This is a genomic window from Desulfosoma sp., assembly GCA_037481875.1.
Lineage (GTDB): Bacteria > Desulfobacterota > Syntrophobacteria > Syntrophobacterales > DSM-9756 > Desulfosoma.
In genome coordinates this window covers 57,537-115,207 of sequence record JBBFKY010000011.1, presented here as the reverse complement: position 1 = coordinate 115,207, position 57,671 = coordinate 57,537, and the positions used below count along the sequence as shown (strand labels likewise).

Below are 57,671 nucleotides of genomic sequence, written 5' to 3'. Positions count from 1 at the left end.
TCAATTTCGAATCAATGAACGCTTTAGCAACACGACCGGCCAGTCCTAGATGCAGGCTTGTCATGAAGACACTCTCATTCGGCGATGATGCGTGTACCGTCTTTTACTTCCGGCACGATCTGAGCCACGATCCTTTCCCCATCCTGCAACCCCGAAAGGATTTCCACTCGGTTTTCCAAGGTCTGCCCCGTTCGAACCAAACGCCATCGGCACACCTGATTGTCATCCACCACGTAAACTCCCGTAAGTTGGCCTCGTGACGTCACGGCCGAAATCGGCACCAGAATGGTTTCTCGAATCCCCGTCACAAAGCGGGCTCGAGCAAAGGTACCCGTACGCCACGGCGGGTATTTATTTTCCGTAGATGACGATGGCAACTGGATCTTAACTATTCCGGATCGACTCTGAGGATCCACGGACGGAAAAACTTCCACCACGGTCCCTTGCACAGGACCCTGGAACAGTTCCGTTAAGACTGGAACAATGTCCCCGATGTGCACGATGGCAAGGATTTCTTCAGGAACTGGAACTTCTAAACGATAAGACGAAAAATCTTCCACCGTTAACAGGGGTAGGCCGGGCGTCGCCATATGGCCGACATCGGCGTGTTTCAACGTTACCAAGGCATCCATAGGGGCTGTGACTTGGGCATATCCCCAAAGGGCCTGCGCGGCTTCCAAACCGGCTTTGGCGGCGCGAAGCGCCGAAAATGCCTGTTCTCTTTTGGCCTGCATGGCGTGAACCGCTTGGCGGGCACGTTCCGCATCCGCCGCGGCAGACTCATGCCTAGCTTTAATTTCATCGAATTCCTGACGGCTCACCGATTCCCGAACCAACAGGGCCTGAAACCTTTGAAAGGTGGCTTGAGCCACCTGGCGCCGAGCTTCTGCAGCTTTGGCTTCGGCCTGCGCCATTCTTAAAGCTTTTTCCGCTTCCTCCAAAGCGTACTGAGCTTGGCGGAGGGAAGCTTGCGCCTGCTCGACGCCTGCCCTGGTTTCTCGATCATCAATGCGAACCAGCACCTGTCCCTTACGAACACGATCCCCTTCACGCGCCTCGATGGATAAAATGCGCCCGAACACCTTGGAAGACAGCACACTCACATGCGCCGCTCGAACAGTGCCGGATAATTCCACCGTGCTCGGAATTTTTTCCTGCTTTACTGTCATTACGGAAAGCCGAACGGGTTCGGAAGAGGAAACCTTGGGTGAAGGTTTATCCTGACAGGCTGGAAGCATCACCGCACAGGTCACCCAGAAAGCCAGCACGGTTTTGAACTTTCCTGAAAACGCCGTAAATAATCGTTGCCGATCAACCACGCTCATGGGCCATCATCCTTCAAAGGGAGCAGTCTCTCGAAGCCTTCCGGTGCGGAACAAAAGCTCGGCATACCGAATGACGTGATCATAACGAGCCTCCAGTTCCATCCACTGAGCCCTGCGATAGGCCGTATCGGCCCTTAAAACTTCCGTGATGGTCGTCAGTCCTTCCGTGTACCGGTCCTTGACAATCCGAAGGGCTTCCCTGGCTTGCTCAACGGCTTTTTGAGACATTTTCAGGCGTTCTCGGGCCCCTAGAAAACCTTCATAGGCTTCCACAACCTGAAGACGGACTTGATCTTCGGCTTCCTGCAGCTGGGCTTCTGCGCCGGCCAGGAGGGCTCGAGCCTGAGCGATTCCTGGAATGCGTCGTCCGTCGTAAAGATCCCAACTGAGGCTGAGACCTAACGTGTAATCTGAACTACCGCTTTCCCAATCACGCCCGCTCACACCATAGGAAGAGAAAGCGTCCAACCTGGGCAGGAAACGCGCCCGGGCTTCTCGAAGCCGCCGTTGAGCCACCTGAAGATCTTCGCGGACCATAGCCACATCAGGCCGATGAGCCAGAGCCTCCGCCGTATATTTTTCAAGTGAATCCAATGGCATCAGAAGGCTGGGAATATCGCATATCGGTTCAGGGTAAGGTGGCGTAGGACGCCCTAAGGCCGTTTGAAAAGCCTCCTGAGCTGTGTGGTACCGGCCTTGAGCGTCAACCAGTTGTTGAGAAAATTCCAACTGCTGCACTTGAGCAGCCAAAAGATCCGAACGCACCACCTGCCCATTTTCGTAAAAACTTTGAATACGTCGCACCTGGGCTTCGGCTTCTCGGACCGCATCTTCGGCCACACGAACCCGATCCCGAGCCACAATGACACCGTAATAGCCTCGAACAACCCCTAGGAAAATTTCCTGTTTTACCCAATCCTCCAAAAGGCGGGCTTTGTTTTGTGCTCCTTGACCTTCAGCCACTCGAGTGGCCGTGTAAAGCTGATCGAACACGGGCATCGTGGCAAAAACTTCGGAGCGTCTGTTGGTCATGGGATCAGGATCGTTCAAAAAGGCAGGGTCGAAATGCTGAACACCAAAGCGCGCCTGTTCCAAAAGGGAACCGAAAACAAAGACAGGATTATTGCTTTTTAGAATTTTGTGGGAAAGGCTGATCTTAGGAAAATATCCGGCTCGAGCCGCTTCGTAGCCGGCTGTAGCGGCCTGAGTTCCCGAGGTGGCGAGAGACGCTTTTGGATGTCGAGCCAAAGCCGTTTGCAGGGCATGAGCTAAGCTGCCAACAGGAGCTTCCACTGGAGTTTCAGCAGCATGTGTTAGGGAAACCGAAGGGTCCGAGGATGTTCCCATTCCTGAAAAGATGAAGAGCAAGCAGAAAAGCGTGGCAAGAAGAGCTGTGGCGTTTCCGTGTGACTTCATGCCGATTCACCCTTTACGGCCCCGGTCAAAGACACGTAAATTACCTTGAACAAGCCATGCACAGCCCTATCGTGGATCATGTTTTTGCATTTACAGGAAAGATAGGCCATATGTAAAGAGTTCAAGTTGCCGATTCGGTCTAAGTCGATGACCGTCACCAATTGGGCATGGTTCTTTGGATGTTTCTTAAAAGGATTGCCTGAGCAAACTCTTTGCCTATTATCCTTACGGGAGCAAGCCGTGTGTGATCTCAGGCTCGAAGAACCTCACGTCCCCATTGTGTGTGAGCATGAAGATTTTTTGGTGGTCCACAAACCGCCGGATTATGCCGTCACCAGGGACGCTGAAAACGATGGAGTACTCACCCTCCTACGGCGACGGACCGGTTGGACCGGCTTGATTCCGGTGCATCGCCTGGACAAGGTGACATCGGGTTTATGGCTCCTGGCCAAGAACCCTGAAGCCGCCCGCGTACTGACGGCCCTGTTTCGTGAGCACACCATTCGAAAATGCTATCTGGCCCTTTCCGATCGTAAACCTCATAAGAAACAAGGGGTTATCATCGGAGACATGGCTCGCACTCGAAACGGCCAATGGAAAATCTCTCTTTCACGAAAGGCACCCGCCATCACTCGATTTGTCAGCCGCTCCATAGCTCCGGGACTACGCCTTTTCGCCTTGTTTCCCGAAACCGGGAAAACACATCAGGTGCGCGTTGCTATGAAATGCTTGGGGTCTCCCATTTTAGGGGACCCTCTCTACGCAAACGCAAAATCCCGCTTCCAGAATGTCGATCGAACCTACCTGCACGCCTACGCTTTGGCTTTCTCCTACAAGGGAATCCACTATCACTTCAAAGAACTTCCTCAGCACGGCCGTCTTTTTCTGGAACCAATCTTTTTGCAAGGGTTAAACTCGTTCAAAAGCTTGGGAGAAGATTTCTCGCGGCCATGGAGACCTTGAAGAGAAAGGAATCTGTTTGTCTGGAACGTTTTGTCCAACGGCCACATCTAAATCAAAGGAACCTTAATCCGTGAGCTTGTGTCTATACGCGCAAGTATCATGCCGGATGTATCGTATTGAATTTCATTTGCTTTTGTACTATAGGGTCTCCTGTCACAATTTCACCCGGCAGGTGCCCTCATGAAAAGAATCGAGATTGAACAATCTTTGAAGGCCTTCTCTAGCGGGCACTGGGGCCTGCTTCTTGTGGGCCATTTGATCAACCACAGTACGGACCTCTGCCAACGGTTGGAAAAGGAAGTTCCGGGACGGCCGGTGATCTCTCATGCGGATGTGGTCAAGACGTATGTGGGGCTTTTGTGTATGGGGAAGAGCGACTTTGAAGCCGCCGAGGGGGTTGTCGGCGATGACTGGTTCAAAGAGGCTCTGGACATCCAAAAGGTCCCTTCTCAGGAAACCCTGCGACAGCGCTTCGACAAACACGCGAGAGTTGTGGGCGGCCTGGCCGCACATTCAAAACGCGGAACCAAAACTGGGAGAATGACGGAATGCGTCGCACTGTTTTCTGTATTTTCGTCTCGGTCCGCTGGCGTCCGGCGACGGAACACGAGAACAGGACGCTTCGGGCTGTCGTGCCGAAATCAGGAGATGGAAAAACGTCCTATGCGCGGAATTTCCGCAACACCGGAGGAAGTCCCACCCCTTAGAGGGAGATGTCACGGAAATTCTCCGGCACAGCGTGGATTTGGCAAGCAACTTTTTCCAGGGAGGACACAACCATGAGAAAACTGTTCTGGACGCTGGTGGTGTTGTTGTCGGTCGCGGTGTCACAGCCGGCCATGGGGAAGTGGGAGGGCCTGCCGCAGTCGATCTACGACTATCCCATCCTTGACTCGCCGTCGGGGAAGAAGTGGATTCCAGCGCGATACATTTACAAGGTGGCTAAAGATGCTGGCCTGTCCACGGATGAGGCTGGTGAGTATTACGAGTTTATCGCAAACCAGGATCGCAGCATCATAACAGAAATTGTCACTCCCTACCCCAACAGGCCGTATCATCCGGTCAACAATCCGGATCCCTACTGCCGGAGCGGGATAGACCCGAACTACAAGATGTCGGTGCCCGGGATATGTGTCCCCTACATCACGCATCTCGACTTTGGATTCGTGTATGGCCACAGGAACGAGCTGCTGGTCTACGGCGACGGGCGCAGGCCCTGGCCGGAGCTTTACGGGGACTACCGGCTTTTCCGGGACGAGTACCGCATCCATGTCGGGGCGGTCGTGGACGAGGCGACGAGGCGCCGGGTGTTCGGCCAGGCGATGGACCACGTGAAGGAGCTGGTGGCGTACTACAACGTCCAGTCCTATCTGGGGACGGCGGTGCTTGTTGACGATCCCGGCCAGGCGAACGTGGAGGTCTGGATCGTTCCGCCCCGGTGGGAAGAGATCAACCGGTTCGCCATGGAGAGGTTCGGGATCTCGATACCCGACGAGAACCACCTGCCTCAGGGAAGCTTCGCCTACAGGACGTCGTGGATTTCCTCCGAGCCGGGCCATAGCAACACCAAGGAACATGTGCTCGCCTTCGGCTTCTACCACGAGCCGACGGGGAAGTCCGTGGGGATGGTGTTCAGCCAGCCGTGGGTGGACGGAGCCTTCCTGTATCATCTGACCGCCGCGCTGCTGGGCGGTTTCACGGGGGATCTGAAATATCTGTATCAGGTGACGGATGCAAAAGCGATCACCTTTTCCGCCGCGGCGAGGCTTGCGGGGTGCAACGCCTGGGATGCGCAGTGCGTCGGGGAGAAGGCCAGGCCCCTGTTCGAGCTGCGGGCGGCCTACGTGGGCGACGCGTGCCGGACCTACATCGACTACGGCCAGATGCCGGGATTCGACCAGCCGGTTCTCCACATGACGGTGGCGATGCCGGATTTTTCCTCACCGATGGCGACGCCGGAGGAGACGGCCCTGTGGTATGACGTGCAGGCCGTGATCGAGCTGGATCCCTTTGAGACGGTCATGGGAGGGAGTTTCTTCTACCGCGTGACGTCGGCCGTTCCCGTGGAGCCGAAGGAATGCGTTCCCGTGTTTTTCATGGGTTCAAGGCGCGAATGGTCCGGGGGGTATGATGGCTTCCTGGAGTTCCCCGCGCTCCACTACGGGAACCTGGACAACTGGTCCGACTGGCTCGGCCCCCACGGAAACCATGCCGACCGGTGGTGGGTTGGGGGGGTCCGCTTCGTGGACGGACAGATCCTTTTCTGATTCCCGCAGACATGCGGAAAATCCAGGCCGTCCGTGGAATTCCCGCGTCCATGGGCGGCCTGGGCGCGTTTTGGGAAACCCAAAATCAAGGGCGTTCTTTTCCCCTGTTCTATTGGGAAAATGGAAAATGGAAAACAACAGGCTACGTGCCAAAAATCAAACCTGAATCCGTGAGGTGTGGTGGAGCGAACTGAGCTGTGGGCATGATGACCGCGTTTTGAGCCGTCGACAATGCCCTGTTTCAGCCAATTGCTCGAATTATCGATTCTCCAGTGGCAGAAAAGGGGTCATGACTGGGATCATTGAGCTGTTTTCGGGCATACCTCGCCCCCGTTCAACGTGAACATAAAGTAGATCCAGGCTCTTGCAATGACTCCCTTTTGCCTTACCCAGGTGAAAAATGAGACATTGAGTCATTAAGGCATTGAGTCATGAAGTCATGAACTTGCAGCGACTGCCTTTTGCCTTACCCTGGGCAAAATCTGAGAAAGGCGCTCCGAAACGCTTGAAAGGCGGGACAGTAGCGACCAAATTGGAGCTTCAGCCGACGACCGCTTCGGATGACGCGCCCTGCCAGAGAGATCAGTTCCTGGATCACGGTCTTTAGGCGACGCCGCTTGGCTCGATTCGAGCGGGCGAAAATGGCCCAGGAGGGCGTTTTGCCCCAGGATGCGCAAGATGTTGTCAGCCAGTCCGCCCAAGGTCAACACCAAAGCCTTGGGAGCAAACTTTCCAGAGGGCAATCGCTCCAAGTCCAGATCGGACTTGATCACACCGTGAAACAGCTCACTCAGACCCCGCTTTTCATACAACCGAATTCCTTGATCCTCATCGATGGAAAGGGACGTCCACCAACCCTCCAGCGTGATATCGGGCTGGATCAGCCTATGCCCCTTGGCATCCGAGATGCTCTCGGTGACCCGGATCATCAGGCGAAACCGAGAACTATTCCCTCCATAGTGTCGTGTCACCCATGTGCTGAGGATCGCTACTTTCTTGCCGGGCCGGGGCTCCGTCACACGGCCCTCCCTGAAGGCCCGATCACGCCAAGAAAGGCGGTCCGCCCCGCGTGGATTCCATTGGATGATGAAGTTCACCTTAGGGTGTCGGCGAAGCTCCACAAGCGTTTCCAGAGCATCGTGAGCCGAGTCCGTTCGCACCAGCAGGGGCCTTTGGGTAACCTTACGAGCACGCCCCAGCATCTTGCGCACAAACCCCACAAATCCGTTCTGGGAATGCTGAGACCCCGGGCGAAGCTCTATGCCCAGACACCATCCCTCCTGGCCGAGATAGGCCGCAATCGGCGCGTATCCCTCATAGTTCTGGTACGTCCGCGACACCCCTTCTTTCTTTGTGTCGGAATTGTCCAGGCAAAAAACATCCAGGTCCAAAGCCACATCCCCTGTGGAAAGAGCCGTTACGGGAACCTGGGTCTTCTCAAGCAGTTGAACGCTAGCGGCGCAGGCAAGACGTTCGAAAACTCTCACGTGCTTGTCGAAGCGCTGTCGCAAGGTTTCCTGCGATGGGACCTTTTGGATGTCCAGAGCCTCTTTGAACCAGTCATCGCCGACAACCCCCTCGGCGGCTTCAAAGTCGCTCTTCCCCATACACAAAAGCCCCACATACGTCTTGACCACATCCGCATGAGAGATCACCGGCCGTCCCGGAACTTCCTTTTCCAACCGTTGGCAGAGGTCCGTACTGTGGTTGATCAAATGGCCCACAAGAAGCAGGCCCCAGTGCCCGCTAGAGAAGGCCTTCAAAGATTGTTCAATCTCGATTCTTTTCATGAGGGCACCTGCCGGGTGAAATTGTGACAGGAGACCCTATAGTACAAAAGCAAATGACATTCAATACGATACATGCGACATGATACTTCTATGTATAGACGCAATCTCACGGATTAAGAATCTATTATTGTCGCCTTGATGGTTTTATCATCCGCCCAGCAGACCAAGCCGGAAAGCACGGCAGCCGAAAAACAAAGATGGCAGAACATAATTAACCAAAGATTTACAAGTCAGATACAATCCAGTATTCGAAGCAGAGAAACCTGTACCGCTTTAGGTTGGGAATGGCACGAATCCAACAAAACTTGCATTCCCGCCGTATCCACATTATCCTTGGATCTTACATGCGCCATGCTTGGTGGAAAAATGGTTTCAGACATCTGTGATTTCGATGCATACACTACTAGTTCAACACAATCCGGCGCTGGGTGGACTCAGGATCTGGACTACACCGATAATTGAAACATTATTGGATCGTCCTTACCAAGTTTCATACAGCCTCTGGCTGGCACCTGCAACGTACATAGTAGCATCATGGCATCTCTTGCTAAAACAGAAAGCGAGAAGGACGTCGCCTCTAAACTGAACTCTCTATCCAGCAATCAAGTCGATTGCAAACGTCAGATCGCAACATTCCGCCCACGAGCACTTTGTGTCGAGTCTGGTCAAAAGTGGATCTGGTACAAAACCCCCAAAGGTGGAATCTACGAAGGCTTTTGTGTCGCTAAAATGCCCGCTCCACCCAAATGTTGCGTTGAACAGGTAGAAGCTGCAACCCCATACTGTCCACTTATTCAGGAATGTTTTGTCCAACGGCCACATCTCAATGAAAGGAGGACAAAAGAAGGTCATGAACTCTCAAATTTTCAACAAATTCCCAAAAAGATTCATCACCGCCACGGCCATGTTGGTGCATCTGCTCGTGACACCCTTTGGGGCGTATGCGGCCAAAAATCTTATTGTAATGGTCCCGGACGGAACAGGCGCCTCGCATATCACGCTGACTCGCTGGGTGAAAGATATACGTAACCTGGCCGTCGACAGTATGTATGCAGGTGTGGTTCGAACCTACGGAGCGGATTCCCTGGTCACCGATTCAGCTCCGGCGGCCACCGCCTTTGCCACTGGACACAAGAGCTGTGATAAGTTCATTTCGGTTCTTCCCGGCTCGGTGACCATTCCGGGTGTAGATCCGGTTTCCGACGAACTTCAATACAAACCCGTGGCTACGGTCCTGGAAGGGGCCAAACTCATGGGAAAAGCCACAGGCCTCGTGGTTACATCCAACATACAGCACGCCACTCCGGCTGCCTTTTCAGCGCATTGGCCTGACCGTGATCATTACAACGAAATCGCTGAACAGCAGGTTTACCAAGACATCGATGTTGTTTTCGGCGGAGGCAGGCAATTCTTGGTCCCGTTGTCTCAGGGAGGTACACGTACCGACGGCGAAAACCTGCTACAAGTGCTCAAAGACCGGGGAGTCACCGTTGTGGAAACGCGTGAAGAAATGCTTGCCGTCCGAGCAGACCGTGTCTGGGGTCTCTTTGCCCAGAAAGATATGCAGCGGGATCTGGATCGAGCCGAGTTCGCTCCGCAAGAGCCCTCATTGGCCGAAATGACAGAAAAAGCCATTCAGATCCTTTCCAAGAATCCCCAAGGTTTTTTCCTGTTCGTGGAAGGCAGCCAAGTGGATTGGTCCTCTCATGGAAACGACCCCGTTGGTGTTGTGACCGAACTCTTGGCCTTTGATCGAGCCGTTCAGGTGGCTTTGGATTTTGCTAAGCAGCACGGTGACACAGTGGTCCTCGTGTTTTCCGATCACGGAAATGGCGGCATGAGCATCGGGAATGCCTCGACCACCGGTACCTATTCCAAAATGTCTTTTGAATCGGTGGTCGACCCTCTTAAGAAGGCCAAATTGACCGCGGAAGGTATCGCCAAAAAGATCGAAAAGGATCGCAGCGAATCCCATATTCGAAGTGTTCTCAGCCGATTTTGGGGCATTGACGACCTGACTATGGAAGAGATCGCTTCCATTCAAAACTATCAAGGAAAATACCTCAGCAATGCCATCGCTCCGATCATGAGTCGTCGTGCCAATATCGGCTGGACCACGGGAGGGCATACGGGCGAGGATCTCTTTTTCTATCACTATGGATTGAATGTTCCGACAGGAACGGTGGAAAACACAGACCTGGCCTATCTATCGGCTTCCGTTTTGGGATTCACCTTGGCTGATGTGGATGCACGGCTTTTTCGGTCGGCCGAAACCGTCGCCGCCGAACATGGAGCGACCCTGTCCATCGATCGCTCGGATCCTGAAAATCCTGTGCTAGTTCTTGAAAACGGCTGGACGGCCCGTTTTCCTTTTTCCAAAGATGTCCTCACTTTGAACGGGGACAATTTTCGGCTTAAAGCCCCCACTATCTTCTCTCCGAAAACCGGCAGGGTCTATATCAACCTGGAATTGGAATCAGGGGGCGGGTTGTAGAAATTTGACCGAGAACTCGAAATACTAGGGGCTCTTCCAATTTCAAGGTAGGGGCGAGGCGGCGCCTCGCCCCTACGTCTTGGGTTGGAGTGGCTCATTCTAGGTTCTTGGACGAGCTCCTTGGAGTTTGTCCAAATCTTCCCCTGAAAAACGGCTGTGCCGCCTGAACAAAGCGTGCTTACGGACAAAGCGTGCAAGCGTTCCCGGTTGTGCGGAGGGGCGAAACCATGGGTCCGCACCTACGGATTTGTGGTCGTAGGCGGACACATGGGTCCGCCCCTACAAGGTTTCCTCATGGCCCATAACTTATGAGGCTGTCCTAAGCAGGGGTGGGTTAGATGGGCGGGCACATGGGGCCGCCCGTATGGGTGTTTTCAGTTGAAGAAGGCATGATGGACCTCGTCGAAATTTCCCTTTCTAGGGCGCATCCCTGGAAAGGCAGCGGGACAGCAAAAAGAAAGCGTTTTCAGGTGCTTTCTCGGAGCTCGTCCATCATGCCGCCCGGTTCAGGGAAAGGCCCAGGCAACGGTCGCGGGCCAGCAAAGCGGCGCCCAGAGCTCCAATGATTTGAGGTTCGGGCGGCACCACCAAACTGGTTTGCAGGGCCCGTTCTAAGGCTCGAACCATGCCGATGTTCTTGGCAACCCCTCCGCTCATGGCAACCCTTTCTCTTTTACCGACTCGAGCGACCATGGCGGCCGTGCGAGCGGCAATGCTATCGCAGATACCTCGAGCGATTTCTTCGGGAGGCGTATCGTCGGCAATCAGCGAGACCACCTCACTTTCGGCAAAGACCGCACAGGTGGAAGAGATGGTCAGGCTTCGTCGTGCCCTGCATGCTAAAGGTCCCAGATCCTCAAGATCTATTTCCAAGGCTCTGGCCATGACTTCCAAAAACCGACCGGTTCCGGCGGCGCACTTGTCGTTCATCAAGAATTGACGCACGGTTCCGTCTTCATCCACCGAAATGGCCTTGGTGTCTTGGCCTCCGATGTCGATAATGGTTCGCACTTCCTTGATCTGGTGCACCATGCCTCGGGCATGGCAGCTTATTTCACTAACCGTGGCGTCTGCAAAATCGATGACCGATCGACCATATCCGGTGGCAACACAGGCACGAATCTTTCCTTTCAAATCGGCGTGTTCCAGAAGCATTTCATAAAGCTGCCGGGCCGCTCTCTTGCAGCTGGCGCCGGTATAGATCACCTTATGAAACTGGATTTCCCCGGACCCGTTGATGACGACGGCCTTTGCGGTCAAAGATCCCACATCGATTCCCAAATAAAAACCGTCCACAGGTCTAACGGATACCTGAGCGCGGCGTTTTCCCATGACCTCTGCAAACCCTTCCAGCCGCGTTCGAACAGCGCCCGGCGCGTCGTTGCGATCATCTACACAGTCCCCATGCAGCTCCAAAAAAGGAACCCCGAGCCGAGCCAGCGCGTCGGCGATCATACTCACACCGCCGCAACCCTGACGGCATCCCCAATGCGAAAAGTGCACAACCCCGTCGGGTTCATATTCCCTAACGAGGCTTTCCACCAGGCGAATTCGGTTTTCTATGGGGCCAAGGTTAGGGTTGGAGAGCATCTTTTGGGCCAGGCTTTTATGGGGATCGGCTCCATCCAAAAAAGGTTCGAAGACGAACCCCAATTCTTCCGCCACAGCCCGCATTCCCAGTTCCTTTTCCATGAAAGGAACAAAACTGTCTTTGAAAAACGGGTAAGCTAAGAGCCAAACGATGCGAAAGCGCTCCCCGTCCGGCGGTGTCCATTTTCCGGATTCCAACGTGTGCAGCAACCGACGATAAGCATCCCGCAAAAACCTGGTTCCCATTAATTGCATGGTGAGAAAATTGAGGATGAAAGCTTCGCGGCCATAAAGGGGACAAGGTCGCCTTCGTCGGATCTGTTGCAGCCGAAGCTGCATCTCTCTGGTCTCATGGCTCCAGGCGAAAATCTTACGCCATCGCTCAGCATCCAGCTGCATGCCCGTGAGATCTTGAAGAACAGCTTCCAATCGGCGCAGCTGCTCCGCTAAGTAATGCACGGCTTCGGGCGTGTTTTCCTGAGGCACGTCAAGGAGGAAAAACTCGGCTTCCAATAACCTGGCGATTTCTTCCAGGGTCTTGCTTTGGCCGTCACAGACGTGGGAAGTAGCCACCACCAATTGGAATCGGGGAAGATACCCGGCCAGAACGCCTCCCAGAGTCGCCCGATGAAAAGAGCACACATCCGGGCTGTAGCCATGCATTTCCGCCGTTTGCAGGCAGCGGCCTCCATAGCCCGCCCCGGCCAGGATCGCCCCCAGATTTTCAGTGAACATGGGGGCTGTCTCGTAGGCGTGCAACAATTCAGCCGGAACCAGAAACCCCGAAAGGATGGATACGCGGCGGTTTCCATAGGCATCCAAAAGGACACGTGCCGTTTTTTCTTTAAAAGGCAGGGTTAAGGGATGTTCTTGAAACCTGTTCAGGCGGGTTTCAAGTATCCAGGCTTTGGTCAGCATACGGGCACGAAGACGACGCCACGTAGGATTCATGACCTCTGCTCCTCAGGCCGAGCGGCCAGAAGCTCTGCGAAAGCTTGCAATCTCGTTTTCAGTTGCCCGCTGTCCGTCACCGAGCCGTCACGCTCCAACTGCAGCAGTGGCAGGTTGTGCTCTCGACAAGCTCGGCGGAGCCAAGGCAGATCACTTTGCACCGGGTCACAAAACTTCAGGCTTTGAAACACAACTCCCACAGCCCCACATCCCTTAGCCAAGTCCATGAGACGCCGGACTCGAGACGCCGCTCCCTGCATGCGGGCACACCCGGGACGCTTCAAATATCGGCGGGCCAAAGCTCTCAGGGGTTCGGAATCCGATTCGACCAAGCCTTCATAGGCGCGGGAACCTGTACACACATGGGCAGCTGCCAAGAACAGGCCGCATTCCTCCGCTATGGCCGCCAGCTCGCAGGCTCCGGCAAGCGTGCCACCGCCGAGAACAACAGGAAACCGGTTTGCCTTACATGAAAACGAAGAACCATTGCGGTGCAGCTCCAAAAAGCGGCGGGCTTCCTCGTTGAATCTCTCCTTGTCCATTTCCTGGGCCTTTTGGGTGATTTCAAGGACCTGCGCGCCGGTCACCGGGGCCGTGGCCTTGAAACGCATGAAGGAAATAGCTTGAAGAAGCCGTCGGGTCTCGTTGACCAAGGCGATGGCCGCTTCCAGATCGGCATCGGAAATGGCATGTCCTCCAAAAACTCCAAGAGCTTCACGCAGCCGGCTCAGCTGCTGATAAAAGAACTCCTCGGCGTCTGGATCCCAGCGGCGGGGAACATCCAAACGGTAAACGAAATGATTGGGAAAACAAAAGGACCAGGCATCCGCCAGCCGCCTCATGGCGTCACAAGACATGGCAAAAACCACTCCCACCAGATCAGGTCCCAGGCCTCCCAGAGCAGTCCCCAGCAGTCCGCGAACATATCCACACAGATTGGCAGGAAGCGGGGTTTCCAGAGAAGGGTGTGATGATGAACAGGGAAGACGCACCGGAGTGAATCCGGCAGCCAGCAGAAGTTCTTCGGGGGTATACGTGCAGACCCATCCCAGCGGCGGCCGCGTAGAACTGGACTCCAATCCATTGCGGAAAAGCTCCCCTCGACTCAAAGCGGCTCGCTCCTTTTCCACACGGACCCATTCAGTGAAAAATGGCTAACAGGATGCTTTTGCTGAAGATAGAAGCATAGTCCAGATATTTCTTTTGGCAAGCAAGAAGGAATCGCACCCTGGAATCAACCGCCATCCCCAAGTGTTTTGAAGGCTCCTTGAAACGACGGCTTGAAGAGACGGCCTCATGACGCCGGCACGACTCTTTTTCGCAAGGAGGAAGAGCAAGCCAGTGGCTCCAAAAATCTTTGGAAAGCCCTTTGGATCCGCTTCAACGGGATTTGCGTGCGGACCATAGGATGCAAATCACGGAAGCGGCCCATTTTCGAGCGTGCTCATCAAAGGACAGACAAAAAAGCCGCAACCCGTGACTGGATTGCGGCTTGAACGGCTTCATGGTGCCGAAGGCCGGACTCGAACCGGCACGGGTCTCCCCACCACCCCCTCAAGATGGCGTGTCTACCAAATTCCACCACTTCGGCACTACAAGATGGCAACTATCCATTATAGCCGAATTTCATACCGGTGCAAGAGTTTATTGAGCGGATTTTCCTTGCGTCCCCGATTCGGTCGCCGGTTGTTGTGACCCTGGAGCCTCGGGAACCGGCCCTGGCGACGGCTGCCCGGCTTCCTGTTCCGGGGTCACCGGTTTCGTTTCCACCGTGATGGGGGCCGGTGCAGGCTGCACGGGCTTCGCTTCCGGCAACAACGGCTGTTCCTTGACAGGCGCCTTGTCCATGACGGATTTGGTGTGCACCTGACCGGACATGTAAGTCAAGCCCAGACAGGTGATCATAAAAACGACCGCTGCCAAGGTCGTGAGTTTACCTAGAAAGGTTGTGCCACCTGTGCTGCCGAACAGGGTCTGGGAACTTCCCCCAAAGACGGCACCGATTTCGGCCCCGCGGCCCGTCTGCAACAGCACGATGAAGATCAGGGCCAGACAGGCCAAAATATGAAACGTGATCAGGATTGCTTGCATCAGCCGCTTCTCACACTCCTTGTGAATTGAACAATTCGGGCAAAGGAACCCACCTCCAGGCTCGCTCCTCCAACCAAGGCCCCGTCAATATCGGGCTGAGCCATGAGATGGTCCACATTGTCCGGCTTGACCGAGCCTCCATACAATATTCGCATACCGTTTGCAACCGCTTTGTCAAAGCGTTCTTCCAGCCATTGTCGAACAAAAGCATGGGCTTCCTGAGCCTGTTCGGGTGTTGCCGTCTTGCCTGTGCCGATGGCCCAAACCGGTTCATAGGCTATGACCAACCGGCTCGAAGCCTGCAAATGGACCTTTTCCAGAGCCGTGCTCAACTGACGGCGCAGCACCTCCACCGTTAATCCCGCTTCCCGCTCTTCGATCTTTTCACCGATACACAATATGGGCACCACCCCTTGCGCTAGAGCCGCTGCGGTTTTTAAACCGATCCAGGCATCGGATTCTCCGAAAATGTGCCTCCTTTCCGAATGTCCCACAATGACGTAGCGGCATCCCGTTTCCAGTATCATTCCCAGAGACACTTCGCCGGTGAAAGCTCCCTTGGGTTCCCAGTGGCAGTTTTGGGCGGCTAAAGAAAATCCGGCCGCTTTCATGGCTTCCCGTAACGGCCAAAGATGAGTGAACGGCGGAGCGATGAGCACCTCGCGATCCTCGGGACTTCCCACGGCTTCATGAAGCTTGGCGACAAAGGAGACCGCTTCCGCCACGCTCAAATGCATTTTCCAGTTGGCCGCCATAAGAGGTAGGCGCGCATTCGTACCCATGACTACTCCTTACCCATGCAAGCTTCCAAGGCTTCGATACCAGGCAGGATCTTTCCTTCCATCATTTCTAAAAAGGCGCCGCCTCCTGTGGAAACATAACTGACTTTCTGAGCCACACCAGCCTGTTTGACCGCGCTGGCGGAATCCCCTCCACCGATCACCGTCAGGGCCTTGGTCGACCCCAAGAATTCCGCGAGAGCAAAGGTTCCCCTTTCAAAAGGCGGAGTTTCAAAAGCACCGAGAGGACCGTTCCAAACGATGGTCGCACATGTTTTCAGAGCTTCCTTGACAGTCTCGAGAGTGCGTTCCCCCACATCATAGATGGCGGCGTCTTCAGGGACGGCATTTAAATTCACGGTTTGAGCCTGGGCTCCCGATTCCAAAGCTGGAGCGACCACCACATCCATAGGCAGAAGCACACGAACACCGCGATCTTTGGCCAGTTGCAAGAGTTCCGTCGCTTTGTCGACATATTCCTCTTCCACCATGGATTTTCCCACGCCGTAGCCCTGCGCCTTGAGAAAGGTGTTGGCCATGGCCCCACCGATCACGAGAAGATCCACTTTGGGAATAAGGTTTTCCAGCACTCCGATCTTGGTGGAAACCTTGGCGCCCCCTATCACCACAGCCAGAGGACGCTCAGGCGTTTCTACGGACTTCTTGAAATATTCCACTTCCTTGGCCAGCTGATAGCCCGCCGCGCACACCGCCACGTATTCGGTAATGCCATGCACGGAAGCATGGGCGCGATGAGAGACGGCAAAAGCGTCATTGACGTACACATCGGCAAGAGACGCAAGTTCCTTGGAAAAGTTCGGATCGTTTTTTTCTTCTTCGGGGTGGAACCTTAGGTTTTCAAGAAGGAGAACTCCTCCAAAAGGCACATCTCGCACCATGGCCTGGACCTCGGGCCCCACACAATCGGGAGCCAAAGAAACTTCTCGGCCCAATATGCCCGAAAGATGCCTTGCCACAGGTGCTAAGCTCATCTCCGGCACCACTTTACCCTTGGGTCTGCCCAAATGGGACGCCAAAACGGCCTTACCCCCGGCATCCATCACTTTTTTCAGGGTGGGCAAAATAGCGTGGATTCGAGCATCATCGGCAACTCGGCCGTCCTTTTTGTCCAAAGGCACATTAAAATCCACGCGGATAAACACACGCTTTCCCGAAACGTCCACGTGATCCAATGTTTTCATGGTTCGCCCCTCCCGCGTTTTTCGACCCACTCGAAAAACTTCATCGAGCGAAACCGCCCTTTGATTCCCCTCGTTTTACAGGTCCTTGCCCATGTGCAGAGCCAGGTCCACCAGACGGTTGGAATACCCATATTCGTTGTCATACCAGCTGAGCACCTTGACCATCCGCTTATCGATAACCTTGGTAAGAGGCGCGTCCACGCACGACGAGTAGGTGGTATGGTTGAAATCCACCGAGACCAATTCTTCTTCCACGTAACGCAGTATGCCCTTCATGTGCCCTTCGGCGGCTTCCTTTAGAGCTTGGTTGACGGCTTCCACCGTGGTGTCCGTTTCCACGCGACACACCACATCCACAATGGACACATTGGGCGTGGGAACGCGAATGGCCATGCCGTCCAATTTTCCTTTGAGTTCCGGGATGACTTCCGCCACCGCTGTGGCCGCTCCCGTCGTGGTGGGCACCATCGAAAGAGCTGCGGCTCGAGCCCTTCGCAGATCCTTGTGGAGCGCGTCCAAAAGCCTTTGATCCATGGTGTAAGAATGGATGGTGGTCATGAGACCGTGTTCGACGCCGAACCGGTCGTGCAGCACGCGAATGATAGGCGCCAGACAATTGGTGGTACAGGAAGCATTGGAGACGATGTGATGCTTCATGGGATCATACTGGTCATGGTTGACTCCCATGACAAAGGTGGCATCCATGCCCTTGCCGGGAGCCCCCAGGATGACTTTACGGGCCCCTGAATCCATGTGCTTCAGACAAGCGGCCTTGTCCCGAAAACGACCGCTGGTTTCCAACACAATGTCCACGCCCAAGTCTCGCCATGGGGCTTGGCTGGGGTCCCCCACCTTGAGGCATTTGTAGGCCTTGCCGTCCACATAAATGTTTTCATCGTCTGAGGAAATGTCTCGATGCCATGTGCCGTGAACGGAATCGTAACGCAGCAGATGAGCTAATTCGGCAGGGCTTCCCAAATCGTTCAAAGCCGCTACTTCCAGTGGATTGCCGCGTTCCACAATAGCGCGAAAAACCATGCGACCGATGCGACCAAATCCGTTGATAGCAACCCTGACAGCCATCTCATTTCTCCTTTTTCCTAAGGTATCAGCGCAGCATCTTGGCAATACCGACCGTACGATCCCCCAACATATTGGTGTAGCTTCCCAATTCGTTATCATACCATCCGTAAATGACCGCTTGCGTCACAGGAATCTGAATGATTCTGGCTTGCTGTTCAGCATTGAGGGTTTTATCGGCTTTTTTAAGTACTTGCTCCACATCAAAAGCCGATCCCTGTTCTGAAGACAAAGCGGCACACACGTTGAGCACGTGGTTGAGGTCGAAGCGCACGGCGGCCGTGCGGGTGTGTGTTTCGTGGCCCTCAATGACGGCGGCCGCTCTAGGCAAACCGATAATGTCCGAAGAAACGTTTTGTTCGTCCGTATACAAGAGGTAACCGTCGGGAAAGTGGCTCTGAGCCTTTCGGTAAATGTCATTGATAAGGTTTCGGTTAATGGGATTTTTCATGCTTTCGTCTTGAATAAGGACCACCAAAATGATCAAGGATCCTGTCGTCACCGGCACACGCACGGATTCGGCGATGAACCCGATTTCCTTCATTTCCGGAATAACCAGTCCCAAAGCTTTGGCTGCACCGGTCGTGGTGAGAATAATGTTGTTGAACACGGACCGAGTCTTTCTCAGGTCGTCTGCCTTGGCCTTGGGAGCTCGATCCAGCACCTGTTGGGAAGGGGTTGCCGCATGCACCGTGGCCATGGATGCCGAAAGGATGCGCATGGGACCGAAATAGTCCAGAAGGGGCTTGACCATGTAGGCCAGGCATGTGGTGGTGCACGAAGCATGGGAGACGATCACATGGCGCTTGGGATCAAAGTCCGCATCGTTGATGCCCATGACCGTCGTGACCGCATCGGGCGGCATCTCTTTGGATTTGTCCTTGATTTTAAACGGTGCCGAAACAATCACCTTGCGGGCTCCCGCCACCAGATGACCTCTTACCGACCCCTTAGGATCCTCCGCCGGCACTGTGGGATCCAGAAAAGCTCCCGTGGCGTCCACGACAATTTCCACGCCATGTTCCTTCCAGCCGATATCGGCCGGATTCCTGTGCTTTCTCAAAAAAGTGGTCTTTACGCCATTGATGCGCATGGATCCTTCTTGGTCATTGATTTCCTCGATGACGCGCGAAGCTCGGCAGCCATACAAGAAATGATGCAGCCTTCCATAAGTGGAGTCCTTTTCAATAAACATGGCGATATCTTCAAGGCTTCGCCCCACTTCTCGACCGATATTGACCACCAGTTCGGAAAAATACTGTCTTTCTACGTGATGCCAGATGGTCAGCTTGGCAATGCGACCCAATCCATTGATACCCAACTTCTGAGGGACCATTTTTTCTTGCTCGCCCATATAGCCTCCTCCCTCTTCAATCCCGAACCTTCACACCATCACTCGGCGCAGGCGGTGCCGTTTTCTTCGGCCTGTGTGGTTTCGTGAAATCCCGCATAGATGGCTCCGCTACGCCCGTCAATCCCGATCACATCCCCGGTTCTCACAAAACGTCCTCCAATCAGGCATCGGCCGTCCCGTTCCCAGACCCTCATTTTGGAACACCCTACCACACAGGTCTTGCCCAAACGATGGGCCACGATAGCCGCATGGGACGTGGCTCCGCCTTTACCGGTCAAAAGGCCGTCGGCAATGGAAATCTCATGAATGTCATCGGGAACCGTGTCCGAACGGATCAAGATGATAGGTTCTCCAGGATAATCTTTTTTCAGCCGCACGATCTCATTGACTTCAAAAGCCACACGACCGCACAGTGCCCCTCCACTCACCCCGATGCCGTGGCCAAGGTAACTTTTTTCCAACTCGTTTGTCACCTTGAAACATGCATAGCGGCGGCTGGTACGCGGTGCCATGTTCCGAGACTGAAGAATGTAGAGCCCGTCGCCGTCGGAACCTTGAAACGTGAATTCGATTTCCTGAGGTCCCCATTTCTGGCGGTAGATGAGTTCCTTGGCGATTTCCGTTAGACGCTCAAAAACTCGAGGGAACAAGGATTCCAGGGAGTGTTGCTTGCGCTCGCCTGCCGCCAAACGTTGCTTTTCAGACAGAGGCAAAGTTTCCACCAACCCCCCCACCACGTCTTCTCCTTGGTTCCCAAGGGTGAAATCCCCTCTTGGGTCGATTTCCTCATCCGAGGTCCAAGGGTTGTGGGTGAACATCACGCCGGATCCCGATTGGAGGTCCAAATTGCCATAGACCATGGTTTGAATGGTCACGGCCGTGCCCCAGTTCTCTGACAACCCCATAATCTTTCGATAGGTGATGGCCTTGGGAAAAAACCAGGATTCCATGACTTGTCGAATCGCCGTAAAGAGCTGCTCGACCGGGTCATCCGTTATCTCAATTCTGGAATCCTGCGTGTATTTCCGATAAGCCAAAGCCACCTCCCGCATCTCCTGCGGGCTGAACTCCCTCTTGAACTCACGCCCGTACTTCTTTTTGTAAAACTTCATGATGGCATCGAAATGATCGCGATCCAGCCCAAAAGACATGCCCCAGGACTGGACAAATCGGCGGTAGTTGTCCCAGGCGAACCATGGCTGCCCCGTTTGCCGAATGAGACCTTCCACAATCTGCTCATTGATACCCACATTGAGGAACGTGTTCATCATTCCCGGCATGGAAACCGCTGAACCGCTACGCACCGACAACAACAAGGGATTTTGAGGATCGCCGAATCGTCTTCCGGATCGCTGCTCCAAATCCGCAATGTGCGCCATGACTCGAGCTTTGAAGTCTTCCTTGGACTGCTGAAGACTTTCAATGACATCCTGGCAACGGAAATATTCTGTGGTGATGATGAATCCAGGCGGCACACGAATCCCCAGGGAATGCAGTTGAGTGAGATTGTATCCCTTGTTTCCCAAATGAATTAAATCGTAGGTGGCATCATCGGGTGCATAAATGCGTGATATTGTCTTTTCGGGATCGTAGCTGAGCAGTAGATCAAGTTTTTCCGTGGATAGTTCCTCCCTTTGCGTCGCCAGCGTGGTGAGGATACTGCTGATAAAATGGTCAAAGTATTGCAAACCAAAGGTGCGCGCCACAAGATCGCGTAAAAAGGTCTCCGAGATGCGATGCACACGTTCTTCCGCCTTTTCCCCCATGTCCTGACGTTGGTACCTAGGCAAAAGGTCTCCCGATTGGCTCAGTTGCCGAATCACTACCCGTAGATTGTCTTCATGAACCGCGTTGTAAAAGCTCTGGATAAGCTGCTTGATGGCTTCGGAAAATCCACGGAAAATGTCCATGTACTGGGAATGGGAAAATCTTCGAATCTGCAACGCCCTCTGGAACAACTCTTCCTGACGATCCAGTCGCCGGGATGTGATGCCATCCAAGGCCAGGGCTCGAATAAAGAGGGGGAGAACACGACCGATGCGAAAGAATGTGGCACGCGTGATGAAACTTAGATTGAACGACAAAATGATTTCTTCAAAAAGCACATTGGCCAGATTTTCCAGGCGAAACATAAGTCCAAGAGCATCGAACTTGCGTTCACTGTAGGAACCGTACATCGAAGGAATATCCACAGCGATATGTCTCTTGAGGTAGATATTCTCCACGAAGGTCATTTCCTGTTCGGTGAGCAGAATGTCCTTGAGCTTTTCCAAGTAATCCAAAATGGCTTCCAGCTTGGTGATGGTCTCCTCACCTTGAAGGGCCTGCTCCAAAGGCCGAGGATCCGGTAATCCCAACTGAGCGGCTCGGCGTAAATGCACCTGAATGTCTTTGAAGCTCAGGGCATACTTTTCGTGAAGCAACTGGTAGAAGCGAATCATGAGAAAAGCGCGCTGCTTTTCCCGACCGGACGCTCCGGGAATCTTCTCTATTTTCGACCGAACCACTTCTTCGGAAAGATCCAGCAGATCCTTCACACGATGCACGCCGTCATCGCCGGAAAGAAGCCCTGTAAAGATTCGATGCATGTCATCCACAAAGGGCCCTGTTCCGCTCACGTCTCGATAGACTTCAGGAGGTGTGAATCTTTTCAGTGGTTCCTTATCGAGCGTCTGCCAAAAGTGAAAGATGGCTTCAATAAAAAGGACGATGAGGTTATTGCTTTCCACATGGCTTTGTTTGCGCAGAAAATGAATGAGTGGGTCTGCGCGCTGTGTGATTTCGTCCACATCCGTGGACACAGCCCGAAGCAGCCCTTCCGCGCCCACTTCATTGAAATAAACGGGAAAGAGCTTGGTCAACTGCTTGATCAGATTGAACACCGGGGCAATAGGAGCATGCAACAGAAGGCTGACGTCCTTTTGAAACAGATCCGTGTCGCGCACATAAATGCCTGCTAGAAAAAGGTTCACGATGAGAGCGGAAAGCAAGCTTCGAGTGCGCCGAGGGTTTTTGCGAATGAGATCCAGCCAAACACGAATATTGGTCAGGTGTGCCGGATTCACCTGAACCTGCCAGTACTGGGAAACCCCCTTGAGTTTGGGGGTCTGAAACCCGAGCCAGATCACATGACGAAGGAAAAATTCGATAAGTTCCTTATCATCCGTGCCCAGAATTTCCAGACCAACGGTGCGGACACAGTGTAACGCCGCTTCCGGGTAATTGTTCAAGCATCCTCGAAGCACCTGAAGGAACCGAGTAAGACGAGGCCGGAGGATTTCCTGGGACTCCTCACGAATCCATCGGCCCACGTCCATATTCATGGCCCGCAACGTCTCTTCGTGAATAGGCTCCAACCCCTTGGTTTCCATGATCCGCAACCGCAAGAGCATACTCACATGCCCCGATATTTCCACGGGCACATATCGACCCACCTTGTCCGCCAATTGCTGATAAGCTCGAACAATGTCTCGAAAATCCGCAAGCTCGCACAACTGCTCCACGGCACGTCGTGGATCCTTTTCGGCCCGAAGGCTCTGAATATGCTGCAGAGCCCTTTCATGGTCCGCGTGAAGCAGGGGCGAGAACAAAGGACGCCACGCCGTCACGTCCACCTCATCTTGCAACTGGCGCGAAAGCCAGGCGAAAGGGTCCTCCCGTTGCGCCCAAAAAGTGTGTGTTTCCGTAAGCAATCGATCCAAAAGTCTCCGACCTTCCACGAAGGAAGCCGAAAAAGACCAGAGGCTCAGACATCGGCGAAGGACTTTCTTGGGCTGATGAAAACTCCGTACCACCCATTGAAAGCCGGATGGCTCCATGGCCTGGAGTCTTGCCAAACACCATCGAAGAATGCCGCCGTGAGCCCTTCCCGACGGCAGAGGATCACGGTCTCCGTCAAACGGAGGCATGGAAGCATCTTCCCGGCACAGTTCAGGGGATTCCTCGAGCACCTTCAACCACAGGGCCAGAAGATAATCGGCGGCGGCAGATTGCGTTTTGGGGTTTTCGGAATCGGAGAGGGCATGCAGAAAGATGCGACACAGGAGAGTCACCACGGCGGCGCTTTCTGAAAATTCTCGGTACAGACGAAGGTTTCCTGTGGCGTACCGCCAGGTTTCCTGGAGCACGTAAGCCCAGTTGCGGTACCGATGATGATACTCCACTAGGAGCTCCCGGGCTTGTTTTTCCTTACCGGCGTAGCCTTGAACCGCCTCCACCAGCACTTCGTGCCCGGGATCCACCCTCACCGGCACATTGGTCACCATGAGGTTCTTCAAGAGCGCCTCGGATTGCACACGTGCCCTTTGCATTAACAGGACCTCTCCTCTCCCTGTGCTAAACTTTTGGAATTCAGCCAGCGGGCCCTCCACCCTCGGTCCATTTCCAGTTCCATGAGCACCGCCGGTTCCCGTAGCCCCTCGTAATAATTGGGGCGCGTTCCAAAGGGTCGAAATCCCACGCTTTGGTAAAGTTTCTGGGCTGCATGATTGCTGCGGCGCACCTCCAGAAGGGCCACACGGGCGTTTCTCTGGCAGGCATGCTGCAAGGCCGCCAGAAGTAACCGCCGTCCGATGCCGCGTCTTCTGAGAGCGGGATCCACGGCGAGGTTGAAGATCTGCACTTCATCGGCAATCAGCCAGACGCAGATGTAACCCACCAGCCGGCGCGGATCCTCGCCATGACGGGCCACCAGCATCAGGGCCTGAGGTCTTTCAAGCTCTTCCACGAAAAAGGATTCCCGCCAAGGATCCACATGACTGGCTCTTTCTATTTCCATCACAGCCGGAACATCTTCCGGCCGAATGGGCTCAATCACTATGGGCAGGGGATCGCTCATGATCCGATTCTCGTGCCTTGGTTTCGGGTCTGGAAGACAAGATTTCGCTGGCCAAAGCAATATGGCGGCGCCCGTAATCTCGAAGGGTGGCCGCCGCTTCTCTCAGCGATTGCGTGTGGCGAATTTCCGCAAATTTGATGAGCATGGGCAGGTTGAAACCACTGAGCACTTCCACGCGAGGTCCCATGAAAGACAGAGCCACATTGGACGGCGTGCCGCCGAAGAGGTCCGTAAGGACAATGACCCCGTAGCCCACATCCACATCCTTGATGACAGCCGACAAGGTCTGTACCATCTGTTCCACAGGCGTGTCCGGATCCATGGAAACGGCGCATACCCCTTCCATGGGTCCCAAGATCAATTCCGCCGCTTGGACCATTTCCTGAGCCACACGGCAATGGGCCGCCACCACCAGTCCGATTCTCGACATTTCGGTGCTGTCTCCTCGCCTCGGGCCCACCCCCCACTTCAAAGAACGTTCAGCTTTCCAAATGGACGTCGCGATGAAATAACACGGTATAATAACCTGCTTCACGAACCCTGTCAGCAAGGCGCTCAGCAATCACCACCGATCGGTGTTTTCCGCCCGTACAGCCCACGGCCAATGTGAGATAGCGCTTTCCCTCCGCCACATAGTGAGGGAGCAGTTTGAGGACAAGGGCCGTGTATTCGTCCAAGAACTGCACGGCTTCCCCGTGACTTAAAACCCAGTCCCGTACGGGTGCTTCGCACCCGCTTAAAGGCCGCAAATGATCCACAAAATAAGGGTTGGGCAAAAACCGCACATCCATGACCAGCTCCGCCTCCATGGGCAAACCGTATTTGAAACCAAACGACAAGACTTGAACGCTCAGTCTCTCTCGATCACTGACCAAAGAAAAGGTTCGATTGATCAAGGCCTTTAATTGATGCACGGAAAAATCGCTGGTATCGATGATGCGCGTGGCGCGGGCTCTGAGGAAGCCCAGTTCCTCGCGTTCCTTTTGAATGGCGGCCACCAAACGAGACTCTTGATCGCCGATGGGGTGCTGGCGTCGTGTTTGGCTGAAACGCCTTTGAAGCACTTCGGTGGAGGCTTCAAAAAAGAGAATTTCCAAAGCGTAGCCCAAGGCTTCCACGGCCTCCAAGAGCCGGTCACAGTCCCGAAGAAAACTTCGGCCTCGAATATCGATGCCCAGGGCCACCTTTTTGAGGTCCGGCTTGTCCTTTTCACAGAGTTCCAAAAAGTTTGGCAACAAGGGAACCGGCAGATTGTCAATGCAAAAATAGCCGATGTCCTCAAAAGCCTTGATGGCGGTACTTTTCCCCGAGCCGGAAAGACCGGTGACGATAACCAGGTGGGTTTCCCTTTTCGGCATCCTTCCTTCCCCTTACCCATTGTGATCGGTGAACGAGATACTCGGCGAGCTTATGTGCCGTCGCGGGCTCGTGAGCTATTTCAACACGGGTTGAACCAAAAAGCCACGGCCAAGCCGGCTCCGTCTCAGAACACTCCGTGGTGTTGCCAGATGAGGTGACGACCAAGTCTTGCTTCGAGAGAAAGAAAAGGGGGAGTCGAGCCTTCCCCAACTCCCCTCACAACCACCATCCCTTGCTGCCTAAAAATCGTCGTCTTCCTGCTGAATGATGCTGAAGATCTCTTCTTGTGTAGCCGCCAAACCCAAACGGCGTCGTACGGTGGCACTTTTTAAGAACCGTGCGATCCTTGCCAAGGCTCTAAGATGGGTTCCTGCACAGTTTTCCGGCGCCACCAAAAGAAAGAAAAGATGTGCAGGCTTGCCGTCCATGGATTCGAAATCGATCCCTCGCGTGGACTTACCGAAAGAGACCACCAATTGATCCAGGTTTTCGATTTTTCCATGAGGGATGGCGATTCCTTCGCCGATGCCCGTGCTCCCCAGTTTTTCCCGCTCAAGAAGCACCTCGAGCAGGCGATGTCGATCCAACTGAGGCTTGTGACGCAACAGTGCGTCCGTAAGTTCCTCCAAAACCTCTCTTTTGGTCCTGGCTTCCAGTTCGGCGATAATCGCCTCTTTGGGCAAGATATCCGCGATCTTCATCAACCCTTCGGGATCCTCCCTTGGTGCCGTGTCCCTTTCCCGGGACCGTTCTTCCAACCTTCTCCACTGTGGATCATTGCACAGGCTCGATCAGTCCATAATTGCCGTCCTTGCGGCGATACAACACATTGACACTCATGGTGGCACGATTGGTGAACACCAAAAAATCGCCGTTGGACAAATTGAGCTGCATGACCGCTTCATCCACGTCCATGGGTTTCGCATAAATTTGCTGCGTTGTCACCACCCGCGGCTCGGAAGCTTCTTCAGAAGGCCATTCCAAAATGTTCATCATGAGCCGCTGCGATCTTTCAGCCGCGTTGGATTTTCGATTTCGAAGTTTTTCTTTATGTTTTTTGATCTGCCCTTCCAATTTATCCACCACCATATCAATGGCGGCGTACATATCTTCCGTCTCTTCTCTGGCATTGATACGAAGGCCGTTGGATTCCACAGTCACATCGGCAATATGTCGAAATTTTTCCACTTGTAGCACGACATTGGCTTCAATGGGTTCTTCCAAATACTTCTTGATTCTGGAAACCTTTTCTTCGGCGTATTTTCTTAACGTGTCCGAAGTTTCCGTGTGCCGAAACGCCACATTGATCTGCATAGATCTACTCCTTATCGCCGTTCATGTGCACATTGAGCCCTCAACGGAAGGGCTGGGTCACGCGCCCCAGAGCACGCGTTTTCTCTTGTGTGAAGGAAGAATGCCGAGCATTTCCCGGTATTTGGCCACCGTTCGTCTTGCAATGCGAATATTTTCCTTCTTCAAGAGATCCACCAAGTCCTTGTCGCTGTAGGGATTGGCAGGATCTTCGTCTCGAATCAATCGACGGATGCGTTCCTTGACACTTTCCGAAGCCACCGCCTCACCCACCACACTGTTTATGGAACTGTTAAAGAAATATTTCAACTCAAAAATCCCCTGAGGCGTGTGCATGTACTTATTGGTGGTAACCCTACTGATAGTCGATTCATGCATGCCCACATCCTCTGCCACGTCCCTTAAAACCATGGGCTTAAGATAGGCAATACCCTTTTCAAAAAATTCCCTCTGAAAGTTGACAATACTTTGAGCCACTTTGTACAAAGTGCGTTGACGTTGGTGTATACTCTTGATCAACCAAGCCGCGGAACGAAGTTTGCCTTGAATGTATTCCTTGGCCTCGTCAGGAATCGCCGAATCCCCGCGCAAGGCTTCCTTGTAATAGGGATTCACCCGCAACTTAGGCATGCCGTCTTCATTGAGCACCACCACGAAATCGTCGTCCACCTTGATGACATAGATGTCCGGGCTCACATAATGCACATCTTCATCGCTATACGCTCGACCCGGCTTGGGATCCAAGCTCATAATAATTTCCACGGCCGCCTGAACTTCCTCTTTGGAACGCCGCAAGACTTTCATCAATCCCTGATAGTTCTTGTTCTCCAAATAAGGCAAATACTGTTCGATGATCGTTTCCACCAAGCTGTTGCGCACATCCAGGCTGCGCGCTTGAATGAGCAGGCATTCCTGAAGCGTGCGGGCGGCCACACCTGGAGGGTCAAAGGACTGAACCTTTGTGAGCACCGCTTCCACGCGGTCTATCGAGGTCCCTGTGAGATGGGCGATTTCATCGAGGCCGGCCAAAAGGTAGCCGTCGGAACTGAGGTTTCCGATGATCTGTATGGCGATTTCGCGTTCTTCTTCAGTGAAATCCGAAAGGCACAACTGCCACATGAGGTGGTCTTCCAGGGAAGGCTTTGAGGTCAATCGCTGCTCAAAGGAAGGTTGTTCCTGATTAGGGTCTCTTTCATTGGTCACCGGCGTGTAGGTGCTGTAGTCGGCCAGGAAGCTTTCCCAATCGAAATCATCCCGAACCTTTTCCGTGATCTCCACCTCGTCATAGCGCTCCTCAACCCGAACCGCCTCCGGCTCCACTTCGTCCTTGACCCCAACCTCTTCCAGGCCTTCCGCCACCTCCTCCAGAACCGGGTTGACCTCCAACTCCTGCTGAATGGTCTCCAACAGTTCTAATCGAGACAATTGCAGGAGTTTGATGGCTTGTTGCAACTGAGGCGTGATAATCAGTTGCTGCGTAAGTTTCATGTGTTGCTTGAGTTCCAAGGCCATACCGTCTTCCCGTTCCTAAAGGCTGAATTCTTGCCCGAGGTAGGTTCTGCGAGCCAGTTCGCTTTGCGCGATCACGTGGGGAGGACCCTGTTCGAGTATTCTTCCCTCATGCATGATGTAAGCTCGATCGCATACTCTCAGAGTCTCTCGCACATTGTGATCGGAAATCAAAACGCCGATCCCTCGGTCTCTTAAGGACCGTATCAACCCTTGAATCTCCACGACGGCAATGGGATCGATGCCCGCAAAGGGTTCGTCCAACAAAATGAAGCTGGGCTGTGTCACCAAAGCTCGGCAGATCTCCAACCGACGCCTTTCTCCTCCCGAAAGCCTGTCCGCTCGGCTTCGCCCCAGATGGTCGATGCGAAGTTCCCGCAGCAACTCTCTCAGACGTTGCCTGCGTTCCTCTCGACCCATCTTAAGGGTTTCCATCACGGCCAGCAGGTTCTCCTCCACCGTCAGTTTGCGGAACACGGAAGGCTCTTGGGGCAGATAGGTGATCCCTTTCCGGGCCCTCAGGTACATGGGATCACGTCCGATATCCTCCCCATCCAGATAAACGGCTCCGGAGTCCGGTCGAATAATGCCGATAACACTGTAAAAGGTCGTGGATTTTCCTGCCCCGTTAGGGCCCAACAACCCCACCACCTCACCTTGGCATACCTCCAAGGTCACGTGATCCACAACCACACGCCCACCATATTGCTTCACCAACCTGTCCGTTCGAAGAACTCGTCCTGCCGTCGTCATGGTTTCTGTGGTGATTCCTTGGGGTGAAAGACCGCCTGAACGGGCTTTCCCGATCGGCCTTCCACCACACTTCTTTGCTCTTGCAGGTAGAGCGTGATGAGGTCGCCTTGAACCCTGTCCTTACCTTGCACGAGCTCCGGTTCCCCCATGAGCACAATCTTTTGCTCTTGATTATACAAGACAGCCTTTTGGGCCGTGGCGACTCGATCCCCTTCGGAAATGACCACATTGCCCTCGACTTCAATGCGATCGATCTGATCCCCTGTCACTGTACCCGATTTTGTCGTGGAACCCTTTTCTTTTTCCACGCCGTAAACAGTGAGCTTTTGCGCCGTGATGGTCATGGCACCCTGCTGCACCGTCACATGGCCTTCAAAAACCACCGAGCGACTCTTCTGATCGGCCGTCATACGATCACTGGCAATATGAATGGGAGCGGCGGCCTCACGTCCTGAACGTGAAGGTAGGGGGGATTGGCTTTGGGCAAGAAGACCGGTAGCAAGCGCCAGGAGCCATACAGCAAGGCCCACCGAGACGCCGAATCGAAACCCATCTTTAATCCGCTTCAAGTCCAAGGGTTTTCTTGACGTTGGTCTTTGTTCCTTCATGATCCTCCAGTGCTCGCTCCAAAAAATCCTCGCACCAAAGCCTTTACATTTCCTTCCACAAGGACGGTTGACGATGCCAGGTCATAGTGCCACTGTCGGCCCTCTAGGTCCAGTTGCGGGCCTGTCAGCCGCACAGGGGAGCGGGATTCTATGTTTTGGGCTCCATGTTGATAAAGGACCTTGTCGCAGTGGACTTCATAACCTTGAGGCACACGGGCCGTGACGTTTCCCCACAATTCGATGTCTTTACGGCCCGCGTAAAGAAGCCCATGGTCGCTTACCAGCAGCACTTCTCGCTGGTCTTCCAAAAACAATGTAAAAGTCACCCCCGTCAGAAGCGTCTTTTGTTCCCCTTCGTAGTATTTGGCCTCCTGGGCTTTGAGACGCCATTTGGGCTTGCCTTCCTGCACCTCCGTGTAATCCATGTCCGTCAACCGAATATCCGCATCCACGGTGGAAGCAACGGGGGCTTGCTCCGTCTTTTTTTCCTTCGGCGCTGTGAAAAAAGCCTGGAAGACAAAAACCGTGAGGACCACGGCCATCGCCATAAAAAGCCAAGGAATCACCTTGGCACTTTTCTTCATGATGCGCCCGGCTCCTTTCCCGCTTCCATCAAATGCCTCAAGTTATTTAACACGCGCTCTTTCGCACTGTAAAGAATCATGCCTAACAGCCAAGCATTGACAGGCCCGTTTTTTGCCTTTAGGAGCTTGTCCGAAAATGCAAAATCATCGGTGCGGCGAATGCCTTTTCCACCCAGGGGCGACGCGCCGGGCATTGTGCGTTCTCGGACAGTCTCTAGGAACCTGAAACCATTTCTTTTCCTGGAAGCGTGCGCCTTCGGCCTGTTCTTGATGTCGGTGAAACGCCCGCACTTCGAGGGAAAATGCATTTTTGGACATGCTCCATGAAAAGCTTGTCCCAGAAAAGTCAGCATAGAATCTTTCACGTTGCAAAGGGATGAGAATGATTGCGGACTGTGTCGTTATCGGAGCCGGACCCGCTGGATCTTGCGCCGCACGCAAAGCGGCGCAGCGTGGCCTCACAACCCTTTGTTTTGACAAAGAGCGATTTCCTCGGGAAAAACCCTGCGGAGGCGCCCTATCCATGAATGGCGTCAAAACGTTGGATTTTCCTTTGCCGGCTTCCGTCCGAGAAAGTTATGTTTACGGCATTCGAGCACACCACGGCTCCAGGGTTTTGGAGGCTCGACGATCTCAACCCATCGCCGTGCTGGTACGTCGGGAAACCTTCGATACGTTTTTGGTGGAAAAAGCCCTGGAAGCCGGCGCCGACCTCCACATGGGTGAAAAAGTCCTGGACCTCGAAGAATCCCAACATTACGTGACGGTGAAGACCAATCGAGGGCACTACCGCAGCCGATATGTCATCGTGGCTTATGGCGCCTCGGGAGTCTTGAACCGACGTTCTCAAGGCCCGGCAAGCAAACGAAAGCGCTGGAAGGCCGTGACTCGACGGGAAGCGCTTTCGTCCCTAAAGCACCCTTCTTCGCGCAATGAAAATTTTCTGGAATTTTATTTCGATGCTTACCCCATGGGGTACGGCTGGGTTTTTCCGCTGCAGGACGGCTTTTCCATCGGGGTCGGAGGTTTGCATACCGGGACTTTTTCCACGAGAAAGGCCTTTCTTGATTTTCTGCGAAAGTTCAAAGATTCAGAGAGCGCTTCTTACCGGGGCAGTATCATTCCATGTCCCGGCATTGCTTCCGTTCTAGGCACCCATCGAATCCTTTACGCCGGAGACGCGGGCGGTTTTGGAGAAGCCTTCTCAGGTGAAGGAATTTACTACGCCATGCGTTCGGGACAGCTGGCCTCGGAAACCATCGCCGATGCGCTTCAAGGCTTGCTGCAACGCCCCTTGCATCAGGTTTACCGTAGCCGGTGTCTTCGCGTCTTGGGGGACAATCTTCGGTACGCGGCTTTTTTTGCCAAATGGGTTTATCGATTTCCCGGTTTTTTTGTTCATCTTTTTGCCAGAAAAAGGCTCTGGGCTCAGGAATTTCTAGGAATCCCTTTGGGCGAAACCACCTACAAGCACTTTTTGCTCAAGCGGTTCAGCTTTGGTCTTCTTGGAAATAACGGGAGGTGACGGTTTCCCAAAGGCCTTGCACTTTGAGAATCATCTCGCAGACTTCCCGCGCCGCCCCTCTCCCCCCTGGTCTTTGGGTGACATAATGCGCAAAGGGTTTGACATGCTCCACGGCGTCCTGAACACACACCGCCAAACCCACACGGCGCATGACAGGAACATCGATAAGATCGTCTCCCACGTAAGCTATCCGGTGGTCTTCCAGGCCGGTGGATGTTTTGATCTTGTCGTAAGCATCCAATTTGCGATGAATTCCTTGGTACACGTGTTCAATCCCCAGCCCTTTGGCCCTGTGTTCCACGGCGGCGCAATAACGTCCGGAAATCAGCGCGATCTGAAGACCTGCGCGCTGAAGCAGTTTCATGCCATGCCCGTCTTTCACGTCAAAAGTTTTGGATTCGGACCCATCATCATGGATGGTAATCCCGCCGTCGGTAAGCACGCCGTCCACATCAAAGATCACCAAGCGCACGGCAAGAATTCGATTTTTGAGTTCTTCATTCACGATCGTGTCCCTCACCGGCTGGTTCACTTGAAAGCATCTTCGAGTACTCGCAACACCAAGGTGTTTCACGGCATTTCCAGGTAGGGCCGAGGCGTCGTCCCTTCAAGCCTGGCACTCCATCTTTTCTTGGGGTCACGGGCTTGCGGCCCGCTCATTTTGCAGGCGAGTCGCCCGCGCTCCCAACAGAACAAAGGGTTTGAGACGTAGAGGAACGGCGCGGCGCGCCCCTGCATCATGGCCTGGAACGGCTCATTCCAGTTTTTCGTGCAGACACCTAGAACCATCAGTGCCAAAGGGTGCCCCTTCCAAGTTTTTCCATCGGCCACAGGGCATCTTCAAGCGTCTTTGGAACTTTCACGGCCTCTGTGCAAAAAGAGGCGCATCTTGAAGCCGAAAAGGATGCCTTCGAGTGGTTTCGTACACGTCCTTGAGCGCCTTCAAAATGGCAAAGACCTCATTCAGGGGAACGGAATTGGGACCGTCACAAAGCGCCCTGTCCGGATCCTCATGGACTTCCATGAAGATGCCGTCCGCGCCTGCCGCCACAGCCGCTCGAGCCAAACTTTCCACAAAACGGCGTTCTCCCCCGGAGGCAGTCCCTTGGCCTCCGGGGATTTGCACACTATGGGTGGCGTCAAAAACAAGGGGGTAGGGCGAACGGCTGAGAAGGCTTACCGAACGCATATCCACCACCAAGGTGTTGTAGCCAAAGCAGGTGCCTCGTTCCGTAATAAAAATCTGGCGATTTCCCGCACTTTCCGCCTTTCGAACCACCTGAAACATGTCCCAAGGGGCTAGAAATTGGGCTTTTTTGAGATTGATAGGTTTTCCCGTCTTGGCCGCCGCCACCACCAAGTCCGTCTGTCGAGCCAGGAAAGCAGGAATCTGCAACACATCAACCACTTGGGCCGCCGAAGCGGCTTCATCCACGGCATGCACGTCCGTGATCACAGGCACTCCCACCTGAGACCGCACTTGATGAAGAATCCTAAGGCCTTCCACGAGTCCGGGGCCGCGATAGGATTCAATGGAGGTGCGATTTGCCTTGTCATAGGAGCTCTTGAAAATATAGGGAATGTCCAATTCACGGCAGATACGGGCCATGGTGGCAGCCACACGCACAGCCAGACCTTCGCTTTCCAAGACGCATGGTCCCGCTATGACGAAGAGTCGCTCTTTACCAAAGGGCTGCCCTTGAATCCAAATGGGAGACACGGAATCATGCACGGGGAATCACTCTCCTTGCGGCCGCAAACCCGCTCACGGAACAGCCGTTTCGCTCGCTTCACTCTTTTTCTCTTCCGAAAACTCCAAAGCCTTTTTCACAAACGCCTTGAACAACGGATGAGGATCCATGGGTCTGGATTTGAATTCCGGGTGAAATTGACAACCCAAAAACCACGGGTGATCCGGCAGCTCGATAATTTCAACCAAGTTCCGGTCCGGCGACAACCCCGTAAAACGCAAACCGGCGTTGCCTAAAATCTCCCGATACTCATTGTTGAACTCGTAGCGGTGCCGATGTCTTTCCGAGATTTCCACCTTTCGGTAGGCTTCATAAGCAAAACTGCCCGGCTCCAAGAGGCACGGATAGGCCCCGAGCCGCATGGTGCCTCCCAAATCGGAGTCTTCGTTCCGATGAACCAGCCGATTGTTCTTGTAGTCGAACCATTCCCGCATAAGAAAGATGACAGGGTGCGGCGTGTGTTTGTCGATTTCCATGCTGTGCGCCCCTTCCAAGCCCGCCACATGCCGAGCAAACTCCACCACGGCCATCTGCATGCCAAGACAGATTCCAAAGAAGGGCACCCTGTGTTCCCGAGCATAATGAATCGCCTTGATCTTTCCTTCGATCCCTCGCATTCCAAAGCCTCCGGGCACCAAGATACCGTCAGCCTGCTGCAATAAAGCCTCCCCGCCTGTTCGTTCCACGTTTTCTGAATCCACGTACTGCAGGTGCACACGGGCATCATTGGCCGCCCCACCATGCGCCAAAGCCTCATTGAGGCTCTTGTAGGATTCTCGCAGATCAATGTATTTCCCCACAATGGCGATGGTCACTTCTCGAGACGGGTTTTTCATGCGCCGAATGAGATCCCTCCAGTCGTCCAGTTGAGGAGCTCGAGTCCAAATATTGAGTTTTTTGAGAATCTTTTCATCAAGCCCTTCCTCGTGAAAGCATAAGGGCACCTCATAAATGCATTCCACATCTTTAGCGGTAATGACGGCGTCCGGTTCCACATTACAAAAATGGCCGATCTTGGCCTTGATTTCTTTAGAAAGGGGAAATTCTGTGCGACACAACAAAATATCCGGCTGAATACCGATGCCCCGCAGTTCCTTGACACTGTGCTGCGTGGGTTTGGTTTTCACTTCACCCGCAGCCTTCACGTAAGGGACCAAGGTTACATGAATGTAGAGAGCGTTTTCCCGGCCCACATCAATGCGAAATTGGCGAATGGCTTCCAAAAAAGGCAAACTTTCAATATCCCCAACGGTTCCACCGATTTCCACGATGACCAGATCCACCCCATCGGCCACCTGGCGAATACATGCCTTGATTTCGTCTGTCACATGCGGAATCACCTGAACGGTTCCGCCCAAGTACTCCCCTCGTCGTTCCTTGGTGATCACACTGTAGTAGATGCTGCCTGAGGTGTAGTTGTTGCGCTTGGTCATGCGCGCATGGGTGAAGCGCTCATAATGACCCAAATCCAGGTCTGTTTCGGCCCCGTCGTCGGTGACGTACACTTCGCCGTGCTGAAAGGGATTCATGGTGCCGGGATCCACGTTGATGTAAGGGTCCAACTTCTGCAACGTGACACGAAGACCTCGGCTTTCCATAAGCGCGCCGATGGAAGCGGCCGCCAGCCCCTTGCCCAGGGAGGATAAAACTCCTCCGGTAATAAAGATGTACTTGGGGTCTCTCAAAACCTTGATCCTTTCTCTTTTTGACAACGGATCGTCCCGGTCAAGATGTTCTTTTCGCACCGAAAGCCAGTATAGCGGAAGAGTGTCTCAAGTCAACGCACGGACTTTTGGACTCCTTGCCAACCATGTACGATTTTTCTCTTGCAATCCTGAGGCAGTTTTCTTAGGCTTTTGTGCGAAGGGGCCCTCGGTTGGGGTATGCCCGCCACCGCAGCGTACAATACATTGATCAGCACGTCGTCTCGTACCGATCGGCAGGTTCCGGCAATGATCGTTCGCCATTGGATGACCACAAAAGTGGTAACCACCACCAAAGAGGCGTCCATTCAGGATGCGCTCAAGCTTATGAAACGCCATTCCATTCGTCATCTTCCCGTGGTGGAGGCGAACGGCACCTTGGTGGGCTGGGTGACCGATGCGGATCTGCGCAGTGTGCTCATTGCTTCCATGCTGGAAGAGCTTTCCGTGGAAGATGTCATGGTCCGAAGACCCATTACGGTCAGCGCGGAGGATTCCCTGGAAAGGGCCGCACAATTGGCTCTGGAGAACCGCATCGGCGGTTTGCCTGTCGTAGATGGTCAAAAGCTTGTCGGGGTCATCACGGTTGTGGATATGTTATCGGCTTTCATTTCCATGCTTGGATTAATGCAAAGTTCAAGCAGGCTGGATGTGAGGCTGGTGAGTCCTCAACAGTCCTTGGACAGTGTAACGCGATTGCTTCAGGACAAAGGGGCTGAAATTATTAGTGTCTGTCATGTAAAGCCCACGGAGGCCCACGAGGCCGTCTATTCCTTTCGCCTCAAGAAGTGTTCCATGGAACCCATTCTCGGATCCTTGAAGGAGGAAGGCATCGAAGTGGTTTCGGCAGAGATGTGACTCCAAGTCTGCCCAAGGACACTCAAGGCAGGTAAAACCCACAATCTGAAGCACCACGGTTAAGCCATGAACCCAAAAGGGTGTGGCGGATTTCACGCGGATATCTCCTCAGTCTCCTGATCCCTCCCTCTTCACGCTCCTTCTCTTCAGGGTTCTACCGCCGTTTCCAATATCGCTGTTTCAGGAACTCTCCACCAGTATGTGGCGGTCAGGTTTTTTCACGCTCAGCAATCAGATGGCTTCGTTAAAGGAGGTGATGCGTAACGCGAATCCATGTTTCAGGAACGATGACTTGATGCCCGGCGATGAAGCGCTGCGGGCATCCATGTCCAACGAGCAGGTCAAGGAGGAATGAGCATGGCGAAGATCCCGGAAGATTATCTCCCCCCAAAAGACACATGGCCCGAATACATCGTGCCGGAAGAATTTGCCGACACTCCCATGGAGCTGAATCTTGCCGACTATCTGCTGGACAGGCATGTACGAGAGGGGCGGGGAGACAACATTGCCATCAAGTTCATGGATAAGTCGATCACTTACGCCCAGCTTCAACAGATGGTTAACAAGTTCGGCAACGCCTTGAAGGCTGCCGGCGTTGAACCTCAGGACCGCGTCGGTATTCGCCTGGTCAATTCCCCTCAGGCCCTTGTGACCATCTTTGCCATTGAAAAGATCGGGGCCATTCCCATTCCCACCTCACCCTTGTGGTCCAAGGAGGAAGTGGCCTTTGTGGTCAACAATGCGGAGATGAAGTATTTTGTGGTCAACGCGCCACTCATGGGCCCTGTGGAGGAGGCCAAGCCGGATTTTGACTATGGCACAAAAGTCATTGTCATCGGCGGGAATCCCGATGAGGTGAAGGCTCAGGGGAATCTGGTCTATGAAGAAATGCTTCAGCAGGGATCGCCTGAGCTGGAAGCGACCATGCTCAAAGCCGATGACATTGGAGTCATTCTTTACACTTCAGGCACTACAGGCATGCCCAAGGGCTGCGTGCATTTCGTTCGGCCGGTGATTATTGAATCCCGTCTGGTCAATAAATACGTATACAATTTGAAGCCGGGAGATATTCTGGGTGGAGCGGCTCCGGTTTCCTTTGCCGCCGGCTTTGGGACCTTCACGCTGATTCCCTTTGAAGGCGGCGCCGGTATTTCGCTTCTGCCTAAATTCGCTCCAGCCGACATGATGGAGCTTATCGAAAAGCACAAGATCACCGTGCTCACGGGGCTTCCTACGGCTTACCGAGCTTTGATGAAGTTCCCGGACTTCAAGAAATACGACTTCAGCAGCGTTCGGCTGTGCACTTCCGGCGGCGATGCTTTGGGCGCCGAAACCTTGGAAGGATGGACGAAGCTCACGGGTCAGCCCATCTGGGAAGGTCTCGGCGGTACCGAAATGCTTCATCTGCTCACATCCAACACACTGAACCCCGAACCTGTACCCAATTCCATCGGGAAAGCTCTTCCCGGTGTCCTCGTGCGCGTTGTGGATGCCGACTGGAACGATTGCAAGCCCAATGAAGTGGGCAGCATGATCATCAAAGGACCCTCGGGCACTTTGTACTGGAAGCCTTATGTGGACGGCGAACGCCTTCTCAAATCCCAGCAAAAGGGTGTGAAGAACGGCTGGAACCAGATGGGTGATGCGGTGTACATGCGCGAAGACGGTAATATCTTCTTCGTGTCCCGTGAAGACGACATGATCAAGAGTTCCGGCTACCGCATCGGCCCTGCCGAAGTGGAAGAAGCCATCCTTAAGCATCCGGCTGTGGCGGATTGTGGTGTCATCGGTGTGCCCGATCCGGAAAAAGGCCAGGTGACCAAGGCGTTTATCGTTCTTAAACCCGGCTATGAAGGTGGGGACGCGTTCTTTGAGGAACTTAAGGAATTCCTTAAGCAGCACATTGCCGTCTACAAGCTGCCACGTCTGGTGGAATATGTGGACAGCTTGCCGAGAACGCCCACCGGAAAACTTCTCAGGCGCATGTTGAGGAAATAAGAAACCGAGAAGGTTTCAAGAACCGATGAGGCGGCATGGGCTCTGTGCCGCCTCATTCATTTGAGCTATATTATTAAGCAATGCAAACCATTCAAGGGCGGGCTTTCAAGGCAGGAAAGGAGTGGGCCATGGGATATCGAGTCACCGTGCTGTGTGAAAACACCGTTCCCGTGCCGGGGCTTATTGGAGAACACGGCTTTGCGGCCTACGTGGAAAGCCCCGAAGCGACGCTGCTCTTTGACACAGGCCAAGGGTTCGGTTTGATCCAAAATTCCCTTCGCCTCAAAAAGGATCTTTCCAAGGTGGACAAGCTGGTGCTCAGCCACGGCCATTTTGACCACACGGGAGGTATGCTGGCCTTTCTTGGAGTGCGAGGGCCCTGTCCCGTGGTGGCTCATCCGGACGTGCTCTTGGAAAGGTTCCGCTACATGCCGGTAGGTCCTGTGGAAAAACCTGTCTCCATTGGATTGCCCTGGAAAGAAGCCTATCTGACGACACGAGGCGCTCAATTTCAGTGGGTGGAATCCTTTGCGGAAATCGCTCCCAACGTCTTTGTGTCCGGACAGGTCCCTCGACAGACCGATTTTGAAACCGGAGATCCCAAGTTTGTCATTCGCGCCAACGGCGGCTGGACATCGGATCCGTTTCGCGACGATTATTCCATGGCGCTCAAAACCCCCAAAGGGCTGGTGGTCCTTCTCGGCTGTGCCCATGCGGGTTTGATCAACATTTTGGATCATTTGACAAGCCAAACGGGGGAAAGCCGCATCTATGCGGTTCTTGGGGGTACCCATTTGGGCTTTTCGCCCATGGACCAGTTGGACAAGACCATTGAAGCCCTTAAAAGATTTGATGTTCAGATTCTAGCGGTCAGTCACTGTACCGGACAGGAGCCTATCGCCAGACTTGCGGCGGAATTTGGATCCCGTTTCGCTTTCGCCCCGGTCGGCTATGTGCTTGAAGTGGCGGATTGAAATCAACAACACATAACCATCTTGCCCCTTCCGGTCCCATGGCATATGGTGGACATGCGGGTTCGCGCGCAAAACATAGCGTCAAGGCTGCTTGAAGCATTCAGGAGGGAGGAGGGGCCATGTGGTGTGCACGGCTGGTCTTTGTGTGTGTGTTTTCATGGATGGTGGGGCTCACGGCCGTCCAAGCCGTTTGGTCTTCTCAGGATGCCGTGCGCCTTGGAGCCGTGAACCCGCTTACGGGAAAACTTGGCAATCACGGTCAGGAAATCCTTAGCGGCATTGAATCCGCTGTGCAAGAAATCAACGAAAGCGGAGGGATCAAAGGACGTCCTGTTCAGTTGCTTTCCAGAGACGACCAAAGTCATCCGGAAACGGCCATCAATCAGGTTCAGGATCTGATCTATCGGGAAAAGGTAACGGCTCTGACGGGTGGCTATGTGGATTCTCTGGTCGGTCCTATCAGTCAGCTGGCTTCCAAGGCTCAGGTGCCATACGTCGCTTCGGCAAGCCTTCAAAAAGACCTCACCGTTCGCGGCAAAAATCCCTTCTTCTTTCGCATCTCCCATTTGGACGGAATCACGGAACCTTTATGTCGATTCCTGCCCGAAGTCTTGCCAGGTAAAAGGGTGGCGATTCTCCATGCCGCGACGCCAGGAGCTACGGAGTTTTCTCAAACCCTCTTTCAGTGCCTACGAGGTTCAAGCTTAGAGCTGGTCTTGGTGGAAAAGTTTCGTCCTGGAACCCCCGATTTTTCCCCATTTCTTCTCAAAATGCGCTCCCTGCAAGCGGACGTTCTTGTCAGTGCCGCCTTTTTTGCCGACCATTTGATCCTAGTGCGCCAGATTCGGGAACAAAACGTTCCTCTGACCGCTTACATCGGCCCTTGGGGCGTGGCGTACCCGGAGTTCATCGAACAGATGGGGCCGGCAGCCGAACACCTTTTGGGACTGAGCGCTTGGCTGCCGGATTTTCCACTTACGGGAACGGAAGAGGAATCCAAGCGCTTTACGGAAAAATTTAGAAAGCGATACGGCCGGGATCCCACCTCCACCGTCATGCACGGCTACACTTCGGCTCGAGTGCTTCTTGAGGCCATGCAGGCCGTGTCGGCTCGCGGCCTTCCTTTGAACGGCCCTCATATTGCGGAAGCGCTGAGAAACACCGACATCACATTGCCCATGGGTCGCGTGCAGTTTGACTACAAGGGGGATCCCCTGCATTATCAGCAGCTCGTCATCCAAATTCAAAACGGGCGCCTTGTGCCCATATATCCGGCACAACGCGCTCAAGGTTCCTGGATTCCTATGACAATGCCGGTGCGTTAGAGGTCTGTCCGACAATGAGGAAAGGCATTGGTCTCCCAAAAGAGCGGGCGTCCCGCCCGCATCCATGGCGGGCCAAAGGCACGCCTTTCCAGGAAAAGAGTTCCTTTCGTCCCTGAGGAGCGAGCTCCCGAGTGGCCGGCCTTATACACGATAGGCAGAGATGATGTGGGTGCAATTCTTGATCGGAGTTTTATCACTCGGTTTCTTTTACACTTTGACGGCTTTAGGGTTTTCCCTGATCTTTGGTGTCACCCACGCCTTTAATCTCGCCCATGGAGAATTGATTGTTTTAAGCGGCTATATTGCCTATGGCCTGATGAAGGGGTTCGGCTGGGCCTTTTGGATGACCCTTCCCGTCTGCATGCTGTGTCTCAGCCTGGTGCTCATCGGCATACATCAGGTGCTGAACAAGGTAGGGGAACCTTATGAATTGAATTCTCTGGTCATGACCTTCGGCATCGCCCTCATTGCCCAGAACATTATGCTGTTTCTCTTCAGTGCCGACTACCGCTTGATCCCTTCTTTTGAAGACACCGTTTTTTCGCCTTTTCCCGGCACCACGGTCACGTCCACGCACCTTTGGAGTTTTGTGCTGTCTTCCGCAGCCACAGCCGGCGTCTTTTTGATGTTGCATCGGACTTATTTGGGCAAGGCTTTGCGAGCCACCATTCAAGAGCGGGAAGCGGCCATGCTGGCAGGAATTCATGTGCGCCGCATGAAAAAGGTGGCTTTTGCCATCGGAGGTCTGCTCATCGGCCTTGCCGGGCCGATCTTTGGACGCTTGGCCTATCTGCATCCGGCCGGAGGCATGGAAGCGACCCTCATCGCCATTGTGATCACCATTTTTGCCGGTGTCGGGCATGTGCGAAGTCTTCTACTTGGAGCCTGTGTCCTGGCGGCTTTAGAATCAGGGGCTTCGCTGGTTTTGGGGACGAACTGGCGCGAATTGGTCAGTGCTCTGATTCTCATCGTTTTGCTGTTGTGGAAACCTCACGGACTGCTGGTGGGGAAAAGGTCGGCCCCGGAATTGTGAAAAGAACGCTCTTTCCTTCCTTCATTCTCTTTTGGGCCGTTGTTTTGGTGCTGGCAGTGTGGCCTGCTATCACGCCGCACGAAACCCTTGTCTGCCGCGTTTTGAGCCTGGCTTTTCTTTATGCCGTCATGTCCATGGCCTGGAACCTAACGGCTTTAACCGGCCTTATTTCTTTGGGCCACGCCGCCTATTTTGGGCTCGGTGCCTACGGTGTGGCCCTCATGGATCATTACGGACATTCCAACCTTGTCTGGACTCTTTCGGCAGCCGCCTTGAGCGCCGGGATTTACGGCGCTCTGTGCGCGGCTGTTTTTCGAAACCTGCGTGGTGCCACTTTCGCCCTTGTGACCCTGGCTTCCGTAGAAATCCCCAAAGTTATCGCGGACAATTGGGAATCGATCACTTTCGGGTCCATGGGCCTGGTAGGTATTGCGCCTTTACCTGCGATTCGATTGGCAGGAAGCACCTTGGACCTGGGCGCCAATATGAGGGCGCAGTACTACGCCCTCTTAGGCGTGCTTCTCGCCGGAACCTGGCTTCATCACAAGGCCATCCATTCCCGTTGGGGCTGGGCCTTGCGAGCGATTCGAGAAGATGAACAGGCGGCAGGAGTCCTTGGAGTTCCCGTGCATCGTCTGCGTTGGACCGCCATGACTCTCAGCGCCGTTCTCACAGGCTTGTGCGGCGGTCTTTACGCGCATCTGCATGGGTTTGTGGAGCCGGCCCTTGTTTTCAGTGCCCACTTCTCAGCTTTGCCCCTAGTGCTTTCCATTCTCGGAGGCCGTTTTCGCTGGTATGGCCCTGTCCTCGGCGCCCTTTTTCTTTACCCACTGGACCAGTTCGTTTTGCATCCCGTCCTGCCCGCGGGCCATGCGGCGATTTACGGCCTGGTGATAGTCGCTGCCGTGCTTTTCTTTCCAAAGGGTTTGGGATCGTGGAGCCGATGAAACGTGTTCTGGAAATCCATCACCTGGTGGTGCGTTTCGGCACGCGCACCGTTTTAAAGGATGTCAGCTTTGCCGTGCATGAAGGCGAAATCGTCAGCCTCATCGGCCCAAACGGAGCAGGAAAAACAACCCTCTTCAACGTGGTCTGCGGCCTGGTGCAAGCTTCTTCGGGCGATGTGATCTTCATGGGACGGCCCATCACCGGATGGGCTCCTTATCGTGTGTGTCAAGCCGGCATTGCCCGGACGTTTCAAATTGCGCGTCCCTTTCCGGAAATGACCGCGGAAGAGAACGTGCTTATCGCCATGTGGTTCGGAAAGGGCTTTGCGAAAAGCGAGCCTCCCGTTTCGGACCGAGATGCGGCGCTGGAATGGCTTTGTTTGGTGGGGTTGGAAGAAAAAAGACACACGCTTGGAAAGGAACTGACCCTTTCCGAACAGCGGCGCCTGGAAGTGGCTCGTGCCTTGGCCACCCGCCCTTCCTTGCTTCTTTTGGATGAAATTGCTGCAGGACTCAGCCCTTATGCCGTCAATCAGGCGGCTCAACTGGTTCTTTCCTTGCGTGAACGCGGCATGACCATTGTCCTGGTGGATCATTTCTTGAACCTTACGGCCCGAGTCTCGGATCGCTTGGTAGCCTTGGATCAAGGGGAAAAAATCGTTGAAGGTTCTCCCCACGAAGTGCTCCACCATCCGGAAGTTCTATCGGCCTATCTGGGCGAACGGGAAGCACCCGAAGAGGCGTGATGGGTATGTCGGCCGAAGAAAAGAGAACACCTTTACTTCAGGTGCAGAACCTAAGTGCCTGGATCGGATCCACACCGGTGCTTCAGGATGTCTCCTTCAGTGTGTGGTCTCAGCAAATCGTCGCCATGGTCGGACCTAACGGAGCAGGAAAAACGACTATTTTAAAGTGTGTGGCCGGGATCATTCGACCTGTTCTCGGCGAGATCGTCTACGATGGAAAACGAATCGAAACCTTGGACGTAGCCGACATCGTCGCCCTAGGTCTTGTTTATGTTCCGGAAGGCATGAGTGTTTTTGCGGAAATGTCCGTGCTGGAAAATTTGGAGGTGGGGGGGTATCTGCATCGCCGACGTTTGGACGAAAAACTTCGATTGGTGTTTTGTCTTTTTCCGGAACTGGAGGAAAAAAAACGTCAGAGGGCCGGAGCTTTAAGCGGTGGAGAAAAACGCATGGTCGTGCTTGGCCGAGGCCTTATGGCCGGGGCTCGACTCTTGCTCTTGGACGATCCTTTTCTGGGGCTGAGCCCAAAGGTGGTGCGGCGTTTCTGCAGCGCCTTTCAAAAATTGCGAAAAAGCGGTCTGACCTTGCTCATCGCCGGGCAGCACGTCCGTCGCATTTTACGTGTAGCCGACGTGGCTTTCCTTATTGAAGATGGATCCGTAACCTTGACGGGTCCGGGTCCGGAAATTTTGCGCCACCACCATGTGATTCAGATTCTTTTCGGCAACTCTCAAGAAACTAGCCAAAGCGCCCCGTGATGTAATCTTCTGTCAGTTTGTGGCAAGGTCGCGTAAAGATGCGGTCCGTGGGTCCTACTTCAATCAGATCCCCCATATGAAAAAAGGCCGTCCGTTGGGACACTCGAGCCGCCTGCTGCATGGAGTGAGTCACAATGACGATGCTGTACTGGGCGCGCAGCTCGTGCATCAGGTCTTCAATGCGTCCCGTAGCAATGGGATCCAAAGCCGAGCAAGGCTCATCCATTAAAATCACTTCGGGATTCACCGCAATGGCCCGGGCAATGCACAGCCTCTGTTGTTGCCCTCCCGAAAGGCTGGTTCCCGACTGATGCAGTCGATCTTTGACTTCTTCCCACAAGCCGGCTTTGCGAAGGGATGTTTCTACAATTTCATCCAGTTCTTCCCGACTTTGGGCCAGGCCATGAATTTTGGGACCGTACGCCACATTGTCGTAGATGGACTTGGGAAAGGGGTTCGGCTTTTGAAAAACCATACCCACCTGAGCGCGCAGAAGGACCACGTCCAAGGCCGGATCGTAAATGTCCTGCCCATCCAGGGTAATCGTCCCTGTGACACGGCACCCTTCGATGGTGTCGTTCATGCGGTTCAGGCATCGAAGAAACGTGGACTTGCCGCATCCAGAAGGACCGATCATGGCCAGCACCTCGTTTCGGCCGATGTCTATGGAAACATCCCGAATGGCTCTCTTTTCCCCGTAGAAGACGTTCACATGGCGGCACGTCATGCGAGGATCAGCCACATGGATATCTCCCACCGTAGCTGTGGAAGGCTTTAGAGGCTCTTTTTCCTTCTTATCATCATCTCCGGCCACCACATGATCCCCCTGCCTCGGGTCCTTCAAAATCTTGAAACTTTTCGTATTCACAAAAGCATCCATGACCGTTTCCATAGCATATTCCAACAAGGATGAAAGCCGCGTGCAAGGGCCGAAAAGCCACGACCCTTGCACTCACTCGGTTTACCTGGAAAATTTAAAGGATCATTGCATGGCCAAGGGTTTCATCGCACGGGCCGCTTCCCTCATGGAAGCCCTTTCACTTTCCGGAAGTGGAATCAAGCCTTTGTCGGCCAAGTACCCTTGGGGTCCCCAAGCTTTGTCATCGGTGAATTCCTGAACAAATTCTTTAATGCCGGGAATGCTGCCCACATGAGCTTTCTTGACATAGAAGAAGAGGGGCCTTGAGAGGGTGTATTTTTGGGCGGAGATGGTTTCAAAAGTAGGAGCTACACCGTCTACTTCGGCTCCTTGAATCTTGTCCGTGTTCTGATCCAGGAAACTGAACCCGAAAACACCGACCGCATCCGGGTTAGATAAAAGCTTTTGGACGATAAGGTTGTCGTTTTCCCCGGCATCAATCCAGGCACCATCTTCTCGAAGGCTGTGCACAGCCTTTCTGAAAGCTTTTTCATCGGTTTTCTTCAAGGCTTTCATGGATTCGATCTCGGACGCTCCTTCTTCCATGGCCAATTCTAGGAAAGCGTCTCGAGTTCCAGAGGTAGGAGGAGGTCCAAGGACCTCAATCTTCTTGTCCGGCAGGGAAGGATTCACGTCTTTCCAGGTCTTGTGCGGGTTTTTCACCATGGCGCCTCCGCCTTTGGGATCTGGAATTTCGGCTGCCAAGGCCAAAAAGATGTCCTTTCGAGACAGCTTCATCACCGGAGCTTTCTTGCTATTGGCCAAAACAATGCCGTCATAACCGATCTTGACCTCAACGATTTCCTTCACTCCATTTTGGGCACATGTTTCCAATTCTGACTTTTTAATGGCCCGGGATGCGTTGCTGATATCGGGGTGTTCCACCCCAACCCCTGCGCAAAAGAGCTTAAAACCACCGCCGGTTCCCGTGGATTCCACCTTGGGCGTCTTGAATCCATAAGCCTTTCCAAACTTTTCTGCCACTGTTGTGGAAAAAGGATAAACGGTGGACGATCCCACGATGAAGATATAATCCCGAGCTTGAGCACTCGAGGGCGTCTGAAATACAAAAAGCATTGAAAGGGCGACGACTGAGCAAAATAAACGTTTCATGGTGCGACTCTCCTTGAAATTTTTGTTAAGTTGATTTCTTTCACAGACGCTCGTTTCTTTCATGTCCCTGAGATGTTTGCCATCCGATAAAAAGACACCTCCTTTCTTTGTTCACCAACGCCGTTCAAATCGGTTCCTCAAATAGACCGCCGTCGCATTCATGACGATCAGGAACGCCAGCAGCACCAAGATGGCAGCCGAGGTCCTTTCGACAAAGGCACGTTCGGCACTGTCCGCCCACAGATAGATTTGGACAGGAAGGACGGTGGCTGGGTCGGTGAATCTTCGAGGAATATCCACAACAAAAGCAACCATTCCCACCATGAGCAAAGGCGCGGTTTCCCCTAGAGCTCTCGCCATGCCGATGATGGTTCCCGTGAGCATGCCTGGAAGAGCCAAAGGCAACACATGGTGAAAGACGGCTTGCATGGGCGAAGCCCCGACACTCAAAGCCGCATCCCGAATGGATGGAGGCACGGCCTGAAGAGAAGCTCGCCCGGCAATGATAATGGTCGGTAAGGTCATAAGGGTCAGCACAAGGCCACCCACCAAGGGAGAAGATCGTGGGAGACCGAAAAAGGAGAGAAAAACGGCGAGGCCGAGAAGTCCAAAGACAATGGAAGGGACGGCCGCCAGGTTGTTGATGTTGACCTCGAGGATGTCCGTCCAGCGGTTTTTAGGCGCAAATTCTTCCAAATAAACGGCTGCCGCCACGCCGATGGGAAAGGACAGGGCCAAAGTGACCAAAAGGGTGTAAAAGGATCCCGCTGTGGCTCCTAAAATACCCGCCAGTTCCGGTTCTCGAGAATCTCCTGAAGTAAAAAACGCCATATTCCAATGTTTCGCCACACGCCCTTGAGATTCCAGGACCTGAAGCCACTGAAGGCTTCGGTCTCCCAGGCGTCGTTCCGATTCCGGAAGTCGGCGATCCACATGACCCTTGACCACCATGTCCACATCCGCCGAGGCCGGAACCCAGAGGGAAAGAGTCTTGCCGATAACCGATGTGTCTTCCAGGACCTTTTCTCGCACCACCGTTCCGGCTCCGGTACTGACCAGGCTAAAGAGCTCCCTTTTTTGCTGCCTGCCTTCGACTTCAGGAAAGAGCTTTTCAAGACTCCTTTTCACCAAACCTTGGTAATCGGCACGATCCAGATTCCCCACGTGCACCTCGTCAGGGTCCACATAGATGTCCAACAAGACAACTGTTCGCTGAAAGGCCGTATACCCCTTGGAAAGGATGTCCAGAAACATAAAAGCCAAAAAGGCTAAGGCACAGAGCACCGCGGCCGCCCCCAGTGTTCGAAACCTTTTTTCCGCTCGGTAACGTTTGGCCAGACCGGCCTGCACCATTTTTACCGTTCGAGACGAGGTCGAAACGGATTCAGAAGAAGGCAACGTCACTTGTTTATTCATATTGCTCCCGATACTTACGAACCACGTACAAGGCGATGATGTTGAGGATTAAGGTCACCACAAAAAGAACCAAGCCCAAGGCAAAGGCTGCCAGCGTCTTGGGACTGTCGAATTCCTGATCCCCCACAAGCAAGGTGACAATCTGCACGGTCACCGTCGTCACGGCCGAAAGAGGGTTCAGGGTCAGGTTGGCGGCTAAGCCCGCCGCCATGACGACGATCATCGTTTCGCCGACGGCGCGGGACATTCCCAGCAACACACCTCCCACAATGCCCGGCAAAGCCGCCGGAAGAACCACTTTCTTGACGGTTTCAGAACGGGTGGCCCCCAGAGCTAATGACCCGTCACGAAGATCATTGGGGACAGCTGTGATCACATCGTCGGACAAGGAGGAGATAAAAGGAACAATCATGATCCCCATGACCAAGCCCGCTGCCAGAGCACTTTCCGACGCCACCGAAAGCCCTAGACTTTCGCCGACTCGCCGAATGGAAGGCCCAACGGTTAAGGCGGCGAAAAAGCCATAAACCACGGTGGGAATCCCCGCCAAAATTTCCAAAATGGGCTTGACAATGGCGCGCGCCTTTTTCGGGGCGTATTCACTGAGGTAAACAGCCGAAAGAAGCCCTAAAGGGACGGCAACGGCCATGGCAATGGCGGCAATGAGAAGGGTTCCCGTAAAGACGGGGATCATGCCGAAAGCCCCGGAAGCTCCCACCTGGTCGGCGCGGATCGCCATCTGAGGGCTCCATTTAAGACCCAACAGAAATTCCCACCACGGCACCAGACGAAAAAACCTCATGGCTTCAAAAAGAACAGAAAAAATGATGCCCACGGTGGTCAAAACAGCGATGGTAGACGCCAAGATCAGAAAGACACGCAGAACCTTTTCCACTTGGTTTCGCGCTCGAAAAGAAACCGAGATTTTTCTATACCCCATCTGGACGCCAAGACCCGCAAAGGTCAGGACAGCCGTCCATAGGGCCGTCCTCGCCAAAGTCTGCAGCCTCTTATACTGCTCCGCGGCCGCCTGAATGGCAGAGTCGGCCTGCCCGGAAACAATGCCCCCCTGGGCCAAATTTCTGATGTCATTGAGCACAAGACTCAAACGATCCGAAGAAAGCCCTTGGTAAGAATCAGGAAGGTGACGTAGGACCCACTGTTCCAGCAGCACAGGTTCCAGCAAGATCCAAAGGAAGAAGATCAGCAGAGCGGGGAGAGCGCACCACATGGCCAGATAAACGCCGTAGTAGTGGGGCCTGGAGGCAAGCTGTCTGGCATGAGTTTCGCCGCCGACGAGACGAAGCGCACGGCGACGGCCCAGGGCGTACGCCGTAGCACTCAAAAGTAGAACACAGAAGACAACCAAACTAGACATGGCAACTTTTCTCGATCATTCGGGCCCTGACAAAGCGCCGTTTTTTGAATCCCTGACTCTTAGCTTTTGAGCTACAACCTTTTTCATGTCACGGGGACTTTACGAAGAGCATGTGAACGCGACGTTACCGCTATGTGACAATCATGTTACAGTGCTTTTAAGGAACGGAGCTCTGACGATTCTCAAGGCTTTCCATGGGAAAAAAACTGTGTCACACAAACGTCACAGATTCATCACGTCACTGTGACAAAATTGACGTTTCATGGCGATGTTCCAATGACTTTAGAGGAAACATCGGGTATCCAAAGGGAAAGAGTGTTTTTGGAGTTCGGAAACGCATTGTCACGGAGGTGTTCGTGGCACGAGGAAAGGTCCTTATCATCGAGGATGACAAAGACATCTTGAACCTGGTGGCTTGGCATCTCAAAGCTGCCGACTATGAGGTTCTCAAAGCCGAAGACGGGGTCTCGGGTTTGGAGAGAGCCACACAAGAAAAGCCCGATTTGATCGTTCTGGATCTAATGCTTCCAGGCATGGATGGTCTCGAAGTCTGCAAGGCTCTGAAACGGCATCAAGACACGGCATCCATTCCCATCATCATCTTGACGGCTCGAGGCGAAGAAGCCGACCGTATTTTGGGTTTGGAAATGGGCGGGGATGATTATGTGGTCAAGCCGTTTAGTCCAAGGGAACTGGTCCTTAGGGTTCAGGCGGTTATGCGCCGTGTCTCCCCCGCTGAATCCGGAGAAAATCTGCTTTCTGCGGAAGGATTGGTCGTGGACCCTCAGGCGCATCGTGTGTGGATCGATCGTAAGGAAGTGACCCTGACGGCCACGGAATTCAAGCTCCTGTTGGAATTGATGTCCAATAAGGGCCGCGTCTTGTCTCGAGATCGGCTTTTAGATCGCGTGTGGGGTTATCATTTCGAAGGCTATGCTCGAACGGTGGATACACATATTCGCCGGCTTCGTCAAAAACTGGAAGGATACGCCGGTTTTGTAGAAACGATTCGGGGTGTGGGCTACCGGTTTCGAGACCGGAGTGGTTCATGAAAACGTTAAGTGTGCGCACCCGTTTGCTACTCGCCTTCTGGACCATACTGCTGGTGTGTGTGCTGGCACCTGTGACCTATTTTCATCGTCAGCTGCATCAGGTTCTGTTGGATGAATCCAAAAAGCGCATCCATCAGGAGCTGACTTTTCTTATCTGGTCCCTGAAGAATCATGACCCGTTTCCATGGCTGAGCGATTTGGACGATTGGTGTACTCAGGTGGGAAACCTTTTGGGACTGCGCATCACTTACATTGCACAAGGAGGCCGTGTTGTGGCCGACAGTGATGTGCCCTATGACAAACTGGGATTCATGGAAAATCACTGGGATCGTCCCGAGGTGGCGGCCGCTCGACAAGGCGGCTTTGGGTTCATTATGCGACGCAGCGACACCGTCCGCAAAGACTTTCTCTACGGGGCCATGCCCGTCTCGAACATTCCCAATCTTCCTTCAGGCATTCTGCGCATTGCCATGCCCGTGTCCCAAATCAAAGGCACTCTGGATCAGCAGAGGAGGCAACTTTGGATAATTTTGGGATTTTCCTTTGTCGGCACGGGACTTCTTGCCTTGGCTCTTTCGCGGCTTATGGAAAAACCGCTTATGCCTTTGCTGGACATGGTGCGCGCCCTGGGACGCCTCCAACGCCATCGCCTTCGGCCTTCGGGCTATCCTGTGCTGGACGCATTAGGCGAAGCCTTGCAAGAAACGGCGTTCCAGATCGAAGAACATATGAAAGCCTTGGAAGATCAGCGTGGTCAGCTTCAAGCCATTCTCGAAGGCATGCAGGAAGGTGTTCTTCTTCTGGATGCCGAAGGGCGGATTCAGAGTGCCAATCGCGCGGCTCTTCAGATGCATCGCGGTCCCAAGCCCCCTTTGGGCTTGAAGCCCCTGGAAGTTTTTTTCAATGCCGATTTGCAGAAAGCCTGCGATGCCGTCCTGGCGGGAAGGCATGCAGAGCGCATGGAAATTGTTCTGGAACCGGACCGATACTTCGACGTCCATGTGGTCTCATTACGTTCACCGGGAATGCCCAAAGGGGCCGTGGTTGTGCTTCATGATATTACGGAGCTGAAACGTTTGGCCAGGATTCGCCGTGATTTTGTGGCCAATGTCTCCCATGAATTGCGAACGCCTTTGACCGCCATCAAAGGATACGCTGAAACATTGCTGGAGAGTCCCTGCGCTGAAGATGCGGAAACCAGAATGTTTATGGAAACTATCTTACGTAAAGCCAACCACATGACCCGAATGGTCAATGATCTGCTGACCTTGACCCGCTTGGAAAGTCAACCGCCTCAGGTGCCTCAAAGCGCCGTAGACGCTGCCTCTGCCTTGGCTTCAGCCGTGGAAACATGTCATCCGGAATCTCGAAAACGCAACATGGACATTCAGATCCATTTTCCCGAAGAACGCTTGTGGGTGCGCGCCGAACGTGACGCTTTGATGCAGGTATTTCAGAATCTTTTGGATAATGCCATCCGCTACAGTTACCCTCAGACCGTCATTCGCGTGCGAGCGGAGGTACAAAAGGACACTGTGCTTTTTGCCGTAGAAGACGAAGGCCCTGGCATTCCTTTCGAGCACCAAGCTCGAGTCTTTGAACGTTTCTATCGAGTACCCCGACAAAGGGAAAGCACTACGGAAAGCACGGGGCTCGGGCTTGCCATCTGCCGTCATCTTGTGCAGAACATGGGAGGACGGATCTGGGTGGAAAGCCCGGTGCGCGAAAAAGGAATTGGAACGGCGTTTTTCTTCACATTACACCGGGCCTTGGAACCCGAGAGTAAAGAGACACCTGAGGGCTGAAAAAAATCTTTGGAGTTGAGATTATGAAATCACGGTTTATTCGGCAGATGGAAGAACTGAGAATGACGGTCCTTGAAATGGCGACCCTGACGGAAAAAGCCATGGAAAAAGCCCTGCAGGCCTTTAAGACTCGGGATGAAGAGCTCGCCGCCCAGGTCATCGCCGAAGACCAGATTGTGAATCAGCTGGAGATGAAAGTTGACCATCTGTGCCTTTCCCTGCTGGCCTTGGAACAGCCTGTGGCCAAGGATCTCAGGTTCATCATTGGAGCCCTGCGCATGAGTATTGATCTGGAGCGCATCGCCGATCAGGCGGTCAATATCGCGCAAAGGGCTCAATTCCTGGCCCGAAGGCCGCCACTTGATTTTCTTCCTGAATTGGATGCCCTGGCGGACACGGCCATGGACATGTTGCGGGTGGCCATCAGTGCTTTCGCCCATGAAAACGTAACCCGAGCCTACGATGTCTGCCAAATGGACGATGAAGCCGATGAGCTTAACGACAAGGTGTTAAGGCGTATGATCGATCTTATGGTCAACGAAAGCCGAAGCATTGAAAGGGCTGTGCAAACCATCATCACGGCACGGTGTTTGGAGAGGGTGGCAGATCAGACCACCAATATCGCCGAAAGCGTCATTTTTATCGTTCAAGGGGTAAACATCAAGCACCGCTGCGAACCTTAAGCGTTCTTTGTGAAGAATTCTTGGTATGCCTTCTCGGAGCTTGTCCAAGAACTTAGAATGAGCCATTCCGGTCCAAGACTTAGGGGCACGGGGCGCCGTGCTCTTACGCCCCAAAATCTGTGGAAGCGCAGGCCTCTGGCCCGCCATTTGCGCGGGCGGGACTTCCGCGCTCCCTGACGATAACTTGTCGGTCACTCACGTAGAGGCGGACCTATGAGTCCGCCCCTAAACCTTTCAGGCACAACAATCCATTGGGGCGGAAACACAGGTCCGCTCCCACAGATGGGGTACCGGCGGAAACCTTCAGGCTTGGCCGATATAGAATAAAGACCATGGCTTTCCCGAAACATCGATTCCACCCACGCTCATGTTCCGGACACCACGCACATCATGCGCGCGGGACTTCTGCATTTCCAGGCAAGAAACCCATTTAAGGCATGGAGGAGCGAAGCGCCGCCTTGCCTCTACCTTGAAGTGGCAAAAAACTCTCGTATTCCGAGCTCTCGGACAGGCTCCTAGCCGAGGGAGGCTTAGGCCATGGACACCCTTTCCACCTTTTCTTTTGTCTTCTCTTCCCTTGACAGGATGTTATGGATTCTCTACAGTGCGGTCGGTGTCGAGAATCCATTGAGCCGTCATGATCAGCCTTCATAGAAAACCCCTAAGGCAGCAACGTATGAAGCGGCGGGAAGGTTTAAGCCGCTGAAGCGAAGTTTTTTGCACAGACGATTCTGAGATTCTTTTCCTAAGGTTTGCTGTTCATTCCACATTCCATGATCACGGAAGCGGGGGGAACTTTCATGGGCGACAGTGAAATCAAGAATCTGGTGGAATACATCGCTCGCGCTCTGGCGGAATATCCTGACAAAGTCCAAGTGCGGGAAATTAACGGCCATCAGCTTTCGGTCATCGAATTAAGGGCGGCAAAAGAAGATTTGGGAAAGATCATTGGAAAAGAGGGTCGAAACGCTCATGCCATTCGCACCATCATGAATGCCGCAGCGACCAAACTGCGCAAGAGGGCCGTGTTGGAGATTTTGGAATAGAAGATCATGGAAGCTACACCGGTGAAGTCGGACCCAGAAAAGCCGCCCTGTTTCGGGGACGCGGCTCATGTCTGTCCCCGCAACAAGGACGGCTTCATTGAACCTCAAGCTCACTGTCTCAAGTGCCCGCACGTACGCCCATGCCTTCAGATCGCACTTCAGGCGGAAGGAACCTTAAAGGTGGAAACCGAGAGCGTTTCCATGGCCGAAACTCCTCTGGGACGATTTCTCAAACGTTGGTCGGAAAGAAAGCGTGCCTCCTTGCGTTCTGCTAAGGGTTCAAAACCGGCATAGTCGTCGGATAGAAAGGGGTAGGTCATGATTTTCGGCATACTTGGGCCTACCCCGGGACACTCTCATGCATGCCCATCCTTCCAAGGCGGCTTGCGATTTCGTCTTTAGGAACCTTCATCCTCAAGTGCTTCTCGGCACAGCCAGTGACCGATACAGCGGCTGGATCGGTCAAATCTACACGCCTTCACTCTATGAAGGCCGCATGATTCAAAAGGCTCAAAAGGTCGGCGACAAAAATTTCACGTCCCTGGTTCTTCCTGTGGACAGTGTTCGCGAATACTTCGACCATTTTTCCGTCCTGGAACTGGATTTTACCTTCTACAGCCTTTTGCTCACTCCAGAAGGACAACCGACGGAAAGCTATCGCACCCTGGCTCGATACGCCGAACACTTGCCTTCGCAGGCGCTGGTTATCCTTAAGGTTCCTCAAAAGGTCTGCGCGTATCGTCTGTGGACCGGCAGGGAAAGTTCGGAAAACCCGCATTTTCTGAATTCCGACCTTTTTCAAAGATCCTTTTACGAGCCGGCCTTGCAGCTCTTGGGGGAGCGACTGGCCGCCTTTGTTTTTGAGCAGGAATATCACCGAAAAGCAGACCGATTGGATCCCAACGATCTGGCGGATCGGCTGAGAAGGTTTTTTCATAGCGTTCCTCAAGATTCTCGGTATCATCTGGAGCTGAGAACAGAAAGTTACCTCTGCAAGCCGGTTTTTCATGTTTTGGCTGAATACGGTGTGGGGCAGGTGCTTTCCCATTGGACCTGGCTTCCTTCGTTGCTGCATCAGTGGCAACGCAGTGGACGCAGGTTTTTCAGCGCCTCCCATTGGGTGATTCTTCGATGGCTCACGCCGCGAGGCATGCGTTACGAACAAGCGTATGCTCGCGCTCATCCTTTTGATCACCTTGTGGAAGACATGATTCAGCCAAGCCTCTTTCATGAAACAGCGGAACTGGTGGCAAGGGGTCTGGAATCGGACCAGACCGTGTGCATCATTGTCAATAACCGTGCCGGCGGCAACGCTCCGCTACTGGCCCGGCGACTGGTATCGACCCTTCAGGAACGAGGCGTGCTCGAATCCGCTAACGTTGCAAAACCTTGAAACGTCAAGCCATACAAAATCCATTGGAATTCTGTGCCCTTTCCGCCGAGGTTCAGGAAACCCTGAGGCATTACGAGGATCGAGTCACCTCGTTGCTTCACCTGGCTCGGGATGCTCTCGTCCCGGCTCTTTGGGAAAAACAAAGAAGTCTTCCCAAAATTTTTCTCACGCATTTTGAAAAAGCTTTTCTTGTCTACGATCAGTCTCTTCGTTTTGTCGTCAGCCACTTGCACCGAGCAGGATGGACCGTCACATGTGCTCCTGGATGCAGCCACTGTTGCACACAGTTGCCTTCGGGCCTGACAGGCGTAGAGATCCTGTATCTTTACCAGGGAGCCTGCAGTGTCGGTATTCTGGATCGCATGTTTCGCCGCTGCATGGAACGCCTGGAGCTATGGGAAGAAATCCGCCGATGGGATTGTTCCGATACCGCTGCCATTTCCTTGGAAGAGAACATGGCGGGGCGTCTCCATCGATACCATCGACTCAAGGTCCCCTGTCCCTTTCTCGACGCCGGCTTGTGCAGCCTTTACAAGTATCGCCCTCTGGCATGCCGCATTCACTTCAGTTTATCGCCACCCCACTGGTGCCGACCTGATCATTTTCAAAACGAGCATGCCGTAAGGTTTAATATGGAACCCAGCCCTCACGTTATGGACGCCTTGGAATCTTTGGATAAGGCCTTAAAATTGTGCCTTTCGGATCTGTTGGTATGCGGTTTTGTGGAGTATGTGGTGAATGTTATGGGCTTTCGGCCCATTCACTGGCTGGAAAATCCTCGTTGAAGACGACCGAAGACTTTGCTAGGACGCGTGGCGGAAAAAACTTCTACGCTTTAAAGGCCCCTTGCTCCATCAGGCCATGATTTAAAGGACAGTGAGGGAGAGCATGCACGAATCCATGCCGCACGAAGATATCATAGCCGACTGGCTTCGATTGGATCCCTTGGTGGTGCGCCGTGTGGTCCACACTTCGGCGCCTTCCTTGGCGGACAATACGGCGGATTTGGACCGATTGCGTCGCGCTCTTCGACAACAGGGCTACGATCCTCTTCGAATACCCCCTCAGGAATTGGGAACCTACGCCGGCCGTTTTCGTGAAGGAAATTTTACCGCGACGGCCATTTTGAGTTTTACTGGCGATGCTTGGGAACTCACGGAGCTTTTTGCCGGATCCGACGACAGCCCTCTTCTCGGCGTGGCCGTGGATTTGGGTACGACACAAATCGCCTTTTACCTGGTGGACCTTGTCACAGGAAAACTTTTGGACCGGCTTTCTGTGCCCAATCCCCAAATCCCTTACGGAGAAGACATTCTCACACGTATCCTCTACGCGGCCACTCCAGACAAGCTGGCCTTCATGCATCACCTTTTGCGATCCACCCTGAACGACACCCTTTCCCTTCTGGCTCAAAAGCATGGATTTCATGTTTCTCAAATCTATGCTCTGACCGTGGCGGGCAACACCACCATGACCCATTTCTTTTTAGGGCTGGACCCATCCCGCCTCTGTAAGGAACCCTACATTCCCGTGGCCAACACCTTTCCCGTGTTCCATGGAACGGACCTGCAGATGGCCATGCATCCTAGGGGAATTCTCGTGGTGTTTCCCAATGTGGGGTCCTATTTCGGAGGCGATCTCATCGCGGGTATTCTGGCCAGTGGCATGCACCGCACTGAAGAGATCTGCCTTCTTGTGGACGTGGGAACCAATGCGGAGGTGGTTCTGGGTAACAAGGATTGGCTTGTGGCCTGCGCCGGTGCCGCGGGGCCTGCTTTGGAAGGGGGTGTGGTGGAACGAGGCATGATGGCGCAGCCTGGAGCCATCGATCAAGTCCGTATCGATCCCGAGAGCTTGGAACTCACGTACCATGTTTTGGGGGAAGAAAAGCCCAGAGGCCTCTGCGGCTCCGGTCTTATTGATCTCGTGGCCGAAATGTTCATGGCCGGAATCCTCACGATTCAGGGAAAAATCAACACAAAGGTTTCAAACCCAAGAATCGTCAGCGTCGAAAACGGACCTGCTTACGTGGTGGCATGGGCTCAGGAAACAGCCGACGGCCTGGATCTCATGGTCTCCGAGATCGACATCGGCATTCTTCTCAAGTCCAAAGCGGCCATGTACACCATATTGCACATCATCACACGCAAGGTGGGGCTGAGTGTTCACGACATTCGGCGGTTTTTCGTGGCGGGGACCTTTGGTAGCCATATCGATCCCGTAATGGCCATTCGCATCGGCATGTTGCCCGACCTTCCTCTGGAAACCTACCAGGGACTCGGAAACACGGCGGGACGCGGAGCCGCCATGACCCTGTTGGATCGCAGCCTTCTCGCCGATATGGACGCGGTGCGCCAGCGCATCACCTATGTGGAACTCAACGTGAATCTGGAACTGATGAACGAATTTCGTGGAGCGACCTTTTTACCCCACACGGATCCCAAGCTTTTTCCTTCTGTGTCCATTCATCCAAGAGCCATGGGGTAAAGGATCATGAAATGGGACTGGCATGAACTGATAGGACGATGGGGAACGATCGCATTGGTTGTGTTTCTGGCGGCCATGGATCTTTTGCTCTTTCGAGCTGTTTTTTTCTCTTCAAAGGGTCTTCAAGGCTACCAAAACAAGCGCCGTCAAGTGGCCGTTTTGGAGGAAAAGGTCACTCAATTGCGCAAGGAGGTGCAAAAGCTCTATCTTCAGACCCAAAAATTCAAGGAAGATCCCCTTTACGCGGAACGGTATCTGCGACAGAATTTGGATCTTATTCGGGAAGACGAAATTGTGGTTCGATTCACTCCCCCTCAACGAGACAGCTCCCCTCATTCTCAGAAAAACGAAGCCGCGCAACCCCCAAAGGGCACGCAAAGACCTTGACGCCTTTTCGCCCCCTGTGGTACTCGAAGCAGTTCTCAATCACCTTACTCCTTGCTCCGCACAAAAAGGCGGGGCTGAAAACCCGAAAGGAGGATTTTCTTCATGGCATTG

The 57,671-nt window shown here is 53.7% G+C and carries 49 protein-coding genes, 1 tRNA gene and 1 pseudogene (2 of these 51 cut by a window edge); 21 read left to right on the top strand and 30 right to left on the bottom strand.

The genetic code is table 11. From position 1 onward, the window contains the following. The 3 genes in view from WHS46_13320 to WHS46_13310 are tightly spaced (at most 10 nt apart) and all read right to left on the bottom strand, a layout consistent with a single transcriptional unit that may run on beyond the window. Nucleotides 1–64, bottom strand: the start of a protein-coding gene (locus WHS46_13320; protein MEJ5349654.1) for an efflux RND transporter permease subunit. It extends 3,122 nt beyond the left edge of the window; only the first 64 of its 3,186 coding nucleotides appear in the window; its start codon is at nt 62–64; its stop codon lies off the left edge, out of view. Nucleotides 65–74: 10 nt separating this feature from the next. Further along, complete coding sequence (locus tag WHS46_13315; GenBank protein MEJ5349653.1) at nt 75–1,325, bottom strand: efflux RND transporter periplasmic adaptor subunit; 1,251 nt, start codon at nt 1,323–1,325, stop codon at nt 75–77. Between the two features lie 6 nt (nt 1,326–1,331). Then, complete coding sequence (locus WHS46_13310) at nt 1,332–2,741, bottom strand: TolC family protein (GenBank protein MEJ5349652.1); 1,410 nt, start codon at nt 2,739–2,741, stop codon at nt 1,332–1,334. A 240-nt stretch (nt 2,742–2,981) separates the two neighbouring features. Between WHS46_13310 and WHS46_13305 the strand changes: the two genes are divergently transcribed. Beyond that, nucleotides 2,982–3,704 carry a TIGR01621 family pseudouridine synthase gene (locus WHS46_13305; GenBank protein ID MEJ5349651.1) on the top strand — a complete coding sequence of 241 codons (723 nt, stop codon included), beginning with the start codon at nt 2,982–2,984 and terminating at the stop codon, nt 3,702–3,704. A 779-nt stretch (nt 3,705–4,483) separates the two neighbouring features. Further along, nucleotides 4,484–5,971 carry a hypothetical protein gene (locus WHS46_13300; GenBank protein MEJ5349650.1) on the top strand — a complete coding sequence of 496 codons (1,488 nt, stop codon included), beginning with the start codon at nt 4,484–4,486 and terminating at the stop codon, nt 5,969–5,971. A gap of 466 nt (nt 5,972–6,437) precedes the next feature. On the opposite strand, the pseudogene WHS46_13295 reads toward WHS46_13300, so the two are convergent. Then, nucleotides 6,438–7,761: pseudogene (locus WHS46_13295) on the bottom strand (IS1380 family transposase). An 850-nt stretch (nt 7,762–8,611) separates the two neighbouring features. On the opposite strand from WHS46_13295, the gene WHS46_13290 reads away from it, so the two are divergent. Beyond that, a complete protein-coding gene (locus WHS46_13290) occupies nt 8,612–10,255 on the top strand; it encodes an alkaline phosphatase (GenBank protein MEJ5349649.1) in 1,644 nt (547 codons plus the stop codon). Between the two features lie 492 nt (nt 10,256–10,747). Here the strand turns inward: WHS46_13290 and WHS46_13285 are convergent, their stop codons facing one another. The 19 genes from WHS46_13285 to WHS46_13195 all read right to left on the bottom strand — a co-directional run bounded on the left by WHS46_13285 (nt 10,748) and on the right by WHS46_13195 (nt 30,616). Further along, a complete protein-coding gene (locus tag WHS46_13285) occupies nt 10,748–12,796 on the bottom strand; it encodes an acyl-CoA dehydratase activase (GenBank protein MEJ5349648.1) in 2,049 nt (682 codons plus the stop codon). Next, nucleotides 12,793–13,926 carry a 2-hydroxyacyl-CoA dehydratase family protein gene (locus WHS46_13280; protein ID MEJ5349647.1) on the bottom strand — a complete coding sequence of 378 codons (1,134 nt, stop codon included), beginning with the start codon at nt 13,924–13,926 and terminating at the stop codon, nt 12,793–12,795. Before WHS46_13280 ends, WHS46_13285 begins: the two co-directional genes overlap by 4 nt. A gap of 375 nt (nt 13,927–14,301) precedes the next feature. Then, nucleotides 14,302–14,387, bottom strand: a tRNA-Leu gene (locus WHS46_13275). A gap of 53 nt (nt 14,388–14,440) precedes the next feature. Further along, nucleotides 14,441–14,887, bottom strand: a complete 447-nt coding sequence (gene secG / locus WHS46_13270; GenBank protein ID MEJ5349646.1) for a preprotein translocase subunit SecG — start codon at nt 14,885–14,887, stop codon at nt 14,441–14,443. Continuing rightward, nucleotides 14,887–15,669, bottom strand: a complete 783-nt coding sequence (gene tpiA / locus WHS46_13265; GenBank protein ID MEJ5349645.1) for a triose-phosphate isomerase — start codon at nt 15,667–15,669, stop codon at nt 14,887–14,889. The genes secG and tpiA overlap by 1 nt, the downstream gene beginning before the upstream one ends. Before the next feature lie 2 nt (nt 15,670–15,671). Further along, nucleotides 15,672–16,868, bottom strand: a complete 1,197-nt coding sequence (locus tag WHS46_13260; protein MEJ5349644.1) for a phosphoglycerate kinase — start codon at nt 16,866–16,868, stop codon at nt 15,672–15,674. A 75-nt stretch (nt 16,869–16,943) separates the two neighbouring features. Then, nucleotides 16,944–17,951, bottom strand: a complete 1,008-nt coding sequence (gap, locus tag WHS46_13255; protein ID MEJ5349643.1) for a type I glyceraldehyde-3-phosphate dehydrogenase — start codon at nt 17,949–17,951, stop codon at nt 16,944–16,946. Nucleotides 17,952–17,976: 25 nt separating this feature from the next. After that, nucleotides 17,977–19,302 (bottom strand): glyceraldehyde 3-phosphate dehydrogenase NAD-binding domain-containing protein, encoded by a 1,326-nt coding sequence (locus WHS46_13250; GenBank protein ID MEJ5349642.1) that lies wholly within the window; start codon nt 19,300–19,302, stop codon nt 17,977–17,979. Nucleotides 19,303–19,340: 38 nt separating this feature from the next. Then, nucleotides 19,341–23,612 (bottom strand): PEP/pyruvate-binding domain-containing protein, encoded by a 4,272-nt coding sequence (locus WHS46_13245; protein ID MEJ5349641.1) that lies wholly within the window; start codon nt 23,610–23,612, stop codon nt 19,341–19,343. Then, complete coding sequence (gene rimI, locus WHS46_13240; protein MEJ5349640.1) at nt 23,612–24,139, bottom strand: ribosomal protein S18-alanine N-acetyltransferase; 528 nt, start codon at nt 24,137–24,139, stop codon at nt 23,612–23,614. The genes WHS46_13245 and rimI overlap by 1 nt, the downstream gene beginning before the upstream one ends. Further along, a complete protein-coding gene (locus WHS46_13235; protein MEJ5349639.1) occupies nt 24,111–24,569 on the bottom strand; it encodes a PTS sugar transporter subunit IIA in 459 nt (152 codons plus the stop codon). Before WHS46_13235 ends, rimI begins: the two co-directional genes overlap by 29 nt. 49 nt (nt 24,570–24,618) lie before the next feature. Then, complete coding sequence (gene rapZ, locus WHS46_13230) at nt 24,619–25,497, bottom strand: RNase adapter RapZ (GenBank protein MEJ5349638.1); 879 nt, start codon at nt 25,495–25,497, stop codon at nt 24,619–24,621. A 240-nt stretch (nt 25,498–25,737) separates the two neighbouring features. Then, nucleotides 25,738–26,199, bottom strand: a complete 462-nt coding sequence (locus WHS46_13225) for a PTS sugar transporter subunit IIA (protein MEJ5349637.1) — start codon at nt 26,197–26,199, stop codon at nt 25,738–25,740. Nucleotides 26,200–26,272: 73 nt separating this feature from the next. Next, complete coding sequence (raiA, locus tag WHS46_13220; GenBank protein ID MEJ5349636.1) at nt 26,273–26,812, bottom strand: ribosome-associated translation inhibitor RaiA; 540 nt, start codon at nt 26,810–26,812, stop codon at nt 26,273–26,275. Nucleotides 26,813–26,869: 57 nt separating this feature from the next. Further along, on the bottom strand, nt 26,870–28,321 hold the full coding sequence (gene rpoN / locus WHS46_13215; protein ID MEJ5349635.1) for an RNA polymerase factor sigma-54: 1,452 nt from the start codon (nt 28,319–28,321) through the stop codon (nt 26,870–26,872). A 15-nt stretch (nt 28,322–28,336) separates the two neighbouring features. Further along, a complete protein-coding gene (gene lptB / locus WHS46_13210; GenBank protein MEJ5349634.1) occupies nt 28,337–29,071 on the bottom strand; it encodes an LPS export ABC transporter ATP-binding protein in 735 nt (244 codons plus the stop codon). Further along, complete coding sequence (lptA, locus tag WHS46_13205) at nt 29,068–29,679, bottom strand: lipopolysaccharide transport periplasmic protein LptA (protein ID MEJ5349633.1); 612 nt, start codon at nt 29,677–29,679, stop codon at nt 29,068–29,070. The genes lptB and lptA overlap by 4 nt, the downstream gene beginning before the upstream one ends. Then, entirely contained in the window at nt 29,676–30,263 is a 588-nt protein-coding gene (lptC, locus tag WHS46_13200) for an LPS export ABC transporter periplasmic protein LptC (GenBank protein MEJ5349632.1), read from the bottom strand. Before lptC ends, lptA begins: the two co-directional genes overlap by 4 nt. Continuing rightward, the gene (locus tag WHS46_13195; protein ID MEJ5349631.1) at nt 30,260–30,616 is read right to left on the bottom strand and encodes a hypothetical protein; all 357 of its coding nucleotides are present in this window, start codon (nt 30,614–30,616) and stop codon (nt 30,260–30,262) included. Before WHS46_13195 ends, lptC begins: the two co-directional genes overlap by 4 nt. Nucleotides 30,617–30,645: 29 nt before the next feature. On the opposite strand from WHS46_13195, the gene WHS46_13190 reads away from it, so the two are divergent. Beyond that, complete coding sequence (locus WHS46_13190) at nt 30,646–31,788, top strand: geranylgeranyl reductase family protein (GenBank protein MEJ5349630.1); 1,143 nt, start codon at nt 30,646–30,648, stop codon at nt 31,786–31,788. Here the strand turns inward: WHS46_13190 and WHS46_13185 are convergent. The 3 genes from WHS46_13185 to WHS46_13175 all read right to left on the bottom strand — a co-directional run bounded on the left by WHS46_13185 (nt 31,754) and on the right by WHS46_13175 (nt 35,224). Further along, the gene (locus tag WHS46_13185) at nt 31,754–32,293 is read right to left on the bottom strand and encodes an HAD-IIIA family hydrolase (protein ID MEJ5349629.1); all 540 of its coding nucleotides are present in this window, start codon (nt 32,291–32,293) and stop codon (nt 31,754–31,756) included. The two genes, WHS46_13190 and WHS46_13185, sit on opposite strands and share 35 nt — an antisense overlap. A 354-nt stretch (nt 32,294–32,647) precedes the next feature. Continuing rightward, nucleotides 32,648–33,520: a 3-deoxy-8-phosphooctulonate synthase gene (gene kdsA / locus WHS46_13180; GenBank protein ID MEJ5349628.1), complete on the bottom strand. Its 873-nt coding sequence runs from the start codon at nt 33,518–33,520 to the stop codon at nt 32,648–32,650. A gap of 33 nt (nt 33,521–33,553) precedes the next feature. Next, the gene (locus WHS46_13175; GenBank protein MEJ5349627.1) at nt 33,554–35,224 is read right to left on the bottom strand and encodes a CTP synthase; all 1,671 of its coding nucleotides are present in this window, start codon (nt 35,222–35,224) and stop codon (nt 33,554–33,556) included. Between the two features lie 198 nt (nt 35,225–35,422). Between WHS46_13175 and WHS46_13170 the strand changes: the two genes are divergently transcribed. The 8 genes from WHS46_13170 (at nt 35,423) to WHS46_13135 (ending at nt 43,881) form a co-directional block, all read left to right on the top strand. Continuing rightward, a complete protein-coding gene (locus WHS46_13170) occupies nt 35,423–36,100 on the top strand; it encodes a CBS domain-containing protein (GenBank protein ID MEJ5349626.1) in 678 nt (225 codons plus the stop codon). 357 nt (nt 36,101–36,457) lie between these two features. Next, on the top strand, nt 36,458–38,098 hold the full coding sequence (locus WHS46_13165) for an acyl-CoA synthetase (protein MEJ5349625.1): 1,641 nt from the start codon (nt 36,458–36,460) through the stop codon (nt 38,096–38,098). A gap of 128 nt (nt 38,099–38,226) precedes the next feature. Then, nucleotides 38,227–39,072 (top strand): MBL fold metallo-hydrolase, encoded by an 846-nt coding sequence (locus tag WHS46_13160; GenBank protein MEJ5349624.1) that lies wholly within the window; start codon nt 38,227–38,229, stop codon nt 39,070–39,072. A 119-nt stretch (nt 39,073–39,191) separates the two neighbouring features. Continuing rightward, nucleotides 39,192–40,397, top strand: a complete 1,206-nt coding sequence (locus WHS46_13155) for an ABC transporter substrate-binding protein (protein ID MEJ5349623.1) — start codon at nt 39,192–39,194, stop codon at nt 40,395–40,397. A gap of 160 nt (nt 40,398–40,557) precedes the next feature. Then, nucleotides 40,558–41,430, top strand: a complete 873-nt coding sequence (locus WHS46_13150) for a branched-chain amino acid ABC transporter permease (protein ID MEJ5349622.1) — start codon at nt 40,558–40,560, stop codon at nt 41,428–41,430. Then, a complete protein-coding gene (locus tag WHS46_13145) occupies nt 41,427–42,377 on the top strand; it encodes a branched-chain amino acid ABC transporter permease (protein ID MEJ5349621.1) in 951 nt (316 codons plus the stop codon). Before WHS46_13150 ends, WHS46_13145 begins: the two co-directional genes overlap by 4 nt. Then, nucleotides 42,374–43,123: an ABC transporter ATP-binding protein gene (locus tag WHS46_13140; GenBank protein ID MEJ5349620.1), complete on the top strand. Its 750-nt coding sequence runs from the start codon at nt 42,374–42,376 to the stop codon at nt 43,121–43,123. Before WHS46_13145 ends, WHS46_13140 begins: the two co-directional genes overlap by 4 nt. 5 nt (nt 43,124–43,128) lie before the next feature. Next, nucleotides 43,129–43,881 carry an ABC transporter ATP-binding protein gene (locus WHS46_13135; protein MEJ5349619.1) on the top strand — a complete coding sequence of 251 codons (753 nt, stop codon included), beginning with the start codon at nt 43,129–43,131 and terminating at the stop codon, nt 43,879–43,881. Here WHS46_13135 and pstB read toward each other — a convergent pair. From pstB to pstC, 4 genes are all read right to left on the bottom strand, one after another. Continuing rightward, nucleotides 43,862–44,761, bottom strand: coding sequence for a phosphate ABC transporter ATP-binding protein PstB (pstB, locus tag WHS46_13130; protein ID MEJ5349618.1), 900 nt, complete (start codon nt 44,759–44,761; stop codon nt 43,862–43,864). The genes WHS46_13135 and pstB overlap by 20 nt on opposite strands. A 102-nt stretch (nt 44,762–44,863) precedes the next feature. After that, nucleotides 44,864–45,913 (bottom strand): PstS family phosphate ABC transporter substrate-binding protein, encoded by a 1,050-nt coding sequence (locus tag WHS46_13125; GenBank protein MEJ5349617.1) that lies wholly within the window; start codon nt 45,911–45,913, stop codon nt 44,864–44,866. Between the two features lie 111 nt (nt 45,914–46,024). Then, nucleotides 46,025–47,329, bottom strand: a complete 1,305-nt coding sequence (pstA, locus tag WHS46_13120; GenBank protein ID MEJ5349616.1) for a phosphate ABC transporter permease PstA — start codon at nt 47,327–47,329, stop codon at nt 46,025–46,027. Further along, a complete protein-coding gene (gene pstC, locus WHS46_13115; protein ID MEJ5349615.1) occupies nt 47,322–48,707 on the bottom strand; it encodes a phosphate ABC transporter permease subunit PstC in 1,386 nt (461 codons plus the stop codon). The genes pstA and pstC overlap by 8 nt, the downstream gene beginning before the upstream one ends. A gap of 356 nt (nt 48,708–49,063) precedes the next feature. Between pstC and WHS46_13110 the strand changes: the two genes are divergently transcribed. The 9 genes from WHS46_13110 to rpsF form a co-directional block, all read left to right on the top strand. Continuing rightward, a complete protein-coding gene (locus tag WHS46_13110; GenBank protein ID MEJ5349614.1) occupies nt 49,064–49,759 on the top strand; it encodes a response regulator transcription factor in 696 nt (231 codons plus the stop codon). Continuing rightward, a complete protein-coding gene (locus tag WHS46_13105; GenBank protein ID MEJ5349613.1) occupies nt 49,756–51,564 on the top strand; it encodes an ATP-binding protein in 1,809 nt (602 codons plus the stop codon). The genes WHS46_13110 and WHS46_13105 overlap by 4 nt, the downstream gene beginning before the upstream one ends. A gap of 23 nt (nt 51,565–51,587) precedes the next feature. Beyond that, entirely contained in the window at nt 51,588–52,247 is a 660-nt protein-coding gene (phoU, locus tag WHS46_13100) for a phosphate signaling complex protein PhoU (protein MEJ5349612.1), read from the top strand. A gap of 800 nt (nt 52,248–53,047) precedes the next feature. After that, on the top strand, nt 53,048–53,293 hold the full coding sequence (locus WHS46_13095) for a KH domain-containing protein (protein ID MEJ5349611.1): 246 nt from the start codon (nt 53,048–53,050) through the stop codon (nt 53,291–53,293). A 358-nt stretch (nt 53,294–53,651) separates the two neighbouring features. Next, complete coding sequence (locus WHS46_13090; GenBank protein ID MEJ5349610.1) at nt 53,652–54,686, top strand: DUF72 domain-containing protein; 1,035 nt, start codon at nt 53,652–53,654, stop codon at nt 54,684–54,686. Continuing rightward, nucleotides 54,683–55,471, top strand: a complete 789-nt coding sequence (locus WHS46_13085) for a YkgJ family cysteine cluster protein (GenBank protein ID MEJ5349609.1) — start codon at nt 54,683–54,685, stop codon at nt 55,469–55,471. The genes WHS46_13090 and WHS46_13085 overlap by 4 nt, the downstream gene beginning before the upstream one ends. A gap of 103 nt (nt 55,472–55,574) precedes the next feature. Continuing rightward, nucleotides 55,575–57,173, top strand: a complete 1,599-nt coding sequence (locus WHS46_13080; GenBank protein ID MEJ5349608.1) for an ASKHA domain-containing protein — start codon at nt 55,575–55,577, stop codon at nt 57,171–57,173. 6 nt (nt 57,174–57,179) lie between these two features. Continuing rightward, nucleotides 57,180–57,560: a septum formation initiator family protein gene (locus tag WHS46_13075; protein ID MEJ5349607.1), complete on the top strand. Its 381-nt coding sequence runs from the start codon at nt 57,180–57,182 to the stop codon at nt 57,558–57,560. 102 nt (nt 57,561–57,662) lie between these two features. After that, nucleotides 57,663–57,671 carry the 5' end (the start) of a 30S ribosomal protein S6 gene (gene rpsF / locus WHS46_13070; GenBank protein ID MEJ5349606.1) on the top strand. 426 nt of this gene lie beyond the right edge of the window, so only the first 9 of its 435 coding nucleotides appear in the window; its start codon is at nt 57,663–57,665; its stop codon lies beyond the right edge, outside the window.

What these genes read in the sequence shown, in the direction of transcription:
- WHS46_13315 (MEJ5349653.1), bottom strand. Translation starts at nt 1,325, where the DNA reads ATGAGCGTGGTTGATCGGCAACGATTATTTACGGCGTTTTCAGGAAAG.
- WHS46_13310 (MEJ5349652.1), bottom strand. Translation starts at nt 2,741, where the DNA reads ATGAAGTCACACGGAAACGCCACAGCTCTTCTTGCCACGCTTTTCTGC.
- WHS46_13300 (MEJ5349650.1), top strand. Translation starts at nt 4,484, where the DNA reads ATGAGAAAACTGTTCTGGACGCTGGTGGTGTTGTTGTCGGTCGCGGTG.
- WHS46_13290 (MEJ5349649.1), top strand. Translation starts at nt 8,612, where the DNA reads ATGAACTCTCAAATTTTCAACAAATTCCCAAAAAGATTCATCACCGCC.
- WHS46_13285 (MEJ5349648.1), bottom strand. Translation starts at nt 12,796, where the DNA reads ATGAATCCTACGTGGCGTCGTCTTCGTGCCCGTATGCTGACCAAAGCC.
- secG (MEJ5349646.1), bottom strand. Translation starts at nt 14,887, where the DNA reads ATGCAAGCAATCCTGATCACGTTTCATATTTTGGCCTGTCTGGCCCTG.
- tpiA (MEJ5349645.1), bottom strand. Translation starts at nt 15,669, where the DNA reads ATGGGTACGAATGCGCGCCTACCTCTTATGGCGGCCAACTGGAAAATG.
- WHS46_13260 (MEJ5349644.1), bottom strand. Translation starts at nt 16,868, where the DNA reads ATGAAAACATTGGATCACGTGGACGTTTCGGGAAAGCGTGTGTTTATC.
- gap (MEJ5349643.1), bottom strand. Translation starts at nt 17,951, where the DNA reads ATGGCTGTCAGGGTTGCTATCAACGGATTTGGTCGCATCGGTCGCATG.
- WHS46_13250 (MEJ5349642.1), bottom strand. Translation starts at nt 19,302, where the DNA reads ATGGGCGAGCAAGAAAAAATGGTCCCTCAGAAGTTGGGTATCAATGGA.
- WHS46_13245 (MEJ5349641.1), bottom strand. Translation starts at nt 23,612, where the DNA reads ATGCAAAGGGCACGTGTGCAATCCGAGGCGCTCTTGAAGAACCTCATG.
- rimI (MEJ5349640.1), bottom strand. Translation starts at nt 24,139, where the DNA reads ATGAGCGATCCCCTGCCCATAGTGATTGAGCCCATTCGGCCGGAAGAT.
- WHS46_13235 (MEJ5349639.1), bottom strand. Translation starts at nt 24,569, where the DNA reads ATGTCGAGAATCGGACTGGTGGTGGCGGCCCATTGCCGTGTGGCTCAG.
- rapZ (MEJ5349638.1), bottom strand. Translation starts at nt 25,497, where the DNA reads ATGCCGAAAAGGGAAACCCACCTGGTTATCGTCACCGGTCTTTCCGGC.
- WHS46_13225 (MEJ5349637.1), bottom strand. Translation starts at nt 26,199, where the DNA reads ATGAAGATCGCGGATATCTTGCCCAAAGAGGCGATTATCGCCGAACTG.
- raiA (MEJ5349636.1), bottom strand. Translation starts at nt 26,812, where the DNA reads ATGCAGATCAATGTGGCGTTTCGGCACACGGAAACTTCGGACACGTTA.
- rpoN (MEJ5349635.1), bottom strand. Translation starts at nt 28,321, where the DNA reads ATGGCCTTGGAACTCAAGCAACACATGAAACTTACGCAGCAACTGATT.
- lptB (MEJ5349634.1), bottom strand. Translation starts at nt 29,071, where the DNA reads ATGACGACGGCAGGACGAGTTCTTCGAACGGACAGGTTGGTGAAGCAA.
- lptA (MEJ5349633.1), bottom strand. Translation starts at nt 29,679, where the DNA reads ATGAAGGAACAAAGACCAACGTCAAGAAAACCCTTGGACTTGAAGCGG.
- lptC (MEJ5349632.1), bottom strand. Translation starts at nt 30,263, where the DNA reads ATGAAGAAAAGTGCCAAGGTGATTCCTTGGCTTTTTATGGCGATGGCC.
- WHS46_13195 (MEJ5349631.1), bottom strand. Translation starts at nt 30,616, where the DNA reads ATGCTGACTTTTCTGGGACAAGCTTTTCATGGAGCATGTCCAAAAATG.
- WHS46_13190 (MEJ5349630.1), top strand. Translation starts at nt 30,646, where the DNA reads ATGATTGCGGACTGTGTCGTTATCGGAGCCGGACCCGCTGGATCTTGC.
- WHS46_13170 (MEJ5349626.1), top strand. Translation starts at nt 35,423, where the DNA reads ATGCCCGCCACCGCAGCGTACAATACATTGATCAGCACGTCGTCTCGT.
- WHS46_13165 (MEJ5349625.1), top strand. Translation starts at nt 36,458, where the DNA reads ATGGCGAAGATCCCGGAAGATTATCTCCCCCCAAAAGACACATGGCCC.
- WHS46_13160 (MEJ5349624.1), top strand. Translation starts at nt 38,227, where the DNA reads ATGGGATATCGAGTCACCGTGCTGTGTGAAAACACCGTTCCCGTGCCG.
- WHS46_13155 (MEJ5349623.1), top strand. Translation starts at nt 39,192, where the DNA reads ATGTGGTGTGCACGGCTGGTCTTTGTGTGTGTGTTTTCATGGATGGTG.
- WHS46_13150 (MEJ5349622.1), top strand. Translation starts at nt 40,558, where the DNA reads ATGATGTGGGTGCAATTCTTGATCGGAGTTTTATCACTCGGTTTCTTT.
- WHS46_13140 (MEJ5349620.1), top strand. Translation starts at nt 42,374, where the DNA reads ATGAAACGTGTTCTGGAAATCCATCACCTGGTGGTGCGTTTCGGCACG.
- WHS46_13135 (MEJ5349619.1), top strand. Translation starts at nt 43,129, where the DNA reads ATGTCGGCCGAAGAAAAGAGAACACCTTTACTTCAGGTGCAGAACCTA.
- pstB (MEJ5349618.1), bottom strand. Translation starts at nt 44,761, where the DNA reads ATGGATGCTTTTGTGAATACGAAAAGTTTCAAGATTTTGAAGGACCCG.
- WHS46_13125 (MEJ5349617.1), bottom strand. Translation starts at nt 45,913, where the DNA reads ATGAAACGTTTATTTTGCTCAGTCGTCGCCCTTTCAATGCTTTTTGTA.
- pstA (MEJ5349616.1), bottom strand. Translation starts at nt 47,329, where the DNA reads ATGAATAAACAAGTGACGTTGCCTTCTTCTGAATCCGTTTCGACCTCG.
- pstC (MEJ5349615.1), bottom strand. Translation starts at nt 48,707, where the DNA reads ATGTCTAGTTTGGTTGTCTTCTGTGTTCTACTTTTGAGTGCTACGGCG.
- WHS46_13105 (MEJ5349613.1), top strand. Translation starts at nt 49,756, where the DNA reads ATGAAAACGTTAAGTGTGCGCACCCGTTTGCTACTCGCCTTCTGGACC.
- phoU (MEJ5349612.1), top strand. Translation starts at nt 51,588, where the DNA reads ATGAAATCACGGTTTATTCGGCAGATGGAAGAACTGAGAATGACGGTC.
- WHS46_13095 (MEJ5349611.1), top strand. Translation starts at nt 53,048, where the DNA reads ATGGGCGACAGTGAAATCAAGAATCTGGTGGAATACATCGCTCGCGCT.
- WHS46_13090 (MEJ5349610.1), top strand. Translation starts at nt 53,652, where the DNA reads ATGCATGCCCATCCTTCCAAGGCGGCTTGCGATTTCGTCTTTAGGAAC.
- WHS46_13080 (MEJ5349608.1), top strand. Translation starts at nt 55,575, where the DNA reads ATGCACGAATCCATGCCGCACGAAGATATCATAGCCGACTGGCTTCGA.
- WHS46_13075 (MEJ5349607.1), top strand. Translation starts at nt 57,180, where the DNA reads ATGAAATGGGACTGGCATGAACTGATAGGACGATGGGGAACGATCGCA.